The 54415-nt window shown below is 66.6% G+C and carries 59 protein-coding genes and 1 tRNA gene (2 of these 60 cut by a window edge); 30 read left to right on the top strand and 30 right to left on the bottom strand.

Annotation, left to right across the window (positions count from 1 at the left end; all coding sequences use genetic code 11):
• The 5 genes from AC1RVW_RS09520 to AC1RVW_RS09500 all read right to left on the bottom strand — a co-directional run.
• Positions 1-619: the 5' portion of a prepilin peptidase gene (locus AC1RVW_RS09520; RefSeq protein ID WP_493199500.1), read on the bottom strand. Its footprint begins 347 nt before the window's first position; the window shows 619 of its 966 coding nt (coding positions 1-619); its start codon is at positions 617-619; its stop codon lies beyond the left edge, outside the window.
• Positions 619-1848, bottom strand: coding sequence for a type II secretion system F family protein (locus AC1RVW_RS09515; protein ID WP_493199498.1), 1230 nt, complete (start codon positions 1846-1848; stop codon positions 619-621). The genes AC1RVW_RS09520 and AC1RVW_RS09515 overlap by 1 nt, the downstream gene beginning before the upstream one ends.
• A gap of 26 nt (positions 1849-1874) precedes the next feature.
• Positions 1875-3608, bottom strand: coding sequence for a type IV-A pilus assembly ATPase PilB (gene pilB / locus AC1RVW_RS09510; protein WP_081267928.1), 1734 nt, complete (start codon positions 3606-3608; stop codon positions 1875-1877).
• Positions 3609-3721: 113 nt separating this feature from the next.
• Positions 3722-3798 (bottom strand) — tRNA-Pro (locus AC1RVW_RS09505).
• A gap of 52 nt (positions 3799-3850) precedes the next feature.
• Positions 3851-4843, bottom strand: a complete 993-nt coding sequence (locus tag AC1RVW_RS09500; RefSeq protein ID WP_409196148.1) for a polyprenyl synthetase family protein — start codon at positions 4841-4843, stop codon at positions 3851-3853.
• Between the two features lie 183 nt (positions 4844-5026).
• On the opposite strand from AC1RVW_RS09500, the gene rplU reads away from it, so the two are divergent.
• From rplU to proB, 4 genes are all read left to right on the top strand, one after another.
• Positions 5027-5338: a 50S ribosomal protein L21 gene (gene rplU, locus AC1RVW_RS09495; RefSeq protein ID WP_057592097.1), complete on the top strand. Its 312-nt coding sequence runs from the start codon at positions 5027-5029 to the stop codon at positions 5336-5338.
• Positions 5339-5350: 12 nt separating this feature from the next.
• Positions 5351-5611 (top strand): 50S ribosomal protein L27, encoded by a 261-nt coding sequence (gene rpmA / locus AC1RVW_RS09490; RefSeq protein ID WP_081267930.1) that lies wholly within the window; start codon positions 5351-5353, stop codon positions 5609-5611.
• Positions 5612-5682: 71 nt separating this feature from the next.
• Entirely contained in the window at positions 5683-6759 is a 1077-nt protein-coding gene (cgtA, locus tag AC1RVW_RS09485) for an Obg family GTPase CgtA (protein ID WP_081267931.1), read from the top strand.
• Positions 6760-6833: 74 nt separating this feature from the next.
• The gene (gene proB, locus AC1RVW_RS09480; RefSeq protein ID WP_493199494.1) at positions 6834-7973 is read left to right on the top strand and encodes a glutamate 5-kinase; all 1140 of its coding nucleotides are present in this window, start codon (positions 6834-6836) and stop codon (positions 7971-7973) included.
• Positions 7974-8019: 46 nt separating this feature from the next.
• Here proB and AC1RVW_RS09475 read toward each other — a convergent pair whose 3' ends face one another.
• Positions 8020-8610: a CNP1-like family protein gene (locus AC1RVW_RS09475; protein ID WP_493199492.1), complete on the bottom strand. Its 591-nt coding sequence runs from the start codon at positions 8608-8610 to the stop codon at positions 8020-8022.
• On the bottom strand, positions 8561-9226 hold the full coding sequence (locus AC1RVW_RS09470; protein ID WP_081267934.1) for an RNA pyrophosphohydrolase: 666 nt from the start codon (positions 9224-9226) through the stop codon (positions 8561-8563). The genes AC1RVW_RS09475 and AC1RVW_RS09470 overlap by 50 nt, the downstream gene beginning before the upstream one ends.
• 134 nt (positions 9227-9360) lie before the next feature.
• Between AC1RVW_RS09470 and AC1RVW_RS09465 the strand changes: the two genes are divergently transcribed.
• Positions 9361-11106 carry a proline--tRNA ligase gene (locus AC1RVW_RS09465; RefSeq protein WP_493199491.1) on the top strand — a complete coding sequence of 582 codons (1746 nt, stop codon included), beginning with the start codon at positions 9361-9363 and terminating at the stop codon, positions 11104-11106.
• Entirely contained in the window at positions 11103-11771 is a 669-nt protein-coding gene (locus AC1RVW_RS09460; protein WP_106937028.1) for a lytic transglycosylase domain-containing protein, read from the top strand. Before AC1RVW_RS09465 ends, AC1RVW_RS09460 begins: the two co-directional genes overlap by 4 nt.
• A gap of 23 nt (positions 11772-11794) precedes the next feature.
• On the opposite strand, the gene paeA is transcribed toward AC1RVW_RS09460, so the two are convergent.
• The 6 genes from paeA to hemA all read right to left on the bottom strand — a co-directional run bounded on the left by paeA (position 11795) and on the right by hemA (position 17463).
• Positions 11795-13105 carry a polyamine export protein PaeA gene (gene paeA / locus AC1RVW_RS09455; protein ID WP_493199490.1) on the bottom strand — a complete coding sequence of 437 codons (1311 nt, stop codon included), beginning with the start codon at positions 13103-13105 and terminating at the stop codon, positions 11795-11797.
• A 145-nt stretch (positions 13106-13250) separates the two neighbouring features.
• Positions 13251-13769, bottom strand: a complete 519-nt coding sequence (locus AC1RVW_RS09450) for a cupin domain-containing protein (RefSeq protein WP_493199488.1) — start codon at positions 13767-13769, stop codon at positions 13251-13253.
• A gap of 15 nt (positions 13770-13784) precedes the next feature.
• On the bottom strand, positions 13785-14114 hold the full coding sequence (grxD, locus tag AC1RVW_RS09445) for a Grx4 family monothiol glutaredoxin (protein ID WP_081267939.1): 330 nt from the start codon (positions 14112-14114) through the stop codon (positions 13785-13787).
• A 29-nt stretch (positions 14115-14143) separates the two neighbouring features.
• Positions 14144-14995 carry a peptide chain release factor N(5)-glutamine methyltransferase gene (gene prmC, locus AC1RVW_RS09440; protein ID WP_493199486.1) on the bottom strand — a complete coding sequence of 284 codons (852 nt, stop codon included), beginning with the start codon at positions 14993-14995 and terminating at the stop codon, positions 14144-14146.
• The gene (gene prfA, locus AC1RVW_RS09435; protein ID WP_285410139.1) at positions 14995-16083 is read right to left on the bottom strand and encodes a peptide chain release factor 1; all 1089 of its coding nucleotides are present in this window, start codon (positions 16081-16083) and stop codon (positions 14995-14997) included. The genes prmC and prfA overlap by 1 nt, the downstream gene beginning before the upstream one ends.
• Positions 16084-16191: 108 nt before the next feature.
• Positions 16192-17463: a glutamyl-tRNA reductase gene (gene hemA / locus AC1RVW_RS09430; protein ID WP_493199484.1), complete on the bottom strand. Its 1272-nt coding sequence runs from the start codon at positions 17461-17463 to the stop codon at positions 16192-16194.
• A 113-nt stretch (positions 17464-17576) separates the two neighbouring features.
• Between hemA and AC1RVW_RS09425 the strand changes: the two genes are divergently transcribed.
• Positions 17577-17855 carry a hypothetical protein gene (locus tag AC1RVW_RS09425; RefSeq protein ID WP_081267943.1) on the top strand — a complete coding sequence of 93 codons (279 nt, stop codon included), beginning with the start codon at positions 17577-17579 and terminating at the stop codon, positions 17853-17855.
• Between the two features lie 7 nt (positions 17856-17862).
• Here the strand turns inward: AC1RVW_RS09425 and AC1RVW_RS09420 are convergent, their stop codons facing one another.
• From AC1RVW_RS09420 to AC1RVW_RS09405, 4 genes are all read right to left on the bottom strand, one after another.
• A complete protein-coding gene (locus AC1RVW_RS09420; RefSeq protein WP_493199482.1) occupies positions 17863-18381 on the bottom strand; it encodes a GNAT family N-acetyltransferase in 519 nt (172 codons plus the stop codon).
• Positions 18381-19175, bottom strand: coding sequence for an ABC transporter ATP-binding protein (locus AC1RVW_RS09415; protein ID WP_081267945.1), 795 nt, complete (start codon positions 19173-19175; stop codon positions 18381-18383). Before AC1RVW_RS09415 ends, AC1RVW_RS09420 begins: the two co-directional genes overlap by 1 nt.
• A complete protein-coding gene (locus AC1RVW_RS09410; RefSeq protein WP_106937033.1) occupies positions 19175-20071 on the bottom strand; it encodes an ABC transporter permease in 897 nt (298 codons plus the stop codon). Before AC1RVW_RS09410 ends, AC1RVW_RS09415 begins: the two co-directional genes overlap by 1 nt.
• 82 nt (positions 20072-20153) lie before the next feature.
• Entirely contained in the window at positions 20154-21098 is a 945-nt protein-coding gene (locus AC1RVW_RS09405) for an ABC transporter substrate-binding protein (protein WP_205367360.1), read from the bottom strand.
• A gap of 243 nt (positions 21099-21341) precedes the next feature.
• On the opposite strand from AC1RVW_RS09405, the gene AC1RVW_RS09400 reads away from it, so the two are divergent.
• Entirely contained in the window at positions 21342-21812 is a 471-nt protein-coding gene (locus AC1RVW_RS09400; protein WP_155742489.1) for an Lrp/AsnC family transcriptional regulator, read from the top strand.
• 19 nt (positions 21813-21831) lie between these two features.
• Here AC1RVW_RS09400 and AC1RVW_RS09395 read toward each other — a convergent pair whose 3' ends face one another.
• The 6 genes from AC1RVW_RS09395 to ugpB form a co-directional block, all read right to left on the bottom strand.
• The gene (locus AC1RVW_RS09395) at positions 21832-24252 is read right to left on the bottom strand and encodes a DUF3772 domain-containing protein (protein ID WP_493199479.1); all 2421 of its coding nucleotides are present in this window, start codon (positions 24250-24252) and stop codon (positions 21832-21834) included.
• Between the two features lie 51 nt (positions 24253-24303).
• Positions 24304-25050 (bottom strand): glycerophosphodiester phosphodiesterase, encoded by a 747-nt coding sequence (gene ugpQ, locus AC1RVW_RS09390; RefSeq protein ID WP_106937036.1) that lies wholly within the window; start codon positions 25048-25050, stop codon positions 24304-24306.
• Between the two features lie 3 nt (positions 25051-25053).
• A complete protein-coding gene (gene ugpC, locus AC1RVW_RS09385) occupies positions 25054-26061 on the bottom strand; it encodes a sn-glycerol-3-phosphate ABC transporter ATP-binding protein UgpC (protein ID WP_081267950.1) in 1008 nt (335 codons plus the stop codon).
• Between the two features lie 18 nt (positions 26062-26079).
• Positions 26080-26928: a sn-glycerol-3-phosphate ABC transporter permease UgpE gene (gene ugpE, locus AC1RVW_RS09380; protein ID WP_081267951.1), complete on the bottom strand. Its 849-nt coding sequence runs from the start codon at positions 26926-26928 to the stop codon at positions 26080-26082.
• A gap of 48 nt (positions 26929-26976) precedes the next feature.
• A complete protein-coding gene (ugpA, locus tag AC1RVW_RS09375; RefSeq protein ID WP_081267952.1) occupies positions 26977-27858 on the bottom strand; it encodes a sn-glycerol-3-phosphate ABC transporter permease UgpA in 882 nt (293 codons plus the stop codon).
• A gap of 131 nt (positions 27859-27989) precedes the next feature.
• Complete coding sequence (ugpB, locus tag AC1RVW_RS09370) at positions 27990-29303, bottom strand: sn-glycerol-3-phosphate ABC transporter substrate-binding protein UgpB (RefSeq protein WP_081267953.1); 1314 nt, start codon at positions 29301-29303, stop codon at positions 27990-27992.
• Positions 29304-29479: 176 nt separating this feature from the next.
• Here ugpB and serA point away from each other — a divergent pair, with 176 nt between their 5' ends.
• From serA to AC1RVW_RS09270, 20 genes are all read left to right on the top strand, one after another.
• Positions 29480-30709 (top strand): phosphoglycerate dehydrogenase, encoded by a 1230-nt coding sequence (gene serA / locus AC1RVW_RS09365; protein ID WP_081267954.1) that lies wholly within the window; start codon positions 29480-29482, stop codon positions 30707-30709.
• A gap of 143 nt (positions 30710-30852) precedes the next feature.
• Complete coding sequence (locus AC1RVW_RS09360) at positions 30853-34731, top strand: DUF3683 domain-containing protein (protein ID WP_493199475.1); 3879 nt, start codon at positions 30853-30855, stop codon at positions 34729-34731.
• Positions 34728-35174 (top strand): HIT family protein, encoded by a 447-nt coding sequence (locus AC1RVW_RS09355; protein WP_493199473.1) that lies wholly within the window; start codon positions 34728-34730, stop codon positions 35172-35174. The genes AC1RVW_RS09360 and AC1RVW_RS09355 overlap by 4 nt, the downstream gene beginning before the upstream one ends.
• Complete coding sequence (locus AC1RVW_RS09350) at positions 35174-35587, top strand: gamma-butyrobetaine hydroxylase family protein (RefSeq protein ID WP_081267957.1); 414 nt, start codon at positions 35174-35176, stop codon at positions 35585-35587. The genes AC1RVW_RS09355 and AC1RVW_RS09350 overlap by 1 nt, the downstream gene beginning before the upstream one ends.
• Positions 35588-35700: 113 nt before the next feature.
• Positions 35701-36432 (top strand): bifunctional demethylmenaquinone methyltransferase/2-methoxy-6-polyprenyl-1,4-benzoquinol methylase UbiE, encoded by a 732-nt coding sequence (gene ubiE / locus AC1RVW_RS09345; RefSeq protein WP_081267958.1) that lies wholly within the window; start codon positions 35701-35703, stop codon positions 36430-36432.
• A gap of 32 nt (positions 36433-36464) precedes the next feature.
• Positions 36465-37496, top strand: coding sequence for a Tim44 domain-containing protein (locus AC1RVW_RS09340; RefSeq protein ID WP_106937040.1), 1032 nt, complete (start codon positions 36465-36467; stop codon positions 37494-37496).
• A 53-nt stretch (positions 37497-37549) separates the two neighbouring features.
• The gene (locus AC1RVW_RS09335; protein ID WP_493199470.1) at positions 37550-38119 is read left to right on the top strand and encodes a ubiquinone biosynthesis accessory factor UbiJ; all 570 of its coding nucleotides are present in this window, start codon (positions 37550-37552) and stop codon (positions 38117-38119) included.
• On the top strand, positions 38116-39681 hold the full coding sequence (ubiB, locus tag AC1RVW_RS09330; protein ID WP_081267961.1) for a ubiquinone biosynthesis regulatory protein kinase UbiB: 1566 nt from the start codon (positions 38116-38118) through the stop codon (positions 39679-39681). Before AC1RVW_RS09335 ends, ubiB begins: the two co-directional genes overlap by 4 nt.
• Positions 39682-39694: 13 nt before the next feature.
• Entirely contained in the window at positions 39695-41146 is a 1452-nt protein-coding gene (locus AC1RVW_RS09325; protein ID WP_081267962.1) for a high affinity choline transporter 1, read from the top strand.
• Between the two features lie 105 nt (positions 41147-41251).
• Positions 41252-41587, top strand: a complete 336-nt coding sequence (locus tag AC1RVW_RS09320) for an FmdB family zinc ribbon protein (RefSeq protein WP_493199468.1) — start codon at positions 41252-41254, stop codon at positions 41585-41587.
• Between the two features lie 9 nt (positions 41588-41596).
• Positions 41597-42229, top strand: coding sequence for a DUF502 domain-containing protein (locus tag AC1RVW_RS09315; RefSeq protein WP_081266011.1), 633 nt, complete (start codon positions 41597-41599; stop codon positions 42227-42229).
• A gap of 37 nt (positions 42230-42266) precedes the next feature.
• Positions 42267-44072 carry an aspartate--tRNA ligase gene (gene aspS / locus AC1RVW_RS09310; RefSeq protein WP_081266010.1) on the top strand — a complete coding sequence of 602 codons (1806 nt, stop codon included), beginning with the start codon at positions 42267-42269 and terminating at the stop codon, positions 44070-44072.
• Between the two features lie 7 nt (positions 44073-44079).
• Positions 44080-44556 carry a dihydroneopterin triphosphate diphosphatase gene (gene nudB / locus AC1RVW_RS09305; RefSeq protein WP_285412850.1) on the top strand — a complete coding sequence of 159 codons (477 nt, stop codon included), beginning with the start codon at positions 44080-44082 and terminating at the stop codon, positions 44554-44556.
• Entirely contained in the window at positions 44553-45326 is a 774-nt protein-coding gene (locus tag AC1RVW_RS09300) for an endonuclease/exonuclease/phosphatase family protein (RefSeq protein WP_081266008.1), read from the top strand. The genes nudB and AC1RVW_RS09300 overlap by 4 nt, the downstream gene beginning before the upstream one ends.
• Positions 45327-45399: 73 nt before the next feature.
• On the top strand, positions 45400-46131 hold the full coding sequence (folE, locus tag AC1RVW_RS09295) for a GTP cyclohydrolase I (RefSeq protein ID WP_106937044.1): 732 nt from the start codon (positions 45400-45402) through the stop codon (positions 46129-46131).
• Positions 46132-46134: 3 nt separating this feature from the next.
• Complete coding sequence (locus tag AC1RVW_RS09290) at positions 46135-46557, top strand: BLUF domain-containing protein (RefSeq protein ID WP_081266006.1); 423 nt, start codon at positions 46135-46137, stop codon at positions 46555-46557.
• Positions 46558-46564: 7 nt separating this feature from the next.
• A complete protein-coding gene (locus tag AC1RVW_RS09285) occupies positions 46565-47446 on the top strand; it encodes an EamA family transporter (RefSeq protein ID WP_081266005.1) in 882 nt (293 codons plus the stop codon).
• A gap of 7 nt (positions 47447-47453) precedes the next feature.
• Complete coding sequence (locus AC1RVW_RS09280) at positions 47454-48275, top strand: DUF429 domain-containing protein (protein ID WP_493199463.1); 822 nt, start codon at positions 47454-47456, stop codon at positions 48273-48275.
• A 126-nt stretch (positions 48276-48401) separates the two neighbouring features.
• On the top strand, positions 48402-48599 hold the full coding sequence (locus tag AC1RVW_RS09275; protein ID WP_493199461.1) for a CsbD family protein: 198 nt from the start codon (positions 48402-48404) through the stop codon (positions 48597-48599).
• Between the two features lie 72 nt (positions 48600-48671).
• Complete coding sequence (locus tag AC1RVW_RS09270) at positions 48672-49190, top strand: BON domain-containing protein (RefSeq protein ID WP_493199459.1); 519 nt, start codon at positions 48672-48674, stop codon at positions 49188-49190.
• A gap of 103 nt (positions 49191-49293) precedes the next feature.
• Here AC1RVW_RS09270 and AC1RVW_RS09265 read toward each other — a convergent pair whose 3' ends face one another.
• The 6 genes from AC1RVW_RS09265 to AC1RVW_RS09240 form a co-directional block, all read right to left on the bottom strand.
• Complete coding sequence (locus tag AC1RVW_RS09265; protein ID WP_409196140.1) at positions 49294-49854, bottom strand: ferritin-like domain-containing protein; 561 nt, start codon at positions 49852-49854, stop codon at positions 49294-49296.
• Positions 49851-50354 carry a hypothetical protein gene (locus AC1RVW_RS09260; protein ID WP_409196139.1) on the bottom strand — a complete coding sequence of 168 codons (504 nt, stop codon included), beginning with the start codon at positions 50352-50354 and terminating at the stop codon, positions 49851-49853. Before AC1RVW_RS09260 ends, AC1RVW_RS09265 begins: the two co-directional genes overlap by 4 nt.
• Positions 50341-50724, bottom strand: coding sequence for a phage holin family protein (locus tag AC1RVW_RS09255; RefSeq protein WP_081265999.1), 384 nt, complete (start codon positions 50722-50724; stop codon positions 50341-50343). Before AC1RVW_RS09255 ends, AC1RVW_RS09260 begins: the two co-directional genes overlap by 14 nt.
• Positions 50725-50759: 35 nt before the next feature.
• On the bottom strand, positions 50760-51134 hold the full coding sequence (locus AC1RVW_RS09250; protein ID WP_081265998.1) for a hypothetical protein: 375 nt from the start codon (positions 51132-51134) through the stop codon (positions 50760-50762).
• A gap of 54 nt (positions 51135-51188) precedes the next feature.
• Entirely contained in the window at positions 51189-51353 is a 165-nt protein-coding gene (locus AC1RVW_RS09245) for a DUF1328 domain-containing protein (protein WP_493199456.1), read from the bottom strand.
• Positions 51354-51547: 194 nt separating this feature from the next.
• Positions 51548-52867, bottom strand: coding sequence for a CHASE3 domain-containing protein (locus AC1RVW_RS09240; RefSeq protein ID WP_081265996.1), 1320 nt, complete (start codon positions 52865-52867; stop codon positions 51548-51550).
• A 132-nt stretch (positions 52868-52999) separates the two neighbouring features.
• On the opposite strand from AC1RVW_RS09240, the gene AC1RVW_RS09235 reads away from it, so the two are divergent.
• Complete coding sequence (locus AC1RVW_RS09235) at positions 53000-53632, top strand: response regulator (protein ID WP_007837167.1); 633 nt, start codon at positions 53000-53002, stop codon at positions 53630-53632.
• A gap of 40 nt (positions 53633-53672) precedes the next feature.
• On the opposite strand, the gene AC1RVW_RS09230 is transcribed toward AC1RVW_RS09235, so the two are convergent.
• Positions 53673-54068, bottom strand: coding sequence for a response regulator (locus tag AC1RVW_RS09230; protein ID WP_106937047.1), 396 nt, complete (start codon positions 54066-54068; stop codon positions 53673-53675).
• A 236-nt stretch (positions 54069-54304) separates the two neighbouring features.
• Here AC1RVW_RS09230 and AC1RVW_RS09225 point away from each other — a divergent pair, with 236 nt between their 5' ends.
• Positions 54305-54415, top strand: partial view of an AsmA family protein gene (locus AC1RVW_RS09225; protein WP_493199453.1) — the start only. Its footprint extends 1923 nt past the window's final position; only the first 111 of its 2034 coding nucleotides appear in the window; the start codon lies at positions 54305-54307; its stop codon lies beyond the right edge, outside the window.

Raw genomic sequence — 54415 nt, 5'->3', positions numbered from 1 at the left:
CGGCGTTGAGCGAGACGCCGGTCCAGCCCATGGCTGCGCCGACGAGGCCGAGCCACAGCAACGGGTAGTTGATCGAATCGGGCAGGAACTGGGTGTCGAAGTCGATCAGGAACTGGCAGACCAGCAGTGCCCCGAACGCAGCCCACAGGACGCCGGCGGGGGTGATGCCGAAGCGATGGGCGCACAGGGCAAAGAGCCCGGCGGTGACCAGCTCGACCAGCGGGTAGCGCGGGCTGATCCTGGTCTTGCAGGAGCCGCAGCGGCCGCGCAGCAGCACATAGCTCAGCACGGGGATGTTCTGGTACCAGCGGATCTCATGGCCGCAGTTCCCGCAGCGCGATGCCGGGCGCATGAGGTTGAAGGGGGGCAGCGCCTCGATGGCCGTCGCCGCCTTGTCGGCCGCCGCCTCGAGCCCCGCCGGAGGCACGGCCTTCGGCCCGAAGGCCAGCGACCAGAGCGAGGGCATGTCCCTGGACGACATCAGGTTGGCCACGGCCTCGGACAGCCATTCCCGGTACATCATCACCGGAACGCGGTAGATGACGACGTTGAGAAAGCTGCCGATCAATAGCCCCAGGACACCGGCCAGAACGGTGTCGATCTCCCGCGAAACGAGCATCAGACGACCTGGCCGAGCTTGAAGATGGGCAGGTACATCGAGACCACGATGCCGCCGATGATGGTGCCCAGGAACACGATGATGATGGGCTCCATCAGGCTCGAGAGGCCCGCGACCATGTCGTCCACTTCCGATTCATAGAAGTCGGCCGCCTTGCCCAGCATGTGGTCGATGGAGCCGGATTCCTCGCCGATCGCGGTCATCTGGATGACCATCGAGGGGAACAGGTTGGCGTTGGTCATGGCCGCCGTGAGGCTGGTGCCGGTCGAGACTTCCTGCTGGATCTTGGCCGTGGCGTCCCCGTAGACGGTATTGCCCGAGGCTCCGCCCACGGAGTCCAGCGCTTCGACCAGCGGCACGCCCGCGGCGAACATCGTTGCCAGCGTGCGGGTCCAGCGCGCCACGCAGGATTTTTCGATCAGCGCGCCGAAGATCGGCACCCTCAGCAGCGCCCGGTCCATGACTCTCTGCACGCGTTCGTTTCGTCGCCAGGCTTGCATGAAGAAATACAGGCCCCCGCCGATACCGCCAAAGATCAGCCACCAGTAGGACACAAAGAACTCACTGATGCTGATCACGAGCAGTGTCGGCGCGGGCAGATCGGCGCCGAACGATGTGAACACCGATTTGAAAGCCGGGATCACGAAAATCATGATGATGGCGATCACCACGAAGGCCACCACGACCACGGAAATCGGGTACATCAACGCCGACTTGATCTTGGACTTGATCGCCTCGGTCTTCTCCATGTACGTGGCCAGCCGGTCCAGCAGGTCTTCCAGGATACCGGCGGCCTCGCCGGCCTCCACCAGGTTGCAGTAGAGGTTGTCGAAGTACTTCGGAAACTTGCGGAACGCCGCCGACAGGGACGTACCCGTTTCCACGTCGCTGCGGATGTCGTTCAGCAGCTTGGCAACACTGGCATTCGCGTTGCCGCGACCTACGATGTCGAAGGACTGCATCAGCGGCACGCCGGCTTTCATCATCGTTGCCAGCTGGCGCGTGAAGATGGCGATGTCCTTGGGCTTGATCTTCTTGCCCGAGCGCATCCGCCGCTTCTTGATCTTCGAAGCCAGCACGCCCTGGCGGCGCAGCGCGGCCTGCACCTGGTTCTCGCCGGCGGCCCGGAGTTCGCCACGCACCAGCTTGCCGTTGCGGTCCTTGCCTTCCCACTCGAAGACAAATTCCTTGTGTGTGGGCTGGGAGCGGGAGGATGCCACTGTTGCCATTCGATCTCCGGATTTCAGTGTGTGCGTTATTCGTTGGTGCAGGCCACGACTTCTTCGAGCGAAGTCAGGCCCTGCATGACCTTGCGCAGGCCGGACTGGCGCAGCGAGCGCACGCCTTCCCTCTCGGACTGCTGTGCGATGTCGAGTGCGCTGCCGTCGCGCAGGATGATTTCCTGGATCGCTTCCGAGATCGGCATCACCTGGTAGATGCCGACGCGGCCCTTGTAGCCACCGCTGCATGCCGAGCAGCCGACCGGGCGGTAAGGCTTCCAACTGCCGTCCAGTTGTTCTTCCTGGAATCCCGCGTCGAGGAGGGCTTCGCGCGGTACGTCCGCGGGCGCGCGGCAGACGGTGCACAGCCGCCGCGCAAGGCGCTGCGCGGTGATCAGGATCACGCTCGATGCGATGTTGAACGGCGCGATGCCCATGTTGCGCATGCGCGTGAGCGTGGTCGGTGCGTCGTTGGTGTGCAGCGTCGAGAGCACCAGGTGGCCCGTCTGCGCCGCCTTGATCGAAATATCCGCGGTCTCGAGGTCGCGGATTTCGCCGACCATGATGATGTCCGGATCCTGCCGCAGGAAGGCGCGCAGCGCGGCGGCGAAAGTCAGCCCCGCGCGCTCGTTGACGTTGACCTGGTTGACGCCCGGCAGGTTGATTTCCGACGGGTCTTCCGCCGTTGCGATGTTCACGCCCGGCTGGTTCAGCAGGTTCAGGCAGGTGTAGAGCGACACCGTCTTGCCCGAACCCGTCGGGCCGGTCACGAGCACCATGCCGTAGGGGCGGCCGATGGCATGCAGAAGCCGCGCCTTCTCGTCGGCGTCGTAGCCCAGCGCATCGATGCCCAGGCGCGCACTGCTGGGGTCGAGAATACGAACCACGATCTTCTCGCCGAACAGCGTGGGCAGCGTGCTCACGCGAAAGTCGATCACGCGGTCGGGGCCGATCTTGAGCTTCATGCGGCCGTCCTGCGGCACGCGCTTCTCGGAGATGTCGAGCCGCGAAATCACCTTGATGCGGGAGGCGAGCTTGTCCTTGATGACGGTCGGCGGGCTGGCGACCTCGCGCAGTTCGCCGTCGACGCGGAAACGCACACGGTAGTTGTGCTCGTAGGGCTCGAAATGGATGTCCGATGCCCGCATGCTGACGGCGTCGAGCAGCATCTTGTGGAGGAACCGCACCACCGGCGCGTCTTCGACTTCGGCGATCGCCTGGTCATTGGCGTCGCCCGAGGTGTCGGGCGTGACCTCGTCGAATTCGAACTCGCTGCCGACGATGCTGTTGATGGTCTCCGCCGCGCTCACGGCGGCGGCTTCGATCATGCGCGACAGCTTGTCGTATTCCGCGATGACCCAGTCGACGCCCATCTGCGACGCGAACTTGATCTTCTCCGCCGCCTGCTGGTCCGACGGGTCGGCCGTGGCAACGATCAGCCGGTTGTTGCGCTTGCTGAGAACGACGATGCGGTAGGCGTGGCAGAGCTTCGGGTCGAGCAGGTCCTTGGGCAGGCGCTGGTGGTCGATGGCGTCGAGGTCGAGCAGCGGGGCGCCGAATGCGCTGGAAAGGGTATGGGCAAGGTCCGCGGCCGACACGGCGCCAGTGCCGGTCAGTTCCGCAATAAAGCTGGTGCGGCCGCTCAGCGACTTCTGATAGATGTCTTCCGCCGTCTTGGCGGCCAGCTTGCCGGCCGAAATCAGCGCGCGCGCGAGCCCAGGAAGCGCTATCTGCGCGGATTCTTTGACTGGAAGTTCGGCAGCGGCCATTCAGCGAATGCAAAAGATGTGAAAAAGTGCTTCACGATCATCGCTGAACACTACTGTGCTGTAAATCGCTACACAGCAACAGGCATGGCCATTTATTTATGCCAGCCAAAGGCTGGTCGGGGTGAGAGGATTCGAACCTCCGGCCTCTACGTCCCGAACGTAGCGCTCTACCAGGCTAAGCTACACCCCGATGGTTGCAAGAAAAAGAGAAGTCGTCCTAGATGCCAACTCAGGTGAGGTGTTCAGGCACGTCGCTCAAGCAACTGAGCCGCCAATTGTAGCAAACCTGAAGCGTGCAAATTGGACGGAAAGCCATTCAATGCATGAATTGCGCGTTGAGCTTCTGCGGCAGCGGCTTCGCGGGAAGCATCCAGTGCCCCGGTTTCGCGAACGATCTCGACCACCTTGCCCAGTTGGGCGGTGTCTCCAGCCTCGATGGCGGCGCGCACGAGCTGGCTCTGCGCAGGCGTTCCGCGCTGCATCGCAAAGATGAGCGGCAGCGTGGTCTTGCCTTCGCGCAGGTCGTCGCCGACGTTCTTTCCTGTCTCGTTGGCGTCGCCTGCATAGTCCAACACGTCGTCGATCACCTGGAACGCGGTGCCCAGCGCTTGCCCATAAGTGGCGCAGGCTTCCTCGACCTCGGTCGTGGCGCCGGCCAGGACGGCCGCGAGCCGGGTGCTGGCTTCAAAAAGCTTGGCGGTCTTGGAGCGGATCACGCGCAGATAGGCGGCTTCATCCAGCGAAGCGTCGTGCATGTTCATCAGCTGCAGCACTTCGCCTTCGGCGATCACGTTGGTCGCCTCGGCCAGGATCTGCATAACGCGCATGTTGTCGGCGTCCAACATCATCTGGAAGGCGCGCGAGTAAAGGAAGTCGCCGACCAGCACGCTGGCCGGATTGCCGAACGATTCGTTGGCCGTTGCTCGGCCGCGGCGCAGGGTTGATTCGTCGACCACGTCGTCGTGCAGCAGCGTCGCGGTATGGATGAACTCCACCACCGCCGCCAGATTGAAGCGCTGCTCGCCGGTGTAGCCCAGCGCGCCCGACATCAGCAGCAGAAGCGCTGGCCTCAGGCGCTTGCCGCCCGCGGAGATGATGTACTTGGAGACCTGGCTGACCAGCGGCACGCCCGTGTCGAGGCGGCGGGCGATGACACGATCGACTTCGACCATGTCGCCGGCAATCAGGTCCAGCACGGTGGCGGTGGGGGAGGTGTCGGCGGCGGGAACTGGCAAAGCGGGGGCGCGGAGCGCTGCTGAAAGTAAGGGCGGCCCAGGGGCCGGGACGCGCAAATTATAGGGAGCCGTTACCTTCCGCAGGGAGCGTGCCTGGGCCTGGGTGGTTGGCAGACACGAACCGCGCTATAATCTTGGGCTCTGCGGAATTCGCCGCGGAGACTCAATTTCTAAGAGGTTTACATGTACGCGGTCATAAAAACCGGCGGCAAGCAGTATCGCGTTGCTTCCGGCGAAAAAATTAAAGTAGAACAGATTGCTGCGGACGTAGGCCAGGAAATCGTGATCGACCAGGTTCTGGCTGTCGGAAACGGCGCTGAAATCAAGGTTGGCACGCCCCTGGTGTCCGGCGCAACGGTGACAGTCACGGTACTGTCGCACGGCAAGCACGACAAGGTTCGCATCTTCAAGATGCGCCGTCGCAAGCACTATCAGAAACGTCAAGGCCATCGCCAGCAGTTCACCGAACTGCAAATCGGCGCGATCGCCGGCTAAGGAGAAGATTCCATGGCACAGAAAAAAGGCGGCGGCTCAACGCGAAACGGGCGCGATTCCAAGCCCAAGATGCTCGGCGTGAAGGCCTTCGGCGGCGAACTGATCAGCGCAGGCTCGATCATCGTGCGCCAGCGCGGCACCCAGTTCCACCCCGGCGTGAACGTCGGCGTGGGCAAGGACCACACGCTCTTCGCCCTGGTCGACGGCCACGTGTCGTTCGGTCAAAAGGGTGCACTGAACAAGCACACGGTCAACGTGACGCCCGCGGCGTAAGCCTCGAGTCACTTCGATCAGCCCGAGGCCCCGCATTGCCGGGGCTTCTTCATTTGTAAACTGGACATCCCATGAAGTTCGTCGACGAAGCCTTCATCGACATCGCCGCGGGCGATGGCGGCAACGGCTGCGTGTCGTTCCGTCATGAGAAATACAAAGAGTTCGGCGGCCCCAACGGCGGCGACGGAGGCCGGGGCGGCCACGTCTTCGCGGTGGCCGACTCGAATCTGAATACTCTTGTCGATTTCCGCTATTCCCGCCGCCACGAGGCCAAGCGCGGAGAGCACGGCATGGGCTCCGACATGTTCGGCGCCGCTGGCGACGACATCACGCTCAGGATGCCGGTCGGCACGATCATCTCCGACGCCGAAACCGGCGAGGTGCTGTTCGAACTCCTGAACGAAGGTGAGGTCATCACCATCGCCAAGGGTGGCGACGGTGGCTTCGGCAACATGCGCTTCAAGAGCGCCATCAACCGCGCCCCGCGCCAGAAGACGCCCGGCTGGCCCGGCGAGAAGCGCAGCCTCAAGCTCGAACTCAAGGTGCTGGCCGACGTGGGCCTGCTCGGCATGCCGAACGCCGGCAAGTCGACGCTGATCAGCGCCATCTCCAATGCCCGTCCGCGCATCGCGGACTACCCCTTCACCACGCTGCACCCGAACCTCGGCGTCGTGCGCGTCGGCCCGGAGCAGAGCTTCGTGGTGGCCGACCTGCCCGGACTGATCGAGGGTGCTTCCGAAGGCGCCGGCCTCGGCCATCTTTTCCTGCGCCACCTGCAGCGCACCCGCCTGCTGCTGCACGTGATCGACATGGCGCCGTTCGACGACAGCATCGACCCGGTGGCGCAAGCCAAGGCCATCGTCGGCGAACTGAAGAAATACGACGCCGCGCTCTACGAGAAGCCGCGCTGGCTGGTGCTCAACAAGCTCGACATGGTGCCCGCCGACGAGCGTGCCGCGCGCGTCAAGGACTTCGTCAAGCGCCTGCGCTTCAAGGGACCGGTGTTCGAGATCTCGGCGCTTACGCGCGAAGGCTGCGAGCACCTGGTGCAGGCGATCTACCAGCAGGTCAAGGCGCAGCAGGCGGCCGAGCATGCGCCGGTCGAAGTCGATCCGCGCTTCATTCCGCTGCCGCCCGAAGGCGCCTGACCAGCGGCGCAGCATCGAGAGATGCTGCAAATCAGATAGCAATCAACGCAGCATTCACGACCGCTACAGCCGAAATGACTTCGAATTCTGGATCCACCGCCTTGCGGGATGCCCGCCGTATCGTCGTGAAGGTGGGCTCCAGCCTCGTGACCAACGAAGGGCGCGGTCTCGACGAAGCGGCCATCGGCGAATGGTGCCGCCAGTTGGCGGAACTCGTGCGTGACGGCCGCGAGGTCGTCATGGTGTCCAGTGGCGCGATTGCCGAAGGCATGAAGCGGCTCGGCTGGCGCACCCGCCCGCACGAGATCCATGAGTTGCAGGCGGCAGCGGCGGTAGGTCAGATGGGCCTGGCCCAGATGTACGAGACCAAGCTGCGCGAAAACCAGATCGGCAGCGCCCAGGTGCTGCTGACGCATGCCGACCTTGCCGACCGTGAGCGCTACCTCAACGCGCGCTCCACCCTCGTCACGCTGCTGCGGCTGGGCGTGGTCCCGGTCATCAACGAGAACGACACCGTCGTCAACGACGAGATCAAGTTCGGCGACAACGACACGCTCGGCGCGCTCGTGGCCAATCTCGTGGAGGCCGACGCGCTGGTCATCCTCACGGACCAGAAGGGCCTCTACACGGCCGATCCGCGCAAGGACCCTGAAGCGAAGTTCGTGCACGAAGCCGCGGCGGGCGATCCGGCGCTCGAGGCCATGGCCGGCGGTGCGGGGTCGAGCATCGGCAAGGGCGGGATGATCACCAAGATCCTCGCGGCCAAGCGCGCCGCGGGCTCGGGCGCCTCCACGGTCATCGCCTGGGGGCGGGAAGCCGATGCGTTGCTGCGCCTGGCGAAGGGCGAAGCCATCGGCACGCTGCTGGTGGCGCAGACCGCCAAGCACCAGGCCCGCAAGCGCTGGATGGCCGACCATCTGCAGCTGCGCGGCGCCGTGGTCGTCGACGCAGGCGCGGCGGCCAAGGTGCGGGCCGAGGGCAAGAGCCTGCTGCCGATCGGCATGACGGGCGTGTCGGGCGAGTTCTCGCGCGGCGACGTGATCGCGGTGCGCGATACCGAAGGCGTTGAACTGGCCCGGGGCCTGGCCAACTATTCGAGCGTGGAAGCGCGGCTGCTCTGCCGCAAGCCCTCGTCCGAGTTCGAGCGCCTGCTGGGCTATGTGGCGGAGCCTGAAATGGTCCACCGCGACAACATGGTGCTGATGCCCGGCTGAGGCTGGAAATTGAAACGGGGCTCAAGGCCCCGTTTGTTTTTCTGGCTTACTGAACTTCCCGGACCGGATTCCGGATGTTCAGGACCATTTCCCCGACCGATGCGCGCGGGGCATTGCCGCGGCACAGTGCCTGGCCGGCGAGCGCCTTGGTGTAGCTGGAGTTCAGGTCGTAGAAGCGCTTCCACTCGGGCTTTTCGTTCTCGTGCCAGCTGCCTTCGTTGTAGCGGGCGTAGCTCTTCATCTCAGACGTCGCGCAGCGCACGCCTTCGTAGAAGGCATTGACGGCACCGCCGGAGCGGTTGTGGGCCACCACCACGTAGCGCACGATGCCGTCGTCGGTGATGGCGATCGTGTTCGGGTCGATGCCGAACCGCAGGCTCATGTACGGTGGCATCGAGATCGGCAGCAGGCGGCTTTCGCTGAACGCCGGGGGCGGCGGAACGGCGGTTTCGGCCCACTCCTTGTCCGTCTCGGTGCGCTTGGGCGGCGGCGGCATGCCGGCCTGGGCCCAGTCGGCGTTGTCGGTGTCGTGGTTGCCCGAAGCGCAGCCGGCGAGGACGCCGAAGCAGGCGAGCAGGAGGGCGCGTTCAGCGTTGCGTCGGAAGGAAGGGCGCTTTGTGGTTGGCAGAAGGGTCATCGCTCACTGAAGGAATGTCTGGATGCGGATCGAAGCTGCCGCCCGGCGGCAGGTCCAGTCCGGGCGGCGCCCCGGCGTCCAGCGAGTGGCGCTCGAATTCTCGGGCGCGCACGTTGCTGCGCAGGAAGCGGTTGCGGAAATCCTGCCGTGGCAGGTAGCGAGCAAGCTCGGTGAGCGCCATCTCGTAGACTCCGCGCTTGAACTCGACGACCACGTCGAGCGGCACCCAGTAGTCATGCCAGCGCCAGGCGTCGAATTCGGGATGGTCGGTTGCACGCAGGTTGAGATCCCAATCGTGGCCGACGAGTTGCAGCAAATACCAGATTTGTTTCTGGCCCTTGTAGTGGCCCCGTGCGTCACGGCGGATGAACCGATCCGGCACCTCGTAGCGCAACCAGTCGCGGGTACGGGCCACGATGCGCACATGCTCCGGGTGGAGCCCCACTTCCTCATGCAGTTCCCGGAACATGGCTTGCTCGGGACTTTCGCCGCGGTCTATGCCGCCTTGCGGAAACTGCCAGGAATGCGTGCGTATGCGTTTGCCCCAGAAAACCTGGTTTCTCTGGTTGAGCAGGATGATGCCGACGTTGGGCCTGAAGCCGTCCCGGTCGAGCATAATCAAACCCCAATTTTTGAACTGAGTCGATTATGCATGCCGGGGTGCCCTCGGCAAGCTGCGATGCAGGCTCTCAGGGTCTCTCCGGGGGAGCAGTTCCCCACTTCCATTTCGTTTCCATCACCGCGATTCCGATGAAAGCTTCCCGATTTTTTGTCTCCACCCTCAAGGAAGCGCCCGCTGACGCAGAGGTCGCGAGCCACCGGCTCATGATGCGCGCCGGCATGATCAAGAAGCTCGGCACGGGCATCTACACCTACATGCCCATGGGGCTGCGCGTGATCCGCAAGGTCGAGGCGATCGTTCGGGAGGAAATGAACCGCGCCGGCGCCGTCGAGATGACGATGCCGGTGGTGCAGCCGGCCGAGTTCTGGCAGGAGACCGGCCGCTTCGAGAAGATGGGCCCCGAGCTGCTGCGCATCAAAGACCGGCACGACCGCGACTTCGTGATCCAGCCGACCAGCGAAGAAGTGGTCACCGACATCGCCCGCCAGGAAATCCGCAGCTACAAGCAGCTGCCGAAGAATTTCTACCAGATCCAGACCAAGTTCCGTGACGAGCGCCGCCCGCGCTTCGGCCTGATGCGTGGGCGCGAGTTCATCATGAAGGACGCCTACAGCTTCGACCGCGACCTCGACGCGGCCAAGGCCAGCTACCAGGTCATGGCGCAGGCCTACCGCAACATCTTCGACCGCTTCGGCCTGCGCTATCGCGCCGTGGCGGCCGACAGCGGCGCCATCGGCGGCGACCTGAGCGAAGAATTCCAGGTGATCGCCGCAACGGGCGAGGACGCCATCGTCTACTGCCCCGACAGCGACTACGCCGCCAACATGGAAAAGGCCGAGGCGCTCGCCCCGGCCGGCCCGCGCCCCGCTGCAGCCAAGGCGCTCGAGAAGACGCCGACTCCCGGCAAGAGCACCTGTGCCGACGTGGCCGAACTGCTGGGCGTGCCGCTTTCCACCACCATCAAGTCGCTGGTGCTTGCCACCGACATCGTGGACGAGGCCGGCAACCCCAAGGGCTCGCAGGTCTGGCTGCTGCTGCTGCGCGGCGACCACGACATGAACGAGATCAAGGTCGGCAAGCTGCCCGGCCTGAACCAGGGCTTCCGCTTCGCGACCCTCGCCGAAATCGACGAGCACTTCGGCTGCAAGCCCGGCTACCTGGGCCCGCTGAACCTCAAGAAGCCCGTCAAGCTCGTGGCCGACCGCGAAGCCGCCGTCATGGCCGACTGGATCACCGGCGCGAACGAAGTCGATTTCCACATGACCGGCGTCAACTGGGGCCGCGACCTGCCCGAGCCCGACCTGGTGGCCGACATCCGCAACGTGGTCGCCGGCGACGCCTCGCCCGACGGCAAGGGTGTGCTGGCCATCGAGCGCGGCATCGAAGTGGGCCATGTGTTCGTGCTGGGCACCAAGTACAGCAAGGACATGAACGCCACCTACCTCGACGAAGGCGGCAAGCCGCAATTCCTCGAGATGGGCTGCTACGGCATCGGCATCACCCGCCTGCCCGCCGCCGCCATCGAACAGAACCACGACGAGCGCGGCATCATCTGGCCCGACGCGCTGGCACCGTTCACCGTGGTGGTCTGCCCGATCGGCATGGACCGCAGCCCCGAGGTCAAGGTGGCGGCCGAAGCGCTCTACGAAGAACTGCTCGCCAAGGGCGTCGACGTGCTGCTCGACGACCGCGGCGAGCGCCCCGGCGCGATGTTCGCCGACTGGGAACTCATCGGCGTGCCGCACCGCGTGGTCATCTCCGACCGCGGCCTGAAGGAAGGCCAGCTCGAATACCAGGGCCGGCGCGACACCGCGGCCACCAAGGTGCCTGTGGCCGGCATCGCCGAATTCATCAGCGGCAAGCTCGCGAAATGAGCCTGGAGGGCGGCCTCTCGCGACGCCATTGCCTGGGCGGCGCCATGACGGCGGGCGCCCTCACGATGTTGTCGCTGCCCCGGACCGCCCAGGCCGGCGCGCAGATCGAGGAGCCGCTCATCGACTCGGTGCGCACCGCGCTGAGCTCGGCCATCCACAACAAGGCGCCGCCGGTGCCCGAGTTCCCGAACACCGAAGCCCGGCTGGTGTACCTGCGCTGGCTCGGCGAGATGAGCGAGCGGCTCAAGAAGAAGATCCCCGACTGGCCGTCGCGCAAGGAATTCCTGCAGACCGCCTGGTACGAGTCCAAGCGCTCGGGCCTCGAGGTGAGCCTGGTGCTGGGGCTCGTGCAGGTCGAGAGCAATTTCCGCAAGTTTGCGGTGTCGAGCGCCGGCGCGCGCGGCTACATGCAGGTGATGCCCTTCTGGACGCGCGTGATCGGCGACTCCGACCCCGGCAAGCTGTTCCACATGCAGACCAACCTGCGCTTCGGCTGCGTCATCCTGCGTCACTATCTCGACCGCGAGAACGGCGACCTGTTCATGACGCTCGGACGCTACAACGGCAGCCGCGGCAAGTCGCCTTACCCGAATGCGGTGTTCGCCAACCAGCGCCTCTGGGCGTTCAACGACAGGGACCGCGAGCGCGACCGCTCGGCCGCCTGACGCAGCCGGACGCCACCGGATCTTCAGGCCGCCGGCGCCTTGGCGGTGCCCGAGCCCTTGGTGACCATCACCTGATCGATGCGGTAGCTGTCCACGTCCATCACCTCGAAGGTGTAGCCGCCCCAGGTGACGTTGTCGGTGCGCTTGGGCACGCGGCGCAGCATCACCATCAGGAAGCCCGCGAGCGTCTCGTATTCCTCCGAATGCGGCAGCTCGTCGATGTGCAGCGCGCGCTGCACGTCCTGGATGGGGGTGATGCCGTCGATGAGCCAGGAGTTCTCGTCGCGCTGCACGATCTGCTCTTCGTCGGGCATCGACACCAGGTCGCCCATCACCGTGCTCATCACGTCGTTGAGCGTGATCACGCCCACCACCAGGCTGTATTCGTTGACGATGATCGCGAAGTCTTCGTGCGCCTGCTGGAACTGCTCGAGCACCTCGGTCAGCGACAGCCGGTCGGGAATGACCAGCGCCTTGTGCAGCGGCAGGCCCTGGTCGAAGGCCAGCGGCTGGCCGCTGAGCACGCGCTGGAACATGTCCTTGGCGTCCACGTAGCCCAGCACGTGGTCGATGTCGCCATCGCACACCGGGTAGGCCGAGAACGGCTCGGCCACGATGCGCGCGCGCAGCACCGTCTCGGGGTCGTCGTGCAGGAACCACGCGATGTTGTCGCGCACCGTCATCACGCTGCTCACCAGCCGTGTCTCCAGCTCGAACACGTTGGCGATCACCTGCTGTTCGCGCACCGCGAGCACGCCGGCCCGCGCGCCGGCTTCGGTCATCGCGAGAATGTCGGCCGAGGTGATCTTGTCGTCGCGTGCCATCGGCATGCCCAGCGCCTTGAAAAGCAGATCGGTGCATCGCGTGAAGAACCACACCAGCGGCTTGAAGGTGGTGATCAGCAGCAGCATCGGCCCTACCATGCGCACCGCCAGTTGCTCGGGGTTGCTCATGCCCAGCCGCTTGGGGAACAGGTCGGCGAACACCAGGAACACCGCGATGACGATCACGAAGGAGCACAGGAACGCCACGTTGCCCGCGGCTTCCACGCTCAGCCATTTCTCGAAGAAGACGGCGAAATAGGGGCTGAGCGACCCTTCGCCCACCACGCCGCCGAGGATGGCCACGGCGTTCAGGCCGATCTGCACCACGGTGAAATAGTGGCCCGGCTGCTCCTGCACCCGCAGCACCTTCTCGGCCCGGGGGTCGCCCTCGTCGGCCATCTGGCGCAGTCGCAGGCGGCGCGAGGCTGCGAGGGTGATCTCTGCAAGGGAGAAGAACGCGCTCAGCGCGATCAGCAGGACGATGATGAGCAAGCTTTGGGTCAGGGTCATGGTGGCACGGCGAAGAATGCCATGGTGCCATGACTGAGGGTCTGTTCCAGCGACACCGCGGAACCGGCTTTGCCGGGCCGCTGGTGTCGCCCCCGGCGAGGGGGTTGGCGCAGCGACACGAAGTGCGCGAAGCCTGGGGGAGCGCCTATATCCCGCCGTGCGGATGGGTCGGGTCGACCCAGAGTACCGACTCCGGCTTCTCCACCGCTTCGATGTCGAGGTTGACCGCCACCGCCTCGCCATCGCTGCGGCACAGCACGCATTCCAGCGTCTCGGTGGCGCTGGCGTTGATTTCCTGGTGCGGTACGTAGGGCGGCACGTAGATGAAGTCGCCCGGCCCGGCTTCGGCCGAGAACTCGAGCTTCTCGCCCCAGCGCATGCGGGCCCGGCCGCGCACGACGTAGATCACCGATTCGAGATGCCCGTGATGGTGCGCTCCGGTCTTGGCGTCGGCATGGATGGTCACGGTCCCGGCCCAGAGCTTCTGCGCGCCGACGCGGGCGAAATTGATGGCCGCGGCCCGGTTCATGCCGGGCGTCTGGGCGGTGTTCACGTCGAGCTGGTTGGCGGCGATGACGCGCACGCCGTCATGCTTCCAGGCCGGTTCGCCCTCGTGGGAATGACCATGTGAATGGCCGTGCGAGTGGCCGTGATCGTGGCTCATCGCGGAGCCGCCGGATCAGGCGGAAGCGCCGCCGCCGATGACCTGCTGCAGCTCACCGGACTCGTACATCTCCATCATGATGTCCGAGCCGCCGATGAATTCGCCCTTCACGTAGAGCTGCGGGATGGTGGGCCAGTTGCTGTATTCCTTGATGCCCTGGCGGATGCCGTCGTCTTCGAGCACGTTGACGGTCTTGAGCGCCTTGGTGTCGACGCCGACCGCCTTGAGGATCTGGATCGCGCGGCCCGAGAAGCCGCACATCGGGAAGCTGGCGTTGCCCTTCATGAAGAGCACGAGTTCGTTGGTTTTGACGAGATCGTCGATACGTTGCTGGGCGTCGGACATGAGGACTCCTGAAAAGTGGGCTGAGGGGATTATTTCACCGTGCGCCAGATTCCGCCGGAGCAGCGCTGGATGCCGGCGAGGTCGTCGCGGCTTTGCACTTCGGCGAAACCGCGTTCGGCGAGCAGTTGGCGCACCGCGGCGGCCTGGTCGTGGCCGTGTTCGAGCAAGAGCCAGCCGCCTTCCGCAAGGTGCGCCGGCGCGTGCCGGACGATCTGGCGAATGTCGTCGAGCCCGTCGGCACCCGCGACCAGCGCGGAAACGGGCTCATGGCGCAGGGCGGGCAGGTGCGGATCGTTGGCGGCGATGTACGGCGGGTTGCTGGCGATGACCGCGTAGCCGGTGTCGGCGCCGTCGAGCCAGTCGGCCAAGGCGAAGCGCACCGGCAGGCCCAGGCGCCGGGCGTTGGCCTGCGCGACCGCCAGCGCGTCGGCGCTGGCATCGACCGCGTCGACCCGCGCGTCGGCGCGCGCGTGCTGGAGGGCCAGCGCGATCGCGCCGCTGCCCGTGCCCAGGTCGAGCACGCGCGGCGCAGCTTGCCCTTCGAGGCACTGCAACGCCCATTCGACCAGCGTCTCGGTGTCGGGCCGCGGCACCAGCACCCGAGCGTCGACCCGCAGGTCGAGCCCGTGGAATTCCTTCTCGCCGAGCAGATACGCCACCGGCTCGCCCGCGAGGCGGCGCGACAGTTGCGCGGAGAGCGCGGACCACGCGGTGTCCGGCATCGCGTCGGTGTCGTGCGCCAGTAGCCATGCGCGGTCGTGCGGCGCGCGCCCGAGCGCATGCAGCAGCAGCAACTGTGCGTCGAGCCGGTCGATGCCCAGCGCGATGCCGGCGGCCAGCGCCTGCGCCACGGTGGACGGCTTGGGGTCGTCGGTGGCCATCACGCCGGCAGGCTCGATTCCAGCTCGGCCAGCTGCTCGGCTTCGCGCGCGGCGCGCAGGGCGTCGAGCACGTCGCCGAGGTCGCCTTCCATGATGGCCAGCAGCTTGTAGAGCGTGAGATTGATGCGGTGGTCGGTGAGCCGGCCCTGCGGAAAGTTGTAGGTGCGGATGCGGTCCGAGCGGTCGCCGCTGCCGATCAGCCCCTTGCGCATGGCGGCGTCCTTGGCGGCGCGCTCGCTGCGCTCCTTCTCCTGGATGCGCGCCGACAGCACCTGCAGCGCCTTGGCCTTGTTGCGGTGCTGGCTGCGGTCGTCCTGGCATTCGGCCACGATGCCGGTCGGGATGTGCGTGATGCGCACGGCCGAATCGGTCTTGTTGATGTGCTGCCCGCCCGCGCCGCTCGCGCGGTAGGTGTCGATGCGGAGGTCGGCCGGGTTGATCTGCACGGCCACGGTTTCGTCGGGCTCCGCCAGCACAGCCACCGTGCAGGCGCTGGTGTGGATGCGGCCCTGCGTCTCGGTGGCCGGCACGCGCTGCACGCGATGGCCGCCCGACTCGAAGCGCAGGTGGCCGAACACGTCGTCGCCGGAGATGCGCACCACCACTTCCTTGTAGCCGCCGAGTTCGCTCTCGCTCTCGCTCACGATCTCGCAGCGCCAGCCGGCGCGCTCGCAGTAGCGCGTGTACATGCGCAGCAGGTCGCCCGCGAACAGCGCCGATTCGTCGCCGCCCGTGCCCGCGCGGATTTCGAGAAAAGCGTTGCGCGCGTCGTCCGGGTCCTTGGGCAGCAGCAGGCGCTGCAGCTCTTCCTCGAGTTGCACCAATTCGGCTTCGGCGCCGGAGATTTCCTCGCGCGCCATCTCGGCCATGTCGGGGTCGTCGAGCATTTCCCTGGCGCCGGCAATGTCGCTCTCGCGCTGCTTGTAGCGCTCGTAGCGGCCGGCGATCTGGGTGACTTCGGCATGCTCGCGCGAGATGGTGCGGTACTGCGCCATGTCGCTCATGATGTCTTCGCGCGAGAGCAGGAAGTCGAGTTCGCCGAGGCGCTGTGCGTAGCGTTCGAGTTGATGGCGCAGAAAGGATTTCACGGCGGAAGGGGCTCGAAAAAATGGGAGGAAGCCGCAATGCAGCGGCAGGCGCAATGAAGGCTGCGGCCGGCCAGGAGAAGGCCGTGGCCGGGCCGCTGGCGAGCGTCGCTAACGCTCTTTGCGCAGGAACAGGCGCGAGATGGTCTGCGCGGTCTGCTCGCGCGAGGTGGCGTCGCCCGCGTGCAGTTCGGCCAGCGCGCCGTGCATCATCTTCTGCGTGAGACCGCGCGACATGGCCTCGAGCACGGCCTCGACCGATTCGCCCTTGGCCAGCAGCTTGCGCGCACGCGCCATCTCGGCGGCACGCCATTCGTCGGCCTGCGCGTTGAGCTGCTGGATCAGCGGCACGGTGCCGCGCTGGCCCAGCCAGTGCATGAAGCTCTGCACGCCGGCATCGATGATGACTTCGGCCTGCGCCACGGCGGCCTGACGGTTGGCGTGGCCCTGCTGCACCACCTGCGCGAGGTCGTCGACGGTGTAGAGGTACACGTCCTCGAGCGCCTTCACTTCGGGCTCGATGTCGCGCGGCACGGCCAGGTCGACCATGAACATCGGGCGGTGCTTGCGTGCCTTGAGCGCGCGCTCCACGGCACCCAGGCCGATGATCGGCAGCGTGCTCGCGGTGCAGCTCACGACGATGTCGAACTCCGCCAGCCGCGCGGGCAGGTCGGCCAGCCGCAAGGCTTCGCCGCCGAAGCGCGAGGCCAGCTTCTCGCCGCGCTCGAGCGTGCGGTTGGCGATGCCGATCGACTTGGGCTCCTTGGCCGCGAAGTGCGTGGCCGCGAGGTCGATCATTTCGCCGGCGCCGACGAACAGCACGCGCGTCTTGCGCAGGTCTTCGAAGAGCTGGCCGGCCAGGCGCACGGCCGCGGCGGCCATGCTGATGGAGTGCGCGCCGATCTCGGTGGCGGTGCGCACTTCCTTGGCCACGGCAAAGGAGCGCTGGAACAGCTGGTTGAGCGTGCTGCCGAGTGCGCCGGCGGTTTCGGCCGCGCGCACGGCGTCTTTCATCTGGCCGAGGATCTGGGCCTCGCCCAGCACCATCGAATCGAGCCCGCTGGCCACGCGGAAGGCGTGGCGCGCGGCTTCGTCGTCATGCAGGGTGTAGGCGTGCGAGCGAAGCAGGGCGGGTGCCACGCCGCCGCTCTGGGCCAGCCAGCCGAAGGTGTGGTCGAGTGCGGCGTGTTCGGACGCGCAATAGATCTCGGTGCGGTTGCACGTGGAGATGATCGCGGCCTCGACCTGGGGGTGGCGGCCGGTGCCGAAAGAGCTGCGCAGGCTCTGCAGCGTGGGGGCGATCTGGTCGAGCGCGAACGCAAAACGACCGCGCAGATCGAGCGGCGCGGTCGTGTGGTTCAAGCCAAGAGCCCAGACAGACATGCCCGTGATTATAAAATCAGCAGCCGCGCCGGGCTTGCGCAGGGACAAATGGCTTTCCCTATGACAGCCATAAGCCCCGCCGCATGACCTCCCGCACGCATGCGGCCCCCCCGATGGACCTGTCCGACCTCCTCGATCACCTGCTCAATTTCGTCGCACCGGCCGCCTTCATGGCGCTGGTGCTGGTGTTCGCCGGCCGCTACCTGGGCGGCAGGCGTGCCGGCGTACCGCGCTGGTGGGCGCAACTGGTGCTTGTTTTCGCGGCCGGTGTCGCGGTGCTGGCGGCCGGCCTGGCGGTGTTCGGGCGCGACGGGATGATGGCGACGTACGCCGCGCTCGTGGTGGTCTGCGGCACCGTGCAATGGCTGGCGATGCGCGGCTGGCGCCGCTGAAAACCGCTCAGGCCGGGTCCAGCCGGCGGATCATGTAGATCGACCGGCCGGGGTAGGTGGCCAGCCGGGCCTGCTGTTCGGCGCCATCGGGCTGCGTTGCCGCATAGCCCTGGCGCTCCCAGAAACCGACCGAAGACTGCACCGACACCAGCGTCGAATGCCGCCATCCGGCCTGCGCCGCATGCGCCCAGGCATGGCGCACCAGCCGTGGGCCGAGGCCCAGCCCCGCGGCGTCGGGGTGCACCGCCAGGTCGTGCAGGTACAGCGAATCGGCCTGTGCGGCCACTTCGAACTCGCCGTGCAGCGGCGTCAGCTTGCCGGCCACCGACGGATAGCCCGCCAGATAGGCCCGCACGCCGCCGCCATGCTCGGCGACCCAGCCCGTATGGGGCGCGGCCGCGAGCCGGCGCGCGATCAGCTCGCCGTCTTCCACGAAGCCCGCGCCGTAGCAGGCGAGCTGGATCGCCAGCACGGCGTCGAGGTCGGCGGCGCGCATGGCGCGCACGAAGGCGGCGTCCGGCACCATCAGGCCAGCAGCAGCTTGTCGTCGTCCAGCTTCTCGCCGCGGGTCTGCTCGAACATGCGCAGCAGGTCGGGCACGTCGAGGCCGGCGCGCTGTGGGCCGGCCACATCGAGGATCACCTGGCCCTCGTGCAGCATCACCGTGCGCGAGCCGTAGTCCAGCGCCTGGCGCATGCTGTGCGTCACCATCATCGCGGTGAGCTGGCCGGCCTCGACGATCTTGGCCGTCAGCTCCAGCACGAAGGCGGCGGTCTTGGGGTCGAGCGCGGCGGTGTGCTCGTCGAGCAGCAGGATGCGCGAGGGCTTGAGCGAGGCCATCAGCAGGCTCACCGCCTGCCGCTGGCCGCCCGACAGCAGCCCGATGCGGTCGGCCAGGCGGTTCTCCAGCCCCAGCTTCAGGATCGACAGCTTCTCGCGGAACAGCTCGCGCAGGTTGCGGTTGAGCGCGAAGCCGAAGGCCCGCCGCTCGCCGCGCTTCCAGGCCAGCGCCATGTTCTCCTCGATGGTCAGCGCCTCGCAGGTGCCGGCCATCGGATCCTGGAACACGCGGGCCACCATGCCCGAGCGCTGCCAGGCGTTCATGCGGGTCACGTCTTTTCCGTCGATCTCGATGCTGCCCTTGTCGACGATCAGGTCGCCGCTCACCGCATTGAGAAAGGTCGACTTGCCCGCGCCGTTCGAGCCGATCACGGTGACGAACTGACCGGTGGGAATCTCCAGGCCGAGCCCGCGCAGCACGCGGTTCTCGATCGGGGTGCCCGGGTTGAAGGTCATCTCGAGTTGTTGGGCGCGCAGCATCAGTTCTTCCCCTTGAAAAGCGCGCGCAGCTTGCGCTTGTAGGCCGGCACCAGCAGCGCGAACGCCACCAGCACGGCGGTGACCAGGTTCAGGTCTTGCGCCTGCAGGCCCATGAAGTCGGTGTTCAGCGCCATCGCGATGAAGAAGCGGTAGAGCAGCGCGCCCAGCACGCAGGCCAGGGTGGTGATGACCATGCTGCGCGCCGGCAGCAGCGTCTCGCCGATGATCACCGCGGCCAGGCCGATCACGATCGTGCCCACGCCCATCGAGATGTCCGCCGTGCCCTGGCTCTGCGCGAACAGCGCGCCGGCCAGCGCCACCAGCGCGTTCGACAGCGCCAGGCCGGCCATGGTGTGGAAGTCGGTCGAAATGCCCTGGGCCCGCGCCATGCGCGCGTTGCCGCCGGTGGCGCGCATCGCCAGGCCGGCTTCGGAGGCGAAGAACATGTCGACCAGGATCTTGGCGACGATCACGATGAGAAGCAGCAACAGCGGCTTGGCCCACTGCTCGGGCATGCCGCCGAAGTCGACCATGCTGAACACCGTGGGTTCGGTGATGAGCGCCACGTTGGGCTTGCCCATCACGCGCAGGTTGATGGAGTACAGCGCGATCATCACCAGGATGCTCGCGAGCAATTGCATGATCTTCAGCTTGACGTTGAGCCAGGCCGTGACCCAGCCCGCGGCGGCGCCGGCCACGCAGGCCACCGCGGTGGCGGCCGCAGGGTTCCAGCCAGCGACGATCAGCGTCGCGGCCACGGCGGCGCCCAGCGGGAAGCTGCCGTCCACCGTGAGGTCGGGAAAATTGATGATGCGAAACGACATGAAGACGCCCAGCGCGACCAGTCCGAATATCAGACCGATCTCGATGGCGCCCAGCGAGGCGATGAGGGACATGTGGGGAGGCTTCCGGCAGGCGGCGAGGCAACAACGGGCCCGCCCCGGTGGATGAGACCGGGGCGCGGGCCCGTCGAAGGGCTTACTTGGTGCTCACGACCTTCGCCGTCTTCAGCAGCTCGTCGGACAGCGTCACGCCCTGCAGCTTGGCCGCGCCGGGGTTCACCACCAGCTCGAAGTTGGTGCTGGTCTGCGAGGCGATGGTGCCGGGCTTCTCGCCCTTGAGGATGCGCACCACGATCTTGCCGGTCTGGCGGCCGATGTCGCTGTAGTTCAGGCCCAGTGCGGCCACGGCGCCGCGCTCCACGGTGGCCGTGTCGGCCGCAACCACCGGCAGCTTGGCCTGCTGGGCCACCTTCACGATGCCTTCGAAGGCCGAGACCACGTTGTTGTCGGTCGGCGTGTAGATCACGTCGGCCTTGCCGACCAGGCTCTGGGCGGCGGTCGGCACGTCCACCGTGCGGGCGGCGGCGGCCTCGACCACCGTCATGCCGGCGGCCGAGGCGGCCTTCTTGAGCGACTCGACGATGGCCACCGAGTTGGCTTCACCGGGGCTGTAGATCACGCCGATGCGCTTGGCGTTCGGCACCACCTGCTTGATGAGGCCAACATGCTTTTCCAGCGGCGACAGGTCGGACACGCCCGTCACGTTGGTGCCGCTGGCCTCCCAGTTCTTCACCAGCTTGGCCGCCACCGGGTCGGTGATGGCCGAGTACACGACCGGAATGGTCTTGGTCGAGGCAACCACGGCCTGCGCCGACGGGGTGGCGATGGCGACGATCACGTCGGGCGCGTCGCCCACGTACTTGCGGGCGATCTGGGCGGCGGTGCCCACGTTGCCTTGCGCGCTTTGATAGGTGAACTTGAGGTTCTTGCCCTCTTCGTAGCCCGAAGCCTTGAGCTCCGCCTTCACGCCGTCGCGCACGGCGTCCAGCGCCGGATGCTCCACGATGGCCGTCACGGCCACCGACTTGGTGTCGGCCGCGAACGAAGGCGCGGCGGCCAGCATGCCGAGGGCCAGGGCCATTGCGCTGAAGGGTGTGCGAAGCAAAGCGTTTTTCACGTAGGGGTCTCCGGAGGGGAAATGGATGCGTCTGAGTGCGCCGCCGGCGGGGCCGGGGCAGTAAATCCAGCGGGCCGGGAATGCGTGCAGCAATCCCGGCGCTCGGAGTCTAGATCGTACTTTGCACAATTAAGGTGCATGAAAGGTCCGGACTTACCCCGCTTTGCACCATAAAATTGCATCCGCAACGGATCAATGGAAATGAAATTGCACGACGTCGAACTCGACCGGATCGACCGGCGGATTCTCGAACACCTCCAGACGAACGGCCGCGCATCCAATCTGGAGCTGGCGGAGGTGGCCAATCTTTCGCCCGCCCAGTGCCTGAGGCGCCATCGGCGGCTCGAGGAACTGGGGCTGGTGCACGGCTACGCGGCGCGGCTGAATGCGCGCCGGGTCGGGCTGGGCGTGATCGCCTTCATCCACGTGACCATGGCGCGCGGCCATGTCGACGAACTGCCCAAGTTCCAGGACCTGATCGCCGACATGAAGCAGATCCTGGAGTGCTATTCGGTGACGGGCGACTTCGACTACGTGCTCAAGGTCGTCGCGCAGGACCTGGAGTCGCTCTCGCAGTTCCTGATGCACACGCTGATGCACATGCCCGGGGTGTCGGCGGTGCGTTCGAGCGTGTGCCTCAACGAGATCAAGTTCACCACCGCGCTGCCTCTGGAGTGAGGGCGGCGCGGCGCTTCGCTCAGCTCTGCACGCCGGGGATCGGCGAGGCGGGCGATGAAGGCACGACGGGCGCCGGTGCCTCTGGCGCGGCCGCCATCACCATCGTCGGCACCGCCAGCGGCAGCGAGGCCTTCTTCAGCTCGTCCAGGATCACGAACAGCAGGTCGCTGCGCACCCCGCCCGCCAGCCGGGGGCTCGCCACGTAGGCAATGGCCTGGAAGATCAGCAGCCCGTTCTCTATGCCTTCGAGCGTGAGCGAGGGCGCCGGCGTTTCCAGCACGCCCTCATGCGCCTTGCAGGCCGCCAGGATCAGCTCGCGCACGCGCTGCGCGTCGGTGGTCAGCGGCATCGGCAGGCGGATCAGCACGCGGCCCTCGGCGTTGGCCAGGGTCATGTTGCGCACGGTCTTGGTGATGAACTCCGAGTTCGGCACGATCAGCGTGGAGCGGTCGCCCAGCTGGATTTCGGTGGCGCGCACGTTGATGCGCCGCACGTCGCCCTCGGCCGTGCCCAGCACCACCCAGTCGCCCACCTTCACCGGCTGCTCCGCCAGCAGGATCAGCCCCGAGATGAAGTTCTGCACGATCGCCTGCAGGCCGAAGCCGATACCCACCGACAGCGCGCTCGCCACCCACGCGATGCGCTCGATGCCGATGCCCAGCGCCGACAGCGTGAACGCGATCACCATGATGCCGCCGACGTAGCCCAGCAGCGTGGTGATGGAGCTCTGCATGCCCGGCTCGAACTGCGTGTTCGGCAGGTAGCTGCGCGTGAGCCAGCGCTTGAACACCCGCAGCATGATGAAGCCCACCACCGCCACCGTCAGCGCGCTGAGGATCGCGCCCGGCACCAGCTGGAACTCGCCCACCTTCACGCCGGAGCCGAGCTTGCCGCCGCGCTGGAACACCTCGCCCGGCGAGGTGCCCAGCGGCGCGGCCAGCGCGATCAGCATGTACACGAACAATGCGACGCGGCTGATGCCCGACAGCACCGTGGCCGCCTGGTCCAGCGTCTGCGGCGCGAGGCCGAAGCTCTTCTGCAGCTTCTGGCCGAAGGCGCTGCGCGACGACGCGATGGCCATGAACACGTCGTCGGCGAACTTGAACAGCACATAGAAGGCCGCCGCCACGATGCCGGTCCAGGTGAGCTGAGAGGCCAGGAAGCTGCCCAGCGCCACGTAGCCCAGGCCCACCAGCACCCAGATGGCGATCATCAGCGCGCCGATCAGCGCCACCAGCAGGCCGACCCACATCGGCCGCTCGGGCAGGCCAGCCGCGGGGGCGTCCGCGCGCAGGGCCTTCAGCCGGTAGATCACCGTGCCGACCAGCGCGGTGAGGATCAGCGCCGTGAGCACGTGCGTGGCCACCACGGCGGCAAAGCTGGCGTCGACCAGCGCGTTGACTTCGGCCGGCGTCCAGGCCAGTGCCGCCACCAGCGCCACCAGCCAGGGCAGCGCCGCGAGCTTGCTGGCCGTGGCGTCGGGAATCGGCGGCAGCCGCCAGGAAGGCCGGGCCGTGGCCAGAAGGGCGCGGCCCAGTCCGATGACGAAAGCCATGAAGGTCAGCGCCTGCGCCGAGGACTGCAGCGCCTTGCGCGCCAGCGGGTCCCATGTGGCGTGCGCCTTGAGCACCTCCACGAAGCCATGCGCCGCCACGGCCACCAGCAGCACATGGCTCCCCACGATCCCGATCACCAGCAGCGAGCGCCGCAGCCGGCCGGCGGGCAGCATCCGGGTCGCGAGCCGGGTGAGCAGGCGCTCGGCGGCCCAGACGCCCAGCCATGCCAACAGCAATGCGCCGATGAGTGTCGCGATCACCAGCGTGAGCGATGCGGGCGCCAGTGCCTGGTCGAAACCCGCGCTGAGCGCCGAGCCCATGGTCCGCAGCCGTTCCAGGTCGTCGGGCCAGGCGTCCTGCAGGTCGGTCCAGAAGCGTCCGGTGAGCGGGGAGGCGGCGCGCTCGGTGAGCTGAGCCTCGAACAGTTCCCGGCGCTGCGTGACGAGGTCGGTGCCGCGCTGGCGCACGTCGACCGACAGCAGTCGCGCGAGCCGGATGTCGGCGTCCAGCGCGTTGCGCTCCTTGGTCAGGCGCGCACGCTGGCGGGTGATGTCGGGGTCTTCGGTGGCGCCGGCCCCGGGCGGGTTGCCGAGCTCGCCGAGGCGGGCGTTCAGGTCGGCCAGCTCGCCGGTGCGCGCGGCGACGAACTTGTCGGCCTGCGTGCCGATGTCGTTGATCTGCGCGAGCAGCTTGCGCGCGTCATCGTCGGTTTCGGCGGCGGCGCTGAGCTTGTTGAACTGGGCGCGCAGTTCGGCGACCGTGGGCGTCGGAGCGACGGCTGTGGCGGTGCCGCTGTTGTTGCTGCTGTCGGGCTGCGCCATTGCGCCGCCGCACGTCAGCAGCGCGGCGAGGCAGAAGGTCGCGAAACGTAGGGTCCAACTCATGGCCGCATCATAGAAGCCGCCATTGCGTAAGAACCGGTAAGAAATGCAGCCTCAGCCGGCCGGAGGAAAGAGGTCGACCCGGTCGGTGATGATGCCGTCGGTGCCGAGGTCGATCAGCCGCTTCGCGGCCCACTCGTCGTTCACCGTGTAGCTCAGCGCGCGCATGCCGGCGCCGTGCACCTGCGCGACCACGCCGGCGTCCCACAGCGCGTGGTTGCAGACGATGGCCACGCAGCCGAGCTGCCGGGCGGCTTCGAGCCAGCCCTTCCAGAGCGAGTCGAGCAGCAGGCCGCGCGGCAGCTCGGGCTGGGCCGCTTGCGCGCCTTTCAGCGAATCGACCTGGAATGAGGTGAGCAGCGGCGGCACGGCCGCGCCCTGCCACAGGCGGGCGGCTTCGCGCGCCACCACCTCGCCGGTCTCGCGCTCGACGCCCGGCGTGGGCTTGATCTCGATGTTCAGCAGGTGGCCGTTGGCCAGGCAGAAGCGCGCGATGTTCTGCAGCGTGGGCAGTGGCTCGCCGGCATGGCCGCGCGAATGCCAGCCGCCGGCGTCGAGCTGCGACAGCGCGCTCCAGGGCTGCTCGCCGCCGATGCCGCGGCCGCTGGTGGTGCGCTCGAGCTTGGCGTCGTGCATCAGGAACGGCACGCCGTCGGCGCTGAGCTTGGCGTCGCACTCGAACATGCGATAGCCGTGGGCCGCGCCCAGCCTGAAGGCGGCCAGCGTGTTTTCAGGCGCCAGCTTGCCGGCGCCGCGATGCGCGACCCAGCGGGGGTAGGGCCAGGGCTTCAGCTCGCTCATCGTTCAATCCACGCGCTTGCCGGAGCCGGCGTCGAACCAGTGCAGCTTTTCTTCGCGCGCGGCGATCTTCACCGTGTCGCCGGCCACCGGCGGGCGGTCGCCTTCGTCGGTGCGCATGATGATCTGCTCGTCGCCGATGCGGCCGTACACCAGGCGCTCGGCGCCCAGCAGCTCGACCTGCTCGACCTGCACCGACCAGCCGCTTTCGTCGAGCTTCATGTGTTCGGGTCGGATGCCCAGGATCTGGCCCGGGCGCACGCCCGGCGCGTGCTTGAGCAGGTTCATGGGCGGCGAGCCTATGAAGCTCGCCACGAAGGTGGTGGCTGGGCGGTTGTACACCTCCTCGGGCGTCGCGAACTGGTCCATCACGCCGCCGTTCATCACGATGATGCGCTGCGCCAGCGTCATGGCCTCGACCTGGTCGTGCGTGACGAACAGCGAGGTGATGCCGAGCTCGCGGTGCAGCTTCTGGATTTCGAGGCGGGTCTGCGCGCGCAGCTTGGCGTCGAGGTTGGACAGCGGCTCGTCGAACAGGAACACCTGCGGCTGGCGCACGATGGCGCGGCCCATGGCCACGCGCTGGCGCTGGCCGCCGGAGAGTTCGCGCGGCTTGCGCTCCAGCAGGTGGCCCAGCTCGAGGATCTTCGCGGCCTTGTCCACGCGCGCCTTGATCTCGGGCACCGGCACCTTGAGGATCTTCAGGCCGTAGGCCATGTTGGCGAACACCGTCATGTGCGGGTAGAGCGCGTAGTTCTGGAACACCATCGCGATGTCGCGCTCGGACGGCTCGAGGTTGTTCACCACGCGGTTGCCGATGGAGATTTCGCCGGCCGAGATTTCCTCGAGGCCGGCCACCATGCGCAGCAGCGTCGACTTGCCGCAGCCCGAGGGGCCGACGATGACGATGAATTCGTGGTCGGCGATCTCGGCGCTCACGCCGTGGATGACCTGGTTGGCTTTCGGCCCGTGGCCGTAGCGCTTGATGACGTTGCGTAGAGAGAGAGCAGCCATGTTTCGTTCGTTCTGCGTTTATTTGTCGGTATCTACCAGGCCCTTGACGAACCACTTCTGCATCAGCACCACCACGATGCCCGGCGGCAGCATGGCGAGCACGGCGGTGGCCATGACCACGTTCCAGTCCACGGGCGATTCGCCGTTGCCGGTCATGGCCTTGATGCCGACCACGATCGGGTACATGTTCTCGCTGGTCGCGGCGATCAGCGGCCAGAGGTACTGGTTCCAGCCGTAGATGAACTGGATCACGAACAGCGCCGCGATGCTGGTCTTCGACAGCGGCAGCAGGATGTCCTTGAAGAAGCGCATGGCCCCGGCGCCGTCCACCCGGGCGGCTTCCACCAGCTCGTCGGGCACCGTCAGGAAGAACTGGCGGAACAGGAAGGTGGCCGTGGCCGAGGCGATCAGCGGCACCGAGAGCCCGGCGAAGGTGTTGATCATGCCGAGGCTGGCGACCACCTGGTAGGTCGGGCCGATGCGCACTTCGACCGGCAGCATCAGCGTGATGAAGATCAGCCAGAAGCACAGGCTGCGCAGCGGGAAGCGGAAGTACACCACCGCGAAGGCCGACAGCAGCGAGATGCTGATCTTGCCGAAGGTGATGATGAAGGTGATGACCGAGCTGACCCAGATCATGCGGGCCACCGACACGTTGGTGCTGGTGCGCCCGCCGCCGGTCAGCGCGGCCTTGTAGGTTTCCCAGAAGTTGGCGCCGGGCAGGATCGGCATCGGCGCCTGCATGATTTCCTGCGGCGTGTGCGTGGAGGCGACGAAGGCCAGGTAGATCGGGAAGACCACCAGCAGCACGCCGAAGATCATGATCGCGTGCGCGAGGATGCCGAGGGAGGGGCGGCGCTCAACCATGGCGGGCCTCCGTGGTGGTGGGATCGAGTTGCATGAGGGGGGAGGTCATCAGTACTGGACCTTCTTTTCGACGTAGCGGAACTGCAGCACCGTGAGGCAGATGACGATGGCCATCAGCACGACCGACTGCGCGGCCGCGCCGCCGAAGTCCATGCCGCGGAAGCCGTCGAAGTACACGCGGTAGACCAGCGTGGCGGTGTCCTTGCCGGGGCCGCCCTGCGTGGTGGCGTCGATGATCGCGAAGGTGTCGAAGAAGGCGTACACCATGTTGATCACCAGCAGGAAGAAGGTGGTGGGGGTGAGCAGGGGGAACTGGATCGTCCAGAAGCGGCGCATCGGGCGCGCGCCGTCGATGGCCGCGGCCTCGATCAGCGACTTAGGGATCGATTGCAGGCCCGCCAGGAAGAACAGGAAGTTGTACGAGATCTGCTTCCAGACCGCCGCCATCACGACCAGCGCCATCGCGTCGCCGCCGTTGAGCAGGTGGTTCCAGCTGAAGCCCATCTTCTTGAGCCAGTACGCGACGATGCCGATCGACGACGAGAACATGAACGACCAGAGCAGCCCGGTGACCACCGGCGCCACCGCGTACGGCAGGATCAGCACGCTGCGGTAGAAGCGCGAGCCGCGCACCACGCGGTCGGCAAAGACGGCCAGCACCAGCGCGATGGACAGGCCGAGCACCGTCACCAGCGTCGAGAAGATCAGCGTGGTCTGGAACGACGCCATGTAGGTGCTGTCGTTCCACAGCGCCACGAAATTGTCGAATCCGACCCATGTGACCGAATTGCCGAAGGCATCCTGCTGCTGCAGCGACTGCACCAGCGCCTGGCCGGCGGGCCAGAAAAAGAAGACGCCGACGATGATCAGCTGCGGGGCGAGCAAAGCCCAGGGCAGCCAGCTCGAGCGGAAGAGGACGCGTTTTTCCATGGGAGAGGGCGTTCAGGTCACAGACACACTAAATAAGCAAACAGCCAGCACTGCACGGGGGCAGGCTGGCTTGCGATGTTAAAACGAACCGAAACGAACATTCGTTCGCGCCGATTCGCCGGGTGCAGAGCTTACTTGTTTGCGGCCTGGAATTTCACCAAAAGTTCGTTTCCGCGCTTGACGGCGCTGTCCAGGGCTTCCTTCGGCGTCTTTTTACCGGTCCAGATCAGCTCGGTTTCCTCGTCTTCGATGGCGCGGATCTGGGGCAGGTTGCCCAGGCGCACGCCACGCGACTTGTCGGTCGTCTTCTTGATCATCTGGTTCACGGCCACGTCGGTGCCCGGGTTTTCCTTGTAGAAGCCGGTCTTCTCGGTCAGCTCATAGGAAGCCATGGTGATCGGCAGGTAGCCGGTGCGCATGTGGCTCTCGGACTGGACCTTGGGGCTCGACAGGAAGGTGAAGAACGCGGCCACGCCCTTGTAGTTGGCGGCCGGCTTGCCCGACATCACCCACAGGCTGGCACCACCGACGATGGTGTTCTGGGGCGCGCCCTGCACGTCCGGGTAGTACGGCAGCGCCGACTCGGCGAACTTGAACTTGGCGTCGCGCTTCACGCTGGCGTAGCTGCCCGACGAGCCGATGAACATGGCGCATTCACCCGAGGTGAACGAGGTGATGGGCTTGCTGGCGCGGCCCTTGTAGACGAACAGGCCCTGCTTGGCCATGTTGGACAGGTTCTCGAAGTGGCGAACGTGCAGCGGCGAGTTGAATTCCAGGCGCGCGTCGAGGCCGCCGAAGCCGTTGTTCTTGGTGGCGTACGAGGTGTTGTGCCAGGCCGAGAAGCTCTCGAGCTGGGCCCAGCTCATCCACGAGGTGGTGAACGGGCACTGGTTGCCGCTGGCCTTGAGCTTGGCGGCGGCCGCAACGACTTCGGGCCAGGTGGCGGGGGCCTTTTCAGGGTCCAGGCCGGCGGTCTTGAAGGCGTCCTTGTTGTAATAGAACACCGTCGTCGAGCTGTTGAACGGGAACGACAGCATCTGGCCGTTGGGGGCCGTGTAGTAGCCGGCCACGGCGGGGATGTACGCCTTGGGGTCGAACTTCTGGCCGCCTTCCTTCATGACGTCGGCCACGGGCTTGATGGCGCCCTTGGAGTACATCATGGTGGCGGTGCCCACTTCGAACACCTGGAGGATGTCGGGCGCGTTGCCCGAACGGAAGGCGGCGATGCCGGCTGCCATGGACTGGTCGTATTCGCCCTTGTAGGTGGGAACGACCTTGTAGTCCTTCTGGCTCTCGTTGAACTGCTTGGCCAGGTCGTTGACCCAGTCGTTCAGGGCGCCATCCATCGAATGCCACCACTGGATTTCAGTCTGGGCCTGGGCGAGAACTGGCATCACCAGCGAGGTGGCCAGCGCCGAAGCGATGGCGAGCGTCTTGAAGCGCATGAAGAAAACTCCTGAGGGTTTGAGAAACCCGCGATATTAGGTTACGAATATGAACGTTTCGCGGCGATTGTTTTCGCATGAACGCGATTTCACTCAAACCGGGGAAACCCTTTTGACCATCCGCGCTCCTGTTTGGTGCATCGGCTTGCTGCGCTGCACCATGCTAGCCTTCGGGAATGAGCAAAACCTCTCTCGACAAAAGCAAGATCAAGTTCCTTCTTCTTGAGGGCATTCATCCTTCGGCCATCGAGGTGATCCGCGAGGCCGGCTACAGTCAGATCGAGACCCTGCCCAAGGCCCTGCAGGGCGAAGAGCTCAAGGCCAAGCTGGCCGACGTGCACTTCCTGGGCATCCGGTCGCAAAGCCAGCTCACGGCCGACGTGCTGTCGGCCGCGCCCAAGCTGGTGGCGGTGGGCTGCTTCTGCATCGGCACCAACCAGGTCGACCTGGACGCCGCCCGCGAGCGCGGCGTGGCGGTTTTCAACGCCCCCTACTCCAACACCCGCTCGGTGGCCGAACTGGTGCTGGCCGAGGCCATCCTGCTGCTGCGCGGCATCCCTGAGAAAAATGCCCTGGCGCACCGCGGCGGCTGGCTCAAGTCGGCCGTCAATTCGCACGAAATCCGCGGCAAGACGCTGGGCATCGTGGGCTACGGCTCCATCGGCACCCAGCTTTCCGTGCTGGCCGAAGCGCTGGGCATGCATGTGGCCTTCTACGACGTGGTCAGCAAGCTGCCGCTGGGGAATGCCCGCCAGGTGCCCAAGCTGCACGACCTGCTGGCCCAGAGCGACATCGTGACCCTGCACGTGCCCGAGCTGCCGTCCACCAAGTGGATGATCGGCGAGGCCGAAATCGCCGCCATGAAGCCGGGCGGCATCCTGATCAACGCCGCGCGCGGCACCGTCGTCGAGATCGACGCCCTGGCCGCCGCCATCAAGGCCAGGAAGCTCTGGGGCGCCGCCATCGACGTGTTCCCGGTCGAGCCGGGCAGCAACAAGGACGAGTTCGTGTCCCCGCTGCGCGGCCTGGACAACGTGATCCTGACCCCGCACATCGGCGGCTCGACCATGGAGGCGCAGGCCAACATCGGCGGGGAAGTGGCGGAGAAGCTGGTCAAGTACAGCGACAACGGCACCTCGATCTCGTCGGTCAACTTCCCCGAGGTCGCGCTGCCCGCGCACCCCGGCAAGCACCGCCTGCTGCACATCCACCGGAACGTGCCGGGCGTGCTGTCGGAGATCAACAAGATCTTCTCGGACAACAACATCAACATCGCCTCGCAGTACCTGCAGACCAACGAGAAGGTCGGCTACGTGGTGATGGACATCGACGCCGCCTCGTCCGACCTGGCGCTGGAGAAGCTGGCCAAGGTGAACGGCACCATCCGCAGCCGCGTGCTGTTCTGAGCTTTTCCGGGGTGCCGGGACGCGGCACCGCCGCGCTTAGCACAAGGGCGTAGCGGGCGCCACGAGGCAAGACCCCAGTCGCTGCCCTAAAATCTCCGGCCCGGCTGAGTGGGCGCGCAGCGCCTGGCCGAGGCGCCACCCCGATGAATGCTCCGACCGCGTTGAATACGCTGTTGTCACAGGCCGCAGAGCCTGTGCGACTGCGCGAGATCCCGTACAACTACACCAGTTTCTCCGACCGCGAGATCGTGATTCGCCTGCTGGGCGAACGCGGCTGGGACCTGCTCCAGAACCTGCGCGCCGAGCGCCGCACCGGCCGATCGGCGCGCATGCTCTACGAGGTGCTGGGCGACATCTGGGTCGTGCAGCGCAACCCCTATCTCGTCGACGACCTGCTCGACAACCCGCGCCGGCGCGGCCAACTGGTCGATGCCCTCAGGCACCGCCTGGCCGAAGTGCAGAAGCGACGCACCCCCGACAGCGACCTGCCGCGCGACCAGCTCGTGGGCGAGCTCACCGGCCTGGTGGGCGACGCCGTGGCTGCCTTCGACACCAAGTTCCGCGACGTCGCCGCCCTGCGCCGCAAGGCCACGCGCGTGCTGCGCCGGCTCACGGCCAAGGACAACATCAAGTTCGACGGGCTGTCGCGCGTGTCGCATGTGACGGACGCCACCGACTGGCGCGTGGAGTACCCCTTCGTGGTGCTGTGCCCCGACACCGAGGCCGAGATGGCGCTGCTGGTCAAGGGCTGCATCGAGCTGGGCCTGACCATCATTCCGCGCGGGGGCGGCACCGGCTACACCGGCGGCGCCATTCCGCTGACCTGGAAGAGCGTGGTCATCAACACCGAGAAGCTCGAGGCGATGACCGAGGTCGAGCATGTCTCGCTGCCCGGCCTGGATGCGTCCGTGCCGACCATCTGGACCGAGGCCGGCGTGGTCACGCAGCGCGTGGCCGACGCGGCCGAGCGCGCGGGCTTCGTGTTCGCGGTCGACCCGACCTCTGCCGAAGCCTCCTGCGTGGGCGGCAACGTGGCCATGAACGCGGGCGGCAAGAAGGCCGTGCTCTGGGGTACGGCGCTCGACAACCTCGCCTCGTGGCGCATGGTCACGCCGCAGGCCGAATGGCTCGAAGTCACGCGCTTCGGCCACAACCTCGGCAAGATCCACGACGCCGAGAGCGCCGTGTTCGAGCTGCAGTACTACGCGGCCGACGGCAAGACCAAGCTGCGCACCGAGCGCCTGGACATCCCGGGCCGCACCTTCCGCAAGGAAGGCCTCGGCAAGGACGTGACCGACAAGTTCCTGTCGGGCCTGCCGGGCATCCAGAAAGAGGGCTGCGACGGCCTCATCACCAGCTGCCGCTGGGTGGTGCACCGCATGCCGGCGCACACCCGCACCGTCTGCCTGGAGTTCTTCGGCAACGCCAAGGACGCGGTGCCCAGCATCGTCGAGATCAAGGACTTCATGTTCGCCGAGCAGAAGCGCTCCGGCGTGCTGCTGGCCGGCCTGGAGCACCTGGACGACCGCTATCTGAAGGCCGTGGGCTACGCCACCAAGTCGAAGAAGCACGGCGGCCTTCCCAAGATGGTGCTGTTCGGCGACATCGCCGGCGACGACGCCGATGCGGTGGCCCGCGTCACCTCGGAAGTGGTGCGCATCGCCAATTCGCGCAGCGGCGAAGGCTTCATTGCCATCAGCCCCGAGGCGCGCAAGAAGTTCTGGCTCGACCGCAAGCGCACGGCCGCCATCAGCAAGCACACCAACGCCTTCAAGATCAACGAAGACGTGGTGATCCCGCTGCCGCGCATGGCCGAGTACAGCGACGGCATCGAGCGCATCAACATCGAGCTGTCGCTGCAGAACAAGCTGGCGCTGACCGACGAACTGGAGGCCTTCCTCACGCGGGGCAACCTGCCGCTGGGCAAGACCGACGACGCGCACGAGATTCCCGCGGCCGAACTGCTCGAAGACCGCGTGGCGCAGGCCGTGGCGCTGGTGCAAGAGGTGCGGGCGCTGTGGGCCGGCTGGCTGCGCGATGTCGATGCGCAGTTCGCGCAGCTGCAGGACCACACCCTGCGCGCGAGCTGGAAGACGCAGCTGCGCCAGCCGCTGCAGGAGATTTTCTCGGGCGCCGAGTTCGCGCCGATCCTGGCCGAATGCACGGCCATCCACAAGCGCGTGCTCAAGGGCCGCGTGTGGGTCGCGCTGCACATGCACGCGGGCGACGGCAACGTGCACACCAACATTCCCGTCAACAGCGACAACTACGAGATGCTGCAGACCGCGCATGCCGCGGTGGTGCGCATCATGGCGCTGGCGCGCAGCCTCGACGGCGTGATCTCGGGCGAGCACGGCATCGGCATCACCAAGCTCGAGTTCCTGAGCGACGAGGAACTGCGCCCGTTCACCGAATACAAGGCCAAGGTCGACCCCGAAGGCCGCTTCAACAAGGGCAAGCTGCTGCGCGCGCCCGCCGGCCAGGTCGAGACGCTGCATGCCGACCTGACCAACGCCTACACGCCGAGCTTCGGCCTCATGGGCCACGAGTCGCTGATCATGCAGCAGAGCGACATCGGCGCCATTGCCGACAGCGTGAAGGACTGCCTGCGCTGCGGCAAGTGCAAGCCGGTGTGCGCCACGCACGTGCCGCGCGCCAACCTGCTCTACAGCCCGCGCAACAAGATCCTCGCCACCTCGCTGCTGGTGGAGGCCTTCCTCTACGAAGAGCAGACGCGGCGCGGCGTGAGCATCAAGCACTGGGAAGAGTTCGAGGACGTGGCCGACCACTGCACCGTGTGCCACAAGTGCCTCACGCCGTGCCCGGTGAAGATCGACTTCGGCGACGTGTCGATGAACATGCGCAACCTGCTGCGCAAGATGGGCCAGAAGAGCTTCCGCCCCGGCAACGCGGCCGCGATGTTCTTCCTCAACGCGACCAACCCGCAGACCATCAAGACGATGCGCGCGGGCATGGTGGGCGTGGGCTTCAAGGCGCAGCGGCTGGCCAACGACCTGCTGCGCGGCCTCGCGAAGAAGCAGACCGCCGCGCCTCCGGCGTCGCTGGGCGCGGCGCCCATCAAGGAGCAGGTGATCCACTTCATCAACAAGAAGATGCCGGGCGGCCTGCCAAAGCAGACGGCGCGCGCGCTGCTCGACATCGAGGATGCCGACTACGTGCCGATCATCCGCAACCCGAAAGCCACCACCTCGGAGACCGAGGCGGTCTTCTACTTCCCGGGGTGCGGTTCGGAGCGGCTGTTCTCGCAGGTGGGGCTGGCCACGCAGGCCATGCTGTGGCATGCGGGCGTGCAGACCGTGCTGCCGCCGGGCTACCTGTGCTGCGGCTATCCGCAGCGCGGCAGCGGCCAGTTCGACAAGGCCGAGAAGATGATCACGGACAACCGCGTGCTCTTCCACCGCGTGGCCAACACGCTCAACTACCTCGACATCAAGACGGTGGTGGTGAGCTGCGGCACTTGCTACGACCAGCTGCAGGGCTACCAGTTCGACAAGATCTTCCCGGGCTGCCGCATCATCGACATCCACGAATACCTGCTCGAAAAGGGCATCACGCTGGCCGATGCCGGCGGTGGCGGCTACCTGTACCACGACCCCTGCCATTCGCCGATGAAGCAGCAGGACCCGATGAAGACCGTGAAGGCGCTGGTCGGCGACAACGTGCTCAAGAACGACCGCTGCTGCGGCGAGTCGGGCACGCTGGGCGTTTCGCGGCCCGACATCTCTACGCAGATCCGCTTCCGCAAGGAAGAAGAGCTGAAGAAGGGCGAGGCCGCGCTGCGCGACAGCGGCAAGGTCGGCGCACAGGACAACGTGAAGATCCTCACCAGCTGCCCGAGCTGCCTGCAGGGCCTCTCGCGCTACGGCAACGACCTGAACAACGGCCTGCTCGAAGCCGACTACATCGTGGTCGAGATGGCCAACAAGATCCTCGGCGCCGACTGGATGCCCACCTACGTGGCGGCCGCCAACCAGGGCGGCATCGAGCGGGTGCTGGTATGACCGGGGCGGCGCGGCAAGGCTGCTTGCTCTGCGAAGGCCCGGGCGGGCGCCTCGTGTTCGAAGGCGCGAAGCTGCGCGTGATCCATGCGGAGGAAGCGGGCTTCCCGGCCTTCTATCGCGTGGTCTGGCGCGACCACGCGGCGGAGTTCTCCGACCTGGACGCAGCCGATCGCGTGCTGTGCATGGAGGCGGTGGCCGTGGTCGAGCAGTGCATGCGCGAGCGGCTCAAGCCCGCCAAGATGAACATCGCCGCGCTCGGCAACATGGTGCCGCATCTGCACTGGCACGTGATCGCGCGCTTTGCCGGCGACAGCCATTTCCCCGGCTCCGTGTGGGCTCCGGCGCAGCGCGAGCGCAATGCGGCACACGAGGCGGAGATCGCCTCGCAGCTGCAGGCCCTGGAGGCTGCGATGATCGAGCGACTGGGCACAAGGAGTTTCTGATGGCAGGCTTGAAACCGGGCGCACCGACGCCGCAATCGATCACCGTTCACGGCCAGTCGCGCGTGCTCGAGGTGGGCTTCTCGGACGGCGCGAGCTTTCGCATTCCCTTCGAGCTGATGCGCATCTACTCGCCTTCGGCCGAGGTGCAGGGCCATGGCCCGGGCCAGGAAATCCTGCAGACCGGCAAGCGCGACGTGGAGCTGGTCGACCTCGAAGCCGTGGGCAACTATGCCGTGCAGCCGACCTTCAGCGACGGCCACAACACCGGCATCTACTCGTGGGACCTGCTCTACGAACTGGGCGCGAAGCAGGCCGAGCTGTGGGCCACTTACGAGCAGAGGCTGGCCGCTGCAGGCGTCGATCGAGACGCGCCGATGATCGAGCAGGGCGGGCACGGCTGCAGCAGCCACTGAGCTGGAGCCATGGCCCTACACCCTTAAAGGGCGGGCGGAAAAAGCAACAAATGTCCGCCGTGCGTGCGGGGTCGTCGGCTTGATGTGAAGGCTTCCGGCCTAACATCGGTTGCATGAGCACCACACACTTCGGCTTCGAAACAGTCGACGAAAGCGAGAAGGCGAAACGCGTACGCGGCGTCTTCGACTCGGTCGCCTCGCGCTACGACGTCATGAACGATCTGATGTCCGCGGGCCTGCACCGTGCATGGAAGGCCTACACCGTGATGGTCGCGAACGTGGGCGAAGGCTCGCGTGTCCTCGACATCGCGGGCGGCACCGGCGACCTCGCCCTGGCCTTCGCCAAGAAGGTCGGCGCCACCGGCGAGGTGGTCCACACCGACATCAACGAAGCCATGCTGCGCACCGGCCGCGACCGATTGCTCGACGCCGGCGTGTCGTTGCCCACGATGGTCTGCGACGCCGAGAAGCTGCCTTTCCCCGACAACCACTTCGACGTGGTCACCGTGGCCTTCGGCCTGCGCAACATGACCCACAAGGACATCGCGCTGAAAGAGATGAACCGCGTGCTCAAGCCGCGCGGCAAGCTGCTCGTGCTGGAGTTCTCGAAGGTCGCCAAGCCGCTGGCCAAGGCCTACGACTGGTACTCCTTCAACGTGCTGCCGCGCCTGGGCAAGCTCGTGGCCGGCGACGACGCGAGCTATCGCTACCTGGCCGAATCCATCCGGATGCACCCCTCGCAAGAGGAGCTCAAGACCCTCATGAAAGAGGGCGGTTTCGGACATGTGGACTATCACAACATGACTGGTGGCATCGCCGCCCTCCATGTTGGAATCAAATGTTGATGAGGCGAATCTTTCGCTCAAGAGGAGACGACATGAAGAGTTTGGGTACTTTGTTCTTGGCGGTCGCGATGGTGCTGGGCAGTGTCCAGGCCGAAGCGGCCCGCATGGGTGGCGGCAAGTCGGTGGGACGCCAGTCGTCCAACGTGACGCAGCGCCAGGCCACTCCGCCGGCAGCGCCCGGCGCACCCGCGCAGCAAGGCGCGTCCAACGCGGCAGCGGCCAAGCCCGGTGCCGCCGCTCCCGCGGCCGCCGCACCGAAGCGCCCCTGGGGTGCGATGCTCGGCGGCCTCGCGGCCGGCCTGGGCCTCGCATGGCTCGCAAATTCGCTCGGCCTTGGCGCGGGCTTCGGCAACATCCTGTTGATCGGCCTGCTCGTGCTGGCCGGCGTGGTGGCGTGGCGCATGATCAAGGCACGCTCGCAGCAAGCCTCGGGCGCCAGCCGCCAGGGCGGTTTCGCGTTCCAGGGCGCGGGCGCCAGCCCGAGCAATGCCAGCGCACCGGTGCAGTACAGCCCGGCCAACGTGGGCAACGATGCATCGGCACGCCCATGGGAGCGCAATGCGACCGCATTCGACGCGACGCCCGCCGCAGGCCACGGCAGCAGCCTTTCCGCAGCGGGTGCGGCGGCCGGCGGCAGCATGATCGGCTCGGCACTGGGTGGTTCGCAGTCGTGGGGCATTCCCGCCGGCTTCGACGTCGAGGGCTTCCTCGGCGCCGCCAAGCGCAACTTCGTGACGCTGCAGGACGCATGGGATCGCGCCGACGTGTCGATGCTGCGTTCCATGATGACCGACAGCATGGTCGACGAGATCCGCTCGCAGCTGGCCGACCGCGCCAGCCACACCGGCGGCGCTTCGAACAAGACCGAAGTCGTGATGCTCGACGCCAAGCTGCTCGGCATCGAGGAGCTGCCCGACGCCTACATGGCGAGCGTGGAGTTCTCCGGCATGATCCGCGAAGACGCCTCGGCGGGCCCCGGCCCGTTCCGCGAAGTCTGGAACATGACCAAGCCCATCAGCGGCACCAGCGGCTGGCTCGTGGCCGGCGTGCAGGCTCTACAGTAAAAACCGGGCCGCGGCCGGCGCCCGGCCGCGGTACAGACCGGATAATGGGGACTATGGCCACACCATCGTCCCCTTTTTCTTTTCTCGGCGACCTTTTCAATCGCATCGGCGAGCGCCTCCAGCCGCCGGACTGGGCAGTCCACGAGATCCAGCACCGCGCGGTCCTGTTCCTGAACCACGTGCTGCAGCAGGAGCCTGAAGCCCAGCAGCGGCTTCTGCGCCAGCAGGGGCGGGTGGTGCGCTTCCAGTGGCGCTTCGTGACCATGGAACTGGTGGCCACGCCGGCCGGCCTGCTCGACCTGGCCCCGGCAGGCTCGGTGCCCGAGCTCACGCTCACCGTCACCGAAGATTCCCCCTTCGACATCGCCCGCGCCACGCTGCGCGGCGACAAGCCCTCCGTGCAGATCATTGGCGACGTGCAGCTGGCCGCAGAGGTCAACTGGCTGGTCGATCACGTGCGCTGGGACATCGAGGACGACATTGCCCGCGTGATCGGCGACGTGCCCGCGCACACGCTCGGCAACGCCGTGCGGCGCGTGGTGGGCGCGCTGCGCCAGTTCGTCGGCGACCGCACGGCGCGCGCCGGCGCTTCGACGACCGGCTCGGCGAGCAACGCCGAATGAGGCGCTTCTATCGCGGCTTGTTCATCGTCTGGGTCGCGCTGCGGTACGGACTCGACGAGCTCGTGCTCACGAGCTTCCAGAAGCCCTGGCTGCGCGTGGTCGCGCGCGTCGTGTCCGTCGGCCGCAACCTCGACGCGCCGCGCGGCCAGCGGCTGCGCGAGGCGCTCGAAAGGCTGGGCCCCATCTTCGTGAAGTTCGGCCAGGTGCTGTCGACCCGGCGCGACCTGCTGCCGCCCGACATCGCCGACGAACTGGCCTTCCTGCAGGACCGCGTGCCGCCGTTCCCCTCGGCGGTGGCGATCGCCACCATCGAGCGCGCGTTCCGCCGTCCGGTGGGCGACGTGTTCGTGCAGTTCGACGAGACACCCATCGCCAGCGCATCGATCGCCCAGGTGCACTTCGCGACCATCCGCACCAACGAGGGCGAACTGCGCGAGGTCGCGGTCAAGGTGCTGCGCCCCAACATGCGCGGCGTGATCGAGAAAGACCTGGCGCTCATGGCCATGATGGCCGGCTGGGTCGAGGGCCTCTCGGCCGATGGCAAGCGGCTGAAGCCGCGCGAGGTGGTCGGCGAGTTCGACAAATACCTGCACGACGAACTCGACCTGGTGCGCGAGGCCGCCAACGCGGCCCAGCTGCGCCGCAACATGTCAGAGCTCGACCTGGTGCTGATCCCCGAGATGTTCTGGGACTTCTGCCACCCCGAGGTCATCGTGATGGAGCGCATGAAGGGCGTGCCCATCGCGCAGATGGACCGCCTGCGCGCGGCCGGCGTCGACATTCCCAAGCTGGCGCGCGACGGCGTCACGATCTTCTTCACCCAGGTGTTCCGCGACGGCTTCTTCCATGCCGACATGCACCCCGGCAACATCCAGGTGAGCCTGGAGCCCGAGACCTTCGGGCGCTACATCTCGCTGGACTTCGGGATCATCGGCACGCTGACCGAATCGGACAAGGAATACCTGGCGCAGAACTTCGTGGCCTTCTTCCGGCGCGACTACAAGCGCGTGGCCGAATTGCACCTCGAAAGCGGCTGGGTGCCGGTGGGCACCCGCATCGACGAGCTGGAGGCGGCCATCCGCACCGTCTGCGAGCCGTACTTCGACCGGCCGCTGAAGGAAATCTCGCTGGGCATGGTGCTGATGCGCCTGTTCCAGACCTCGCGCCGCTTCCACGTCGAGATCCAGCCGCAGCTGGTGCTGCTGCAGAAGACGCTGCTCAACATCGAGGGCCTGGGCCGCAACATCGACCCCGAGCTCGACCTCTGGGCCACCGCCAAGCCTTTCCTCGAAAAGTGGATGGTCGACCAGATCGGCCCCAAGAAGCTGTTCCAGCAGCTCCGGGCCGAAGCGCCCCGGTACGCCAAATTGCTGCCCCAATTGCCGCGGCTGCTGCACGATTTCCTCGAAAATCGGCCCGCCGACAACCGCCGCGAGCTGCTCGAACTGCTGGCCGAGCAGAAGCGCACGAATCGGTTGTTACAAACCATCGTCTACGGTGGCATAGGTTTTGTATTGGGGTTGCTCGCCATGCAGTTGCTGGTGCGCGTGCGTCTGTTCTAGAGGAGTTTCCGTCGTGCTGCTGACGTTGGTCATCGTCTATCTGCTTGTCACCATCGCGATCGGCCTCTACGCCGCCAAGCGGGTGAAGAACACCACCGACTTCGCCATTGCCGGACGGCACCTGCCGCTTTTCATGATCGTCACGACCACGTTCGCCACGTGGTTCGGCTCCGAAACGGTGCTCGGCATCCCGGCCAAGTTCATCGAAGGCGGGCTCAACGGCGTGGTCGAGGACCCCTTCGGCGCGGGCACCTGCCTGATCCTGGTGGGCCTGTTCTTCGCGGGCAAGCTCTACCGCATGACCCTGCTGACCATCAGCGACTACTACCGCGAGCGCTACGGCCGCGGCGTGGAAGTGGCATGTTCGCTGATCATCATGCTGAGCTACCTGGGCTGGGTGTCGGCGCAGGTCACGGCGCTGGGGCTGGTGTTCAACCTGCTGTCGGCCGGCGTCATCAGCATCCCGATGGGCATGGTGATCGGCGTGATCTCGATCCTGGCCTATACGCTGTTCGGCGGCATGTGGTCGGTGGCTGTGACCGACTTCATCCAGATGATCATCCTGGTGGCCGGCCTGGCGGTGATCGCCATGTTCGCGGGCTCCATGGCCGGCGGCGCCGACAAGGTGGTGGCCTTCGCGGTCAGCAAGGACCTGTTCAAGTTCTGGCCCGAGCCCAGCTGGCACGACATGGTGTTCTTCTTCGCGGCAGCCATCACCATGATGCTCGGCTCCATTCCGCAGCAGGACGTGTTCCAGCGCGTGATGTCGGCCAACAGCGTGAAGGCGGCCACGCGCGGCCCGGTCATCGGCGGCCTGGCGTACATCCTGTTCGCCTTCGTGCCGATGTTCCTGGTGGCCAGCGCGCTGCTGATCATGCCGGAGCAGACCGCAACGCTGCTGAAGGAAGATCCGCAGAAGGTGCTGCCCACGCTGGTGCTGCAGAAGATGCCGTTCGTGATGCAGGTGCTGTTCTTCGGCGCGCTGCTGTCAGCCATCAAGTCGACCGCCTCGGCCACCTTGCTGGCGCCCAGCGTCACTTTCACCGAGAACATCTGGCGCCAGTTCCGCCCGGCCGGCACCGACCGGCAGAACCTCATGACGATGCGCATCACGGTGCTGCTGTTCAGCGCCGCGGTGCTGGCCTACGCCATCCGCATGCAGGGCACGCCGATCTACGAGCTGGTGTCGGGCGCCTACCAGGTGCCGCTGGTGGGGGCCTTCGTGCCGCTGGTCTGCGGCCTCTACTGGCGCCGCGCCACCACGCAGGGCGCCATCGCCTCCATAGCGCTGGGCATCGGCGTGTGGCTGCTGTTCCTGGCCGTGCCGGCCTGGGGCGCGGTGTTCCCGGCGCAACTGGCTGGCGTGCTGTGCTCGTTCGCGGGCATGGTGGCTGGTTCGCTGCTGCCGCAATGGGTAGTGGACACTCACACGCCGCATCGGCCTTTGGCCACGGAACCGGCCTGAGACTGAGGCCCGGCGCCCATGCCGGGCCCTGTTCGGCGGGGCCGCCCCTATAATCGAGGGCTTTGCGAGCGGCAGCTGCGCCGCTTTTTCCCCACCCGATTTCCCATGCCCATCTACGCCTACAAGTGCAGTGCCTGCGGCTTTGCCAAAGACGCTTTGCAGAAGATGTCCGACGCGCCCCTGACGGTGTGCCCGGCGTGCGGCGCGAGCGCGTTCGAGAAACAGGTCACCGCCGCCGGCTTCCAGCTCAAGGGCTCGGGCTGGTACGTGACCGACTTCCGCGATGGCGGCGGCAAGAAGTCCGAGCCCGCCACGGCGCCTGCCTCGGGCGACGGCGCCAAGCCCGCCGATTCCGCGCCGGCCGCGTCCTCGCCCACCGCCGCCCCGAGCCCCGCTCCGGCGGCCCCGGCGCCCGCGCCGGCCCCCGCAAGCAGCGACTGATCGGCCGCCATGCTCGCCTTGCGCAAATGGTTGTTCTCCGGCTTGCTGGTGATCGTTCCGCTGTTCATCACCCTGGCGGTGCTGAAGTGGATCATCGACACGCTGGACCAGACGCTCTGGGTGCTGCCCGGCGCTTGGCAGCGCTGGCTGTACGAAAACAACATCCGCGGGCTGGGCGTGCTGCTCACGCTGGCCATCCTGCTGGTGGTCGGTGCCATTGCGAGCAACTTCGTGGGCAAGCGCCTGCTGGGCTGGGGCGATGCCGTGGTGCGCCGCATTCCGGTCGTGCGTTCCATCTATTCCAGCGTCAAGCAGGTCTCGGACACGCTGTTCTCCGAAAACGGCAATGCGTTCCGCACGGCAGTGCTGATCCAGTGGCCGCGCGAAAACGTCTGGACCATCGCCTTCGTGACCGGCGCGCCGGGCAACGAGGTGGCCACGCACCTGGGCAACGAAGACTTCCTCAGCGTCTACGTGCCCACCACGCCCAACCCCACGGGCGGCTACTTCGTGATGCTCAAGCGCAGCGACTGCATCGAACTCAAGATGAGCGTGGACGAAGCGCTCAAGTACATCGTCTCGATGGGGGTGGTCGTTCCCGGCGGCCCCGCCGTGCTGGCGACCAAGCCATCCAACTCATAAAAACGAACGCGCCGCCAAGGCGCCGGAAGTCCTCTCTATGGCCATGCGTACTCACTATTGCGGTCTCGTGACCGAAGCCCTGATGGGCCAAACCGTTACCCTGTGCGGCTGGGTCAACCGTCGCCGCGACCACGGCGGCGTGATCTTCGTCGACGTGCGCGACCGCGAAGGTTATGTGCAGGTGGTGTGCGACCCCGATCGCGCCTCCACCTTCGCCGTGGCCGAGAACCTGCGCAACGAGTTCTGCGTGCAGATCACCGGCCTGGTGCGCGCGCGCCCCGAGGGCACGACCAACGACCAGCTCAAGAGCGGCAAGATCGAAGTGCTGTGCCACGAACTGAAGGTGCTGAACCCCTCGGTCACGCCCCCGTTCCTGCTGGACGACGACAACCTGTCGGAAACCACCCGCCTCACGCACCGCGTGCTCGACCTGCGCCGCCCGGCCATGCAGCGCAACATGATGCTGCGCTACAAGGTGACGATGGAGACCCGCAAGTTCCTCGACGCCAACGGCTTCATCGACATCGAGACGCCGATGCTCGGCAAGTCCACGCCCGAAGGCGCGCGCGACTACCTCGTGCCCAGCCGCGTGCATGACGGCAGCTTCTTCGCGCTGCCGCAGTCGCCCCAGCTGTTCAAGCAGCTGCTGATGGTGGCCGGCTACGACCGCTACTACCAGATCGTGAAGTGCTTCCGCGACGAAGACCTGCGCGCCGACCGCCAGCCCGAATTCACGCAGATCGACATCGAGACCTCCTTCCTCGCCGAAGAAGAGATCCGCGAGATGTTCGAAGGCATGATCCGCAACGTGTTCCGCAACGCGGCGGGCATCGACCTGCCGGTGTTCCCGACCATGACGTACGCGGACGCGATGTTCAAGTACGGCTCCGACAAGCCCGACCTGCGCGTGAAGCTCGAATTCACCGAACTCACCGAGCTGATGAAGCGCGTGGAATTCAAGGTGTTCTCCAACGCCGCCACCATGGCCGGCGGCCGCGTGGTCGCGCTGCGCGTGCCCGGCGGCGGCGCCGAGGGCGGCCTGTCGCGCGGCGAGATCGACGCCTACCAGGAATTCGTCAAGATCTACGGCGCCAAGGGCCTGGCCTACATCAAGGTCAACGACGCCGCCGCCGGCCGCGAAGGCCTGCAAAGCCCCATCGTCAAGAACCTCGACGACAACGCGCTGGCCGAGATCATCGCCCGCACGGGTGCGCGCAACGGCGACATCCTGTTCTTCGGCGCCGACAAGGAAAAGATCGTCAACGACGCCATCGGCGCGCTGCGCATCAAGATCGGCCACAGCGCCTTCGGCAAGAAGAGCGGCCTGTTCGACGACCGCTGGGCACCGCTGTGGGTGGTCGACTTCCCGATGTTCGAGTTCGACGAGGAAGGCCAGCGCTGGAGCGCCGTGCACCATCCGTTCACCGCGCCGAAGGACGGCCATGAAGACCTCATGGACACCGCCCCCGAGAAGTGCATCGCCAAGGCCTACGACATGGTGCTCAACGGCATCGAGATGGGCGGCGGTTCGGTGCGTATCCACCGCGAGGAAGTGCAGAGCAAGGTGTTCCGCGCGCTGAAGATCAGCGCCGAGGACGCGCAGCTCAAGTTCGGCTTCCTGCTGGACGCGCTGCAGTACGGCGCCCCGCCGCACGGCGGCATCGCCATCGGCCTGGACCGCCTGGTCATGCTGATGACCGGCGCCGAGTCGATCCGCGACGTGATCGCCTTCCCCAAGACCCAGCGCGCACAGGACCTGCTGACGCAGGCGCCGAGCCCGGTCGACGAGAAGCAGCTGCGCGAGCTGCACATCAAGCTGCGCAACGCCCCCCAGGCTGCCTGACGCAGCCATGACGACCAGCCCCCGGCCCTGGAAGATCCCGGAGTCGGTGCTGGTCGTGATCCACACGCCGGCGCTCGATGTGCTGCTGATCCGGCGCGCAGACGCCGAAACCGACTTCTGGCAGTCGGTCACGGGCAGCAAGGACTTGGCCGACGAGCCGCTGGCGCTCACCGCGGCGCGCGAGGTGGCCGAGGAAACCGGCATCAAGTGCGGCGAAGGCACGGCGCTGGCCTCGCAGCTGGTCGACTGGCAGCTGCGCAACGTCTATGAGATCTATCCGCGCTGGCGCGCCCGCTACGCGCCCGGCGTGACGCACAACACCGAGCATCTGTTCGGGCTGTGTGTGCCCGAGCGCGTGGTGCCGGTGCTGGAACCCCGCGAGCACACCGCGTGGCAATGGCTGCCCTACCAGCAAGCCGCGGACGCCTGTTTTTCCCCGTCGAACGCCGAAGCCATTCTGTTGCTGCCAGAATTTGCGCGATGAACCAGCCGGCAGCACCAGCAGCACCAGCGCAAAGCCTCCGGGTCGCGACCTACAACATCCACAAGGGTGTGCAGGGCATCGGACCGGCGCGCAGGCTCGAGATCCACAACCTGGGCCATGCCATCGAGCAGCTCGACGCCGACATCATCTGCCTGCAGGAAGTGCGCAAGATGAACCGGCAGGCCGCCGCCCGCTTCGCGCACTGGCCGGAACTGCCGCAGGCCGATTTCCTCGCGCCCGAGGGCTACACCGCCGTCTACGAGACCAACGCCGTCACCCGCCACGGCGAGCACGGCAATGCGCTGCTCACGCGCTGGCCGGTGCTGCGCACCAGCCACCAGGACATTTCCGACCATCGCTTCGAGCAGCGCGGCCTGCTGCACGTGGTGATCGACGTGGAGGGCCGGCGGGTGCACGCCATCGTGGTGCACCTGGGGCTCATCAAGGGCAGCCGGGTGCGGCAGGTCGCCCGTTTGCGCGAATTCATCGACCGCGAGGTACCGCCCGACGAGGCCGTGGTGGTGGCGGGCGACTTCAACGACTGGGGCGCGCGCATGCGCTACGCCATGAACGCCATGGGCCTGCGCGACACCAGCGACCTGCGCGGTCCGCGCACGCTCACCTATCCCTCGCGCCTGCCGGTGGCCCAACTCGACTTCGTCTACGGACGCAGGCTGGAGCCGCTGGCCTGCACGGTGCCGCGCGGTCCCATCTGGGCCCGCATGTCCGACCACCTGCCGCTGGTGGCCGATTTCACGCTCCTTAATTGATAGCATTGCTCCAAGAAGGGACGGGCGTTGCGGCCCTGAATCTCTGGAGCCATTCACTGGTACGATCCCCGCCATGCTGAGGAAAACCGACGTCGAACCCCTTCCCGATCGAAAAGACGACGACGAGGGTACGCCCGTCTCCGTCAAGATCCGCGAGCGCATCACCGCCGCGCGCAAGCGCTTCAATGCCAACGACAACATCGCCGAGTTCATCCAGCCCGGCGAACTCGAAGCGTTGCTCGACGAGGTCGAGGTCAAGATGAAGGGCGTGCTCCAGAGCCTGGTCATCGACGTCGAGAACGACCACAACACCGACAACACCGCGCGCCGCGTCGCCAAGATGTATGTCAACGAGGTGTTCCGCGGCCGCTACGTGGCGCCGCCCTCGCTCACCGAATTCCCCAATGCCGAGCACCTGAACGAGCTGATGATCGTCGGCCCGATCACCGTGCGCAGCGCCTGCTCGCATCACTTCTGCCCGATCATCGGCAAGCTCTGGATCGGCGTCATGCCCAACGAGCACACCAACGTGATCGGGCTGTCGAAGTACGCGCGACTGGCCGAATGGGTCATGGGCCGTCCCCAGATCCAGGAAGAAGCCGTGGTGCAGCTGGCCGACCTGATCCAGGAAAAGACCCAGCCGGACGGCCTGGCCCTCGTCATGGAAGCGGAGCATTTCTGCATGGCCTGGCGCGGCGTCAAGGAAATGGACAGCAAGATGATCAACTCCGTGATGCGCGGCGTGTTCCTCAAGGACCCGAGCCTGCGCCGCGAATTCCTTTCTCTCCTTCCCCGAAAGAGCTGAGCCATGCTGGTCCGACTTCTCTACGCCAGCCGCGCCGTCGACACCAGCCCCCAGGCCATCGAGTCGATCCTTGCGCAATCGCGCACGCACAACACCACCTGCGGCATCACCGGCATCCTCTGCTATGGCGCGGGCACCTTCCTGCAGGCCATCGAGGGCGGGCGCATGGCCATCAGCGAGCTCTACGGCCACATCCAGCGCGATGCGCGCCATAAAGACGTGGTGCTGCTGCACTACGAGGAAATCTCCGAGCGCCGCTTCGGCGGCTGGACGATGGGGCAGGTCAACCTGTCGAAGCTCAATGCCTCGACGCTGCTGAAGTACTCCGAGAAACCCGAACTCAACCCCTACGCGGTTTCGGGCAAGGTCTCGCTGGCGCTGCTCGAAGAACTGATGGCCACCGCCGCCATCGTCGGCCGCCACTGATCCAGGGGTGCCGCTCTCCGCATTCGCGCTGATCCTGCTGGCCGGGATCATCCATGCCGGCTGGAACATCGTCGCCAAGAAGGCGAACGGCGATTCGCGCTTCAGCTTCCAGACCAGCGTGTTCAACATGCTCATCTGGGCGCCCGTGGGCATCACGCTGGGCTGGAACGTGGTGCCCGGCTGGGGCATGGCCGAGTGGGGCTTCGTCGTGCTCAGCGGCGTGCTGCACATCTTCTATTTCGTCGTGCTGCTGCGCGGCTACCGCAAGTCGGACCTGACGGTGGTGTATCCGCTGGCGCGCGGCTCCGGGCCGCTGCTGTCGTCGCTGGTGGCGGTGCTCTTTCTCGGCGAGAAGATCAGCCTCCTGGGCGTGGCTGGCATCGCGGGCGTGGTGCTCGGCGTCTTCCTGGTGGCGGGCGGTCCGAAGCTGTGGCGCAAGGCGCATGACCCGGTGCAGCGCGAGCGGGTCCACAAGGGCATTCGCTACGGCGTGCTGACGGGCGGCTTCATCGCGGCCTACACGGTGGCCGACAGCTACGCGGTCAAGTTCCTCGCCATGTCGCCGATCCTGCTGGACTACTTCGGCAACCTCGTGCGCATCGTGCTGCTGCTGCCGGTGGCGCTGAAGGACCCGGCCACGACCGCGCGCATGTGGCGCTCGCAATGGAAATATGCGCTGCTGGTGGCGGCGTTCAGCCCGGTGTCGTATGTGCTGGTGCTCTACGCCGTGCAGCAGGCGCCGATCTCGCACGTCGCGCCGGCGCGCGAGGTGTCGATGCTGTTCGCGGCGCTGATCGGCGGGCACCTGCTGCGCGAAGGCGACCGGCTGCTGCGGCTGCTGGGCGCGATGTTCATCGCCGCCGGCGTGGTGGCCCTCGCACTGGGCTGAGGCAGCGATGCTGTTCGGCTGCGATTTCTCCAGCGCGCCGTCCTCGCGCAAGCCCATCGTCGTTGCCATCGGCGAACTGCAAAAGGAGGGCGTCCTGGTGCTCGACGGCCTGCGGCGCTTTGCCTCGCTCGACGCGTGGGGCGACTGGCTTTGCGGCACGCCCGCGTGGGTGGGCGGTTTCGACTTTCCGTTCAGCCTGCCGCGCGAAATGGTCGAGCACCTGGGCTGGCCGCTGCAGTGGGAGCCGCTGATGCTGCACTACGCCGGCCTGAGCCGCGCGCAGATCCGCGACACCTTCGCGGCTTTCTGCGCGTCCCGCCCCGTCGGCGGCAAGTTCGCGCACCGCGCGGCCGACCTGCCCGCGGGATCGAGCCCATCGATGAAGTGGGTCAACCCGCCGGTCGCGTACATGCTGCATGCGGGCGTTCCGCGGCTCCTGGCATCGGGCGCGCGGATTCCCGGGCTCCATCCGGGCACCAATGAAGACCGCATCGCGCTGGAGGCCTATCCGGGGCTGCTCGCGCGCGAACTGATCGGCCGGCGCAGCTACAAGAGCGACGACCAGCGCAAGCAGACCCCGGAGCGCCTTGCCGCGCGCACCGACCTGTTGGCCGCGCTCGAAGCCGGTACTTCGCGGCTCGGCCTGCGGCTCGGGGTCACGGCCTCGCAGCGCGCCGAACTGCTGGCCGATGCGCGCGGCGACGACATCGACGCCGTGCTGTGCCTCCTGCAGGCCGCATGGGGCCGGCAGCGCGCCGGCAGCGAGGGGCCGGGCTACGGCCTGCCGCAGGGCTTCGATGCGCTTGAAGGATGGATCGTCTCCGCCTGAGCCTTGTTGTCCTACATGGCTTCGGGCTTCCCGCCACGTCCGGGGTCGCGAGCCAGCGCCTAGATTGAAGTCAGTGGGTCATATCGGCCCACGGTATTTCACCCACCCTCAAAGGAAGGAAGCGACATGAACAACGACCAAGTGGCAGGACGCGTCGAAGAAGCCAAGGGCAAGATCAAGGAAGCTGCCGGCAAGGTCGTCGGCAATGAGAAGCTGCAGGGCGAAGGCCTTGCCGACCAGGCCGCCGGCAAGGTGCAGAAGACTTACGGCGACGCAAAGGAAAAGACCAAGGACGCGATCAAGTCGGGCGCAGACAAGCTCTGACTTGCCGCACGGGGCTGCGCGTCTGGTGCGCGCGGCCCTTTTTCTTTGCAGAGAGCGAACGGAGGAAATCGAATGAACAAGCATCCCAAATCCACCGCCATGCCGCATCCGCGCGCGTGGCTTGCCGTGTTGCTGGCGGGCGCCGCGCTGACGCTGGCCGCCTGCGACAAGTCTGACAACCGCACCGCTGGCGAGAAGCTCGACAGCGCCGTTGCCAAGACCGAGCAGGCCGCCGATACCGCCGCAGCCAAGACCGGCGAGGCCGTGCGCGAAGCCAAGGCCAAGGTCGACGCATCCGGCACGACCGCGGAGGTCAAGCAAGGCATGTCCAATGTGACCGAAGCCGCCAAGGAAGCGGGTGCCGCCGTGAGCGCGAAGGTCGACGATGCCGCCATCACCGCCTCGGTTTCCGCCGGGCTGGCGAAGGATCCGGACCTCAGCGCCATCAAGATCAATGTCGACACCAAGGCCGGTGCCGTGAGCCTGAAGGGTCCGGCGCCCACCGCCGCCGCGAAGGCACGCGCCGAGGAAATCGCCAAGGGCGTGCAGGGCGTGACGTCCGTGGACAACCAGCTCGAAGTGAAGAGCTGATTCGCTTCTGGTTGAAAGCGAGCCGCAAACGAAAAAGAGCCCGGATGTTCCGGGCTCTTTCTTTTGCGGGCCCCTTTTCAGAGGCCCGGGGGATCAGGTGGGCTCAGTGCCCGAGCCAGTCCTTCAGTTCGTCTGCGTGCTCTTCTTCGTCGGCGAGGATGTCCTCGAGCATGCGGCGGGTGGTCGGGTCCTTGTCGCCGATCAGCACGATCATCTGGCGATACGACTCGACCGCGATGCGCTCGGCAATCAGGTTGGCGCGCACCATGGACTGCAGGTCGGAGGATTCGTCGTAGGCCGCGTGGCTGCGCTCCAGCAGATGATTGGGTGCGAAGTCGGGCTCGCCGCCCAGTTGCACGATGCGCTCGGCAATACGGTCGGCATGGCCGGATTCTTCGTTCGCATGCACGAGGAATTCGTCGGCAATGGCCGGCGACTCGACGCCGTTGGCGGTGAAGTAGTGGCGCTTGTAGCGCAGCACGCACACCAGTTCGGTGGCCAGCGCGTCGTTCAGCAGCTTGACCACGTCGTCGCGCCAGGGCCCGTAGCTGGGCGTGACGGCGCCGTCGTCCAGGCTCTTGCGCGCGGCGTCGAGGCCGCTCTGGTCGAGCACCAGGTGCTTGTGTTCCGAGGCCTTGTCGGAAGAGGAAACATCGGCTTTCATGGGGGGTCCTTTCGTGGGGGGCTTGTGTTCTTCTGCATCAACGTGTTGACGACGTCAGCCACGTCGGATGTCTTCAGTACCGCAGCCAGCACGGCCGTGACGGAGAGCAGGCGCCAGGGCCTCACCAGCACCAGCGCCGCACCGGTGGCCGCGGCGATGGCCATCAGCTTGGCGGGCTGCTTGCGGGCGTAGTGCTCGAGCACCGGGCGGGCCAGCTGGCCTGCCGCATGGGCCGGGTGGCGGCGCCACCAGCGCTGCAGGATGCTGCGGCCCAGAGGCAGCCAGACGCCGCCGAAGCTCGGGGGGCGATCCGCGCGGCCTGCCTGCGCGGCGGCGTGGTGTTCGTATTCCAGGTCGTCGTCGGGCGCGCTGGATGGCGCGTGGTTCAGAAACGCGTCGTGCGTGTCCTCGCCGCCGCCGTTGAGCTGGCGCACCAGCGCTCGGCGCGAGAGTGCCAGGCGTTGCTGCGGCGTCAGGGGTGTGCGTTCAGCGCTGGCCATGATGGGCTCCGGCGTCATGCAAGGCCTGGAGGTCGGCCTCGAGTTGCGAGCGCAGGTCGTCGAAACCGTGGCTCTGATTGGGGCGCGTGGCGTACCACGCGCAGAACGCGGCAATCACGACTGCCACGGCCGGCACGGCGACCAGCACCCAGTGAAAGCTGCCGTGCAGCACGCCCAGCAGCACGGCCACGCCGATCAGCCCGAGGGCCAGCATGGCGCTGGCCGCGGCCAGCACCCCCGCGACGATGCGGGCGACGAGGCCGCGCCCCGCCTGCGCAGTTTCCTGGCGGACGAGGGCGGCGTAGTTGGCGAGGTGTTCAGCGACGAGTTCCGGATGCCCGAGCACCGTGGAAAAAATCGGATGAAGCATGGTGCCGGGAATCGGTGGAACGAGCGGTCAGCGGATCAGTAGTCGTCCCGGCTGCGGCGGCTGGCCAGCACGATGAGCGCGGTGATGGCGGCGCCGGCGGCTGCGGCGATCAGCACGGAGCGCACGGGCTGGTCGGAGATGTAGCGGCCGGTGACGTCGGCGGCCTGCTCGATGCGGCGCTGGGCGCGTGCGCTGGTGGTCGATGCGGCATCGAGGCCGCGCTGGACCGCCTGCTGCACGCGGGCTGCGAGCTGCTCGACGGCCGGTTCGGCGTCGCGGCGCAGTTCGCGGACCTTTTCGCCCGCCGCATTCACCGCATTCTGTGCATACGCGCGGGTCGTTTCGACCGCTTCATTGGCGGTCTGGCGGGCGTCGTCGGCGAGCTGCGAGGGAGTCTTGGTCGTGTTCATGTGAAAGTCCTTTCCGGGAAGATGAAATGCGGGAGCCTGTTGATCGTAACTACGCTACTTGCGACGGAGCAAGCCGCCCAGGAAGCTGGCGATGGCCAGGATGGCAAAGATCACGAACAGGATCTTGGCGATGCCGACCGCGCTGGCGGCAATGCCGCCGAACCCGAAGAGGGCGGCAATGAGCGCGATGAGCAGAAACACCACGGCGTAATGCAGCATGTGGAACTCCTTCGAGGCTTCCCTCGTTGTTTTGAAAAACGGCTCATCCGCGGCTTCCAGACAGGGGAGTCAGGAGGCTTCGAATGGCACAGGAGCAACCTTAAGTGCCCCCCCGGCCCGGACCTGTCAGCGGTCGGGGGCGGGGTGCGTAGGAGATGGCCGAGTAGGCGGTGGGGCCGATGGCGGCGCCAGTCTCAGGCGGGGCGCACCACCGGCAGCATGGCGCTCAGGCGCGTGCCCCTGCCGGGTGTCGAGGAGACCGTCAGCTTGCCGCGGGCGGCCTCCACGCGATGCCGCATGCCCGCGAGGCCGTGCGTCGACGGGCGCAGGCGCAGGGTGTCGAAGCCCTTGCCGTTGTCCGCCACTTCCACGATCACGTGGTTCTCGTAGTTCTTCAGGACGATGGTGGCCTCGCTGGCCTCCGCGTACTTGCCGATGTTGGTGAGGCTTTCCTGCACCATGCGGTAGATGGTGAGCTGGCGCGATTCGTCCATGACCACGGGCTCCAGCGCCATCTCGATCTGCAGGCCCGAGCGCTCGGCGAATTCGCGCCCGAGGATCTCCAGCGAGGCGACCAGCCCGAGGTTCGACAGCGACGAGGGCCGCAGGTCCTCGATGATGCGGCGCTTGAGCGCGATGCCGCTGTTGAGCAGCTCGGTCAGATGCTGCAGCCGCTGGATGGCGTCGGGCGCATCCGCCAGCCGCGACTTCAGGCGCGCCACGTCCAGCTTCGCGGCCGTGAGCAGCGAGCCCAGCTCGTCGTGCAGTTCGCGCGCAAGGTAGCCACGCTCGGTTTCGCGCACGTCCTGCAGGTGGGTGGCCAGTTCGGCCAGGGAGGCGGTGCGTTCCCGCACCTCGTCTTCCAGCGCGTTGCGCTCGCGCTGAAGGGTTTCCTGCTGCCGCTCGCCGATGGAGCGCAGCGCGTGCGTCTGCCGCAGGTACAGGAAGAAGGCGATCAGCGCGGCCAGCGCCACGATGGCGGTGCCGATGCGGGCCAGCTGCAGCGACTTGAGCACCTGCGCCTGGCTCTGGTGCAGCGTGTCGTTGCTGATCCTGACCAGCTCGCCCGCCGTGGCGCGGATCGAATCCATCTCCTCGCGGCCCACGTCGGTGGTGATGACGAACTTCCAGGCGTCTTCCTTGCCGTCCTGGCGCAGGCGCACGCTCATGTCCATTTCCGCCACCTTGCGCAGCACGTGCTTGGAAAGCTCCGTCAGCTGGTTGAGTTCGGCCGGCCGTCCGGCATAGAGCCGGCGCAGCGTCGCGAGGTTGCCGTCGACTTCCTTGACCGCGGTGTCGTAGGGTTGCCTGTAGTTCGTCTCGCCGGTCAGCAGGTAACCTCGCTGGCCGGTCTCGGCGTCCAGCATGTTCTGCAGGATCTGGTTGAGCGTGCCGCGCACCTGCTGCGCCTCCTCGATGTCGGCAAGGGCGCGGCTGGACTGCCGGTAGCCGGCCTCGTTGATACCGACGAGGGCCAGCGCGGCAAGCGCCGCGAGCAGCAGGCTCACGGCCATTTTTGGAGGGGCTAACCAGTGCATGAAACTTTCAAGGCTGCTTACTACGCAAGTTCGTGAATAATTGACTAACAATCAGGGACGCGGAATGTTGCGGCCCGCATGCGCGCAACACAACGACGAAAGTAACAGATGATCAAAATCGGAATTGTGGACGACCACGCCATCGTGCGATCCGGCCTCCGGCAGTTCTTCTCCGAACACGTGGACCTGCGCGTGGCGGGTGAGGCGGCCAGCGGGCGTGAAGCCATCGAACTGGTACGCACCACGGAACTGGACGTGCTGGTCATGGACCTTTCGATGCCGGGGCAAAGCGGGATCGACGCGCTCGCCATGATCCGCGCCAAGGCGCCGGACGTGGGCATCCTGATCCTGAGCGGCTACCCCGAGGAGCACTACGCGATGAACCTGATCCGTCAGGGCGCGAGCGGCTACCTCAACAAGGAGTGCGATCCCATCGAGATCGTCAACGCCATCCGCACAATTTCTCTGGGCCGGCGCTACATCACGCCCGCCGTGGCCGAACTGCTGGCACGCCAGCTCGACCGCAAGGACGACGCCGCGCCGCACGAGCAGCTCTCGGAGCGCGAATTCCAGGTGTTCCTGAAGCTGGCCAAGGGCGAGACCGCCGGCGACATCGCCAAGACGCTGTCCCTGTCCGTGAAGACGGTCAGCACCTACCGCACCCGCCTGATGGAGAAGATGAACCTCTCCTCCAACAGCGACCTGACCTACTACGCGCTGAAGAACAAGCTGATCGATTGAGGCCGGCAGGGGTGCGGGGAGGGCGCCCGGCGCGGCGCTTTCAGCCCGCGGCACGCAACGCGTTCGCCTGCACGAGGCAGAAGTCGACCAGCGCGTCGATCTCGTTCGACTTGTCGAACACCGCGTCGACCCCGAACTCGGCGCAGCGCCGGCGGATGTCCGGCGTGGCGTAGTTGCTGAGCACCACCACCTTCTGGGCCGGGCTGCGTGCCTGGCAGGCCTGAAGCACGCCCAGGCCGCTGCCTTGCTTGAGGAACAGGTCGACGATGGCGAGGTCCCACTCGCCGGCGTGGTCCCGCAGCCATTCGCGCGCGCCGCTCTCCGTCTCGGCGAAGCCGACGACGGTGGCGCAGGTGAGCTCTTCCAGAGTGCCAATAAGGTTTTCACGGATCGTTAGGTTGTCTTCAACGACGTAAGTCTGCAATCTGGGATCCATGCCGAACCGCGCTTCCTCTTACGTTGGCAGGAGCATTCGAAGCGCCCCCGCCTGCGGGAATGCCTGCAACGGGACACTGAGGCTTTCTCGTGGCGCATCATGCAAGCTTCGGGGGCCGGGTGTTGTAGGCGGGTTCCGACTATGCATCCGCAAAGCATCGCCGTAGGCCATGCCGCACGGTTTCTGCGGTCTCCTGCCGACCCTGGACGGGCCGCGCCCAAGGTATCCCACTGAACATGGCAACGAACATCTTCCGCTCCCGGCCCCTTTGGCAGAAGTCACTGGCTTTCCTCGTGCTGCTGCTTGCCGTGCTGGTGATCGTGCTGGCGTTCTTCCCCTGGGACGTG

The sequence above is a fragment of the Variovorax sp. MPBD4-3 genome (assembly GCF_058809745.1).
The sequence above is the reverse complement of the archived record's forward strand: the minus strand, read 5'-3'. Positions and strand labels throughout refer to the sequence as shown.

Bases quoted from the DNA above. Each gene is read 5' to 3' on its own strand.
- AC1RVW_RS09515 (WP_493199498.1), bottom strand. From the start codon at position 1,848: ATGGCAACAGTGGCATCCTCCCGCTCCCAGCCCACACACAAGGAATTT.
- pilB (WP_081267928.1), bottom strand. From the start codon at position 3,608: ATGGCCGCTGCCGAACTTCCAGTCAAAGAATCCGCGCAGATAGCGCTT.
- rplU (WP_057592097.1), top strand. From the start codon at position 5,027: ATGTACGCGGTCATAAAAACCGGCGGCAAGCAGTATCGCGTTGCTTCC.
- rpmA (WP_081267930.1), top strand. From the start codon at position 5,351: ATGGCACAGAAAAAAGGCGGCGGCTCAACGCGAAACGGGCGCGATTCC.
- cgtA (WP_081267931.1), top strand. From the start codon at position 5,683: ATGAAGTTCGTCGACGAAGCCTTCATCGACATCGCCGCGGGCGATGGC.
- proB (WP_493199494.1), top strand. From the start codon at position 6,834: ATGACTTCGAATTCTGGATCCACCGCCTTGCGGGATGCCCGCCGTATC.
- AC1RVW_RS09475 (WP_493199492.1), bottom strand. From the start codon at position 8,610: ATGACCCTTCTGCCAACCACAAAGCGCCCTTCCTTCCGACGCAACGCT.
- AC1RVW_RS09470 (WP_081267934.1), bottom strand. From the start codon at position 9,226: ATGCTCGACCGGGACGGCTTCAGGCCCAACGTCGGCATCATCCTGCTC.
- AC1RVW_RS09465 (WP_493199491.1), top strand. From the start codon at position 9,361: ATGAAAGCTTCCCGATTTTTTGTCTCCACCCTCAAGGAAGCGCCCGCT.
- AC1RVW_RS09460 (WP_106937028.1), top strand. From the start codon at position 11,103: ATGAGCCTGGAGGGCGGCCTCTCGCGACGCCATTGCCTGGGCGGCGCC.
- paeA (WP_493199490.1), bottom strand. From the start codon at position 13,105: ATGACCCTGACCCAAAGCTTGCTCATCATCGTCCTGCTGATCGCGCTG.
- AC1RVW_RS09450 (WP_493199488.1), bottom strand. From the start codon at position 13,769: ATGAGCCACGATCACGGCCACTCGCACGGCCATTCACATGGTCATTCC.
- grxD (WP_081267939.1), bottom strand. From the start codon at position 14,114: ATGTCCGACGCCCAGCAACGTATCGACGATCTCGTCAAAACCAACGAA.
- prmC (WP_493199486.1), bottom strand. From the start codon at position 14,995: ATGGCCACCGACGACCCCAAGCCGTCCACCGTGGCGCAGGCGCTGGCC.
- hemA (WP_493199484.1), bottom strand. From the start codon at position 17,463: ATGTCTGTCTGGGCTCTTGGCTTGAACCACACGACCGCGCCGCTCGAT.
- AC1RVW_RS09425 (WP_081267943.1), top strand. From the start codon at position 17,577: ATGGACCTGTCCGACCTCCTCGATCACCTGCTCAATTTCGTCGCACCG.
- AC1RVW_RS09420 (WP_493199482.1), bottom strand. From the start codon at position 18,381: ATGGTGCCGGACGCCGCCTTCGTGCGCGCCATGCGCGCCGCCGACCTC.
- AC1RVW_RS09415 (WP_081267945.1), bottom strand. From the start codon at position 19,175: ATGCTGCGCGCCCAACAACTCGAGATGACCTTCAACCCGGGCACCCCG.
- AC1RVW_RS09410 (WP_106937033.1), bottom strand. From the start codon at position 20,071: ATGTCCCTCATCGCCTCGCTGGGCGCCATCGAGATCGGTCTGATATTC.
- AC1RVW_RS09405 (WP_205367360.1), bottom strand. From the start codon at position 21,098: ATGGCCCTGGCCCTCGGCATGCTGGCCGCCGCGCCTTCGTTCGCGGCC.
- AC1RVW_RS09395 (WP_493199479.1), bottom strand. From the start codon at position 24,252: ATGAGTTGGACCCTACGTTTCGCGACCTTCTGCCTCGCCGCGCTGCTG.
- ugpQ (WP_106937036.1), bottom strand. From the start codon at position 25,050: ATGAGCGAGCTGAAGCCCTGGCCCTACCCCCGCTGGGTCGCGCATCGC.
- ugpC (WP_081267950.1), bottom strand. From the start codon at position 26,061: ATGGCTGCTCTCTCTCTACGCAACGTCATCAAGCGCTACGGCCACGGG.
- ugpE (WP_081267951.1), bottom strand. From the start codon at position 26,928: ATGGTTGAGCGCCGCCCCTCCCTCGGCATCCTCGCGCACGCGATCATG.
- ugpA (WP_081267952.1), bottom strand. From the start codon at position 27,858: ATGGAAAAACGCGTCCTCTTCCGCTCGAGCTGGCTGCCCTGGGCTTTG.
- ugpB (WP_081267953.1), bottom strand. From the start codon at position 29,303: ATGCGCTTCAAGACGCTCGCCATCGCTTCGGCGCTGGCCACCTCGCTG.
- serA (WP_081267954.1), top strand. From the start codon at position 29,480: ATGAGCAAAACCTCTCTCGACAAAAGCAAGATCAAGTTCCTTCTTCTT.
- AC1RVW_RS09360 (WP_493199475.1), top strand. From the start codon at position 30,853: ATGAATGCTCCGACCGCGTTGAATACGCTGTTGTCACAGGCCGCAGAG.
- AC1RVW_RS09355 (WP_493199473.1), top strand. From the start codon at position 34,728: ATGACCGGGGCGGCGCGGCAAGGCTGCTTGCTCTGCGAAGGCCCGGGC.
- AC1RVW_RS09350 (WP_081267957.1), top strand. From the start codon at position 35,174: ATGGCAGGCTTGAAACCGGGCGCACCGACGCCGCAATCGATCACCGTT.
- ubiE (WP_081267958.1), top strand. From the start codon at position 35,701: ATGAGCACCACACACTTCGGCTTCGAAACAGTCGACGAAAGCGAGAAG.
- AC1RVW_RS09340 (WP_106937040.1), top strand. From the start codon at position 36,465: ATGAAGAGTTTGGGTACTTTGTTCTTGGCGGTCGCGATGGTGCTGGGC.
- AC1RVW_RS09335 (WP_493199470.1), top strand. From the start codon at position 37,550: ATGGCCACACCATCGTCCCCTTTTTCTTTTCTCGGCGACCTTTTCAAT.
- ubiB (WP_081267961.1), top strand. From the start codon at position 38,116: ATGAGGCGCTTCTATCGCGGCTTGTTCATCGTCTGGGTCGCGCTGCGG.
- AC1RVW_RS09320 (WP_493199468.1), top strand. From the start codon at position 41,252: ATGCCCATCTACGCCTACAAGTGCAGTGCCTGCGGCTTTGCCAAAGAC.
- AC1RVW_RS09315 (WP_081266011.1), top strand. From the start codon at position 41,597: ATGCTCGCCTTGCGCAAATGGTTGTTCTCCGGCTTGCTGGTGATCGTT.
- aspS (WP_081266010.1), top strand. From the start codon at position 42,267: ATGGCCATGCGTACTCACTATTGCGGTCTCGTGACCGAAGCCCTGATG.
- nudB (WP_285412850.1), top strand. From the start codon at position 44,080: ATGACGACCAGCCCCCGGCCCTGGAAGATCCCGGAGTCGGTGCTGGTC.
- AC1RVW_RS09300 (WP_081266008.1), top strand. From the start codon at position 44,553: ATGAACCAGCCGGCAGCACCAGCAGCACCAGCGCAAAGCCTCCGGGTC.
- folE (WP_106937044.1), top strand. From the start codon at position 45,400: ATGCTGAGGAAAACCGACGTCGAACCCCTTCCCGATCGAAAAGACGAC.
- AC1RVW_RS09290 (WP_081266006.1), top strand. From the start codon at position 46,135: ATGCTGGTCCGACTTCTCTACGCCAGCCGCGCCGTCGACACCAGCCCC.
- AC1RVW_RS09280 (WP_493199463.1), top strand. From the start codon at position 47,454: ATGCTGTTCGGCTGCGATTTCTCCAGCGCGCCGTCCTCGCGCAAGCCC.
- AC1RVW_RS09275 (WP_493199461.1), top strand. From the start codon at position 48,402: ATGAACAACGACCAAGTGGCAGGACGCGTCGAAGAAGCCAAGGGCAAG.
- AC1RVW_RS09270 (WP_493199459.1), top strand. From the start codon at position 48,672: ATGAACAAGCATCCCAAATCCACCGCCATGCCGCATCCGCGCGCGTGG.
- AC1RVW_RS09265 (WP_409196140.1), bottom strand. From the start codon at position 49,854: ATGAAAGCCGATGTTTCCTCTTCCGACAAGGCCTCGGAACACAAGCAC.
- AC1RVW_RS09260 (WP_409196139.1), bottom strand. From the start codon at position 50,354: ATGGCCAGCGCTGAACGCACACCCCTGACGCCGCAGCAACGCCTGGCA.
- AC1RVW_RS09255 (WP_081265999.1), bottom strand. From the start codon at position 50,724: ATGCTTCATCCGATTTTTTCCACGGTGCTCGGGCATCCGGAACTCGTC.
- AC1RVW_RS09250 (WP_081265998.1), bottom strand. From the start codon at position 51,134: ATGAACACGACCAAGACTCCCTCGCAGCTCGCCGACGACGCCCGCCAG.
- AC1RVW_RS09245 (WP_493199456.1), bottom strand. From the start codon at position 51,353: ATGCTGCATTACGCCGTGGTGTTTCTGCTCATCGCGCTCATTGCCGCC.
- AC1RVW_RS09240 (WP_081265996.1), bottom strand. From the start codon at position 52,867: ATGGCCGTGAGCCTGCTGCTCGCGGCGCTTGCCGCGCTGGCCCTCGTC.
- AC1RVW_RS09235 (WP_007837167.1), top strand. From the start codon at position 53,000: ATGATCAAAATCGGAATTGTGGACGACCACGCCATCGTGCGATCCGGC.
- AC1RVW_RS09230 (WP_106937047.1), bottom strand. From the start codon at position 54,068: ATGGATCCCAGATTGCAGACTTACGTCGTTGAAGACAACCTAACGATC.